We start from the raw sequence: 50,418 nt of genomic DNA on the forward strand, positions 1-50,418 counted from the left end.
AAGCTCCTTTTTCATGACCAAACAGTTCGCTTTCGATAAGATTGGCGGGCAGTGCTGCACAGTTTACCTTTACCAGAGGGCGGTTCCTGCGTTTGCTTATGTTGTGGATGGCTCGTGCCAGCAGTTCTTTACCGGTGCCTGATTCACCCAAAATGAGTACTGTAGCATCAGTTACGGCCACCTGTTCACAAGTCGTTAGGATGGCTTTAAAGCGATCGCTTTGAGTAATTATTTCTTCAAAATTATACTCTCCCTGTATCTCCTCTTGCAAGTAAACATTCTCTGCCTCCAATCGGTCTTTGAGATTCTTCACCTCTTGCATGGCCAATACAAGCCTGTTGTTATAAACATTTCGCTCTATTTCTGCAGCAGCCCTGTCGGAGAATATCTTGAGTATTTCCTGTTCCTCATTGCTCAAAAGGAGCGGTTTATTATTAAAAAGAGCAATGTGTCCAATAACCTCTCCCTCACGGTTAATAATAGGAACTCCAAAGTAGCCCTCAACCCCTGTATCACGAATGTACTTTCTATAGGTACCCCGCTCAATAAGCAACGGTTCTTTGCTTTCCATAATTACACCGCAAGGTGTTCCTTCGGTATTATATTCTACATTCTCTCGAAATTCATTCTCCTTAAAGTAGGCCAGGGTTCTCAGTCTCGATTTGCTGGAGTCGGTACATTCCGTAACTACTACCATATGCACATTGAGAGCCATAGACACCCGTTCAACCAGTGTCTTAAAAAAATCGGTACCTAAGGTTGCGGCTGTAGCCTCAGAAAGCGACTTCATCAATCGCTCATGCCTTTTACGCTGCGATATATCTACTATAAAACTTACGTTATACGCGTGTCCTTCAAACTCAATGTGGTTTACGAATATCTCTACCGGAAACTCCGAGCCGTCTTTGCGCAAATGGCTCGACTCAAACCTCAGGCTTTGAACTTGTTTTGACCTGGCCCAGGTGATGGCATATTTTTTCCGGTCGAAGTTGGGGTTAATTTCAAAAATGGTCAGGTGGTTGAATTCTTCAGAGCTGTAGCCGTATTGCTCCAGTGCTGTTTTATTGGCAAAGTGAATACAGCCCTGCTCGTCCATCCATAGAATAGCCGCCAAGGCTCTTTCTACTGTAAAACGAGCTAGCTGCGGATGATCTGCTATGGTTTTATTCAAAGACATCTCACGATATATCGTGAGTAATTTAGGCAAAGTTTCCCTTTAGAAGGTAAAATGTCGGCCAAATGATCTTTCGTGTCAGCCGCTATAGACAAAGACACCGTACATAAACCACAAGAAACAGGACAAATGAATCGGTTATTATTTACAGCTACATTATTGAGCTTTACATTGGGCTTAAGTGCCCAAACCCTTCCTTATGCAAAAAAGCATTATAACCTTACCCGGGGAGTAGCCATAGCAGGTTATGATCCGGTGAGCTATTTCGACCAAAAGCCCCAAAAGGGCAGCACTGCCATTAGCTATAATCATTCCGGGGTAATCTATTATTTTGTTTCCGAGGCCAATAAAGCCGCTTTTGTAAAGAATCCGGCCCTTTATGAACCACAGTATGGGGGGTATTGTGCCTATGCGATTGCCGATGGCGATAAGGTAAAAGTAGACCCACTAACTTATAAAATCATAGACCGTAAGCTTTATCTCTTTTACAATTTCAGAGGCACCAACACCCTTGAGCTTTGGAATAAAAATGAGAAAAGCCTACTCAGCAATGCTCAAAAGCGGTGGTCTGAGATAATTCGCAAATAGCTACACGTACGGTTCTGCCATATTTCAATTAAAAGGCTATATTTAATTAACACTTTTTTCAATGGAACTTCAGAGAGTATCTAAAGAAATCTTATCCCAGCTTATCGACATTACCAGGCAGCTTAAACCAACCGATTTCGCCCAACCACTGAGCATATTATCGGGAAATACCGTAGGCAAGCATATTCGACACATTGTAGAGTTTTTCGACCTTATGCTGGCCGGAAGAAACGGAGGAATTGTAAATTATGATAAGCGCGATCATAACAAAACGCTGGAAACCGATCCCGACCTGGCCATTACAAAGATGCAGTCTTTGCAAAAGGCCATTAGTGAAATAAAGAACGACTTTTCGCTCTCACTAAAAGTTAACTACCACGAGAATGAACAATATGAGCAAACCCTGAACAGCTCGTATTACAGAGAACTCCAATACAATATTGAGCATGCCATACACCACATGGCCATTGTGAAAATAGCCTTGCAACATAGCTTTAAGGCCGTTGAACTTCCTGCTCATTTTGGTGTTGCTTATTCCACGGTACGTTATCAAAAAGAGCTTACATGTGCACAGTAACTTTCTTGCCAAAAGCAAAAGACAACTTTATTCTTACATCCAACCGAGACGAAGATCCTCAAAGAGCCAGTTTTGAACTCAGCCGGCAAACCATTGGTGGCCGGCCCGTTCATTTTCCTAAAGACCCAAAAGCCGGGGGCACTTGGGTGGCTACCGATAAAAAGCGATTTACCTTATGCCTGCTCAACGGAGGCTTCGAAAAACACCACCACAAGCCCCCATACCGTTTGAGTCGAGGACTCATGGTGCTGGAGTTTTTTAACCAAAACAGTGTTATTGAATTTATTGAGCATTTCGAGTTTAAAGGAATTGAGCCATTCACCCTGGTGATTGTAGAGCACCAAAAAGCCCTTCAGCTGCATCAGTTGGTATGGGATGAAAACAAGCTTCATCACAATGTACTACAAGCCAACCAGCCACACATTTGGTCGTCTTCAACCTTATATCCTGAAGACGTGCGCGAAGAACGCAGGCAGTGGTTTATGCAATGGCTAGAAAGGCAAAGGGAAAAAGAATATGACCAAAAACAGGTGTTACACTTCCATAAATTCGGAGGAAAAGGAGATGCCTGGAACAACTTTGTAATGAACCGGGAGAATAAAGTAAAAACAGTGAGTGTAACATCTGCGGAAAAGGCTGACGGGCACTTTGAGCTTGTTCACGAAAGCCTGGTTTAAACCGATAACATAAAAAAAGCCTCTCTGAAAAATCAGAAAGGCTTTAGTGCGCACGAGAGGAGTCGAACCTCCACGCAACTTAATGCACCACCCCCTCAAGATGGCGTGTCTACCAATTCCACCACGTGCGCGATTGAATGGTGGGCAAAAGTAAATAAGAATTCAACTATTTCAAACAATTAACAGTAGCCATTGGCACTTTCTCTTTTGTGAGATCAAAGCTAGTTTTCTACTTTTAGTCGTAGATTCAACAAAATGGATAAGCAAAATCAAAACAAGCTATTAGGCCTTATCTTCATTGTCATAGGCATAGTGGCCGTGCTCACCAATTTCGATGTGCTTCCCTGGTCGGTCAGGCATTACCTCTTTCAGTGGGAAAACATTCTTATTCTTATTGGTCTGTTTCTACTTGTAACCGATCAAAACAGAAAAGCCGGAACGGTTCTGCTAATTGTAGGCCTTATTTTGGTAATTGATGACTGGTTGCGCATTCACATTTCTATTTGGGACCTTTGGCCCCTCATATTGGTTTTTGCCGGAATTCACATTATCAGGCGAACCGTACCGGCACCCCACACTACTCCTCAAGATACTTCGGCCGCACCTCCTGAAAACCTTATTGAAGACATGGCTATTTTTGGAGGAGGAGACCGGGTTGTTAAAACCAAAGACTTTAAGGGAGGTTCGCTCACTGCCGTATTTGGAGGGTCCAACATAGACCTTACCACCAGCAGTATGCAACAACCCGTTGCTACTTTAAATATCTTCTACCTTTTTGGAGGCTCCAAAATTCGGGTGCCCAAAGATTGGGACGTAGACCTGCGTGTAACCAATATTTTTGGAGGCATGCCAGACAAGCGAATCATTTCCGGCCACAGCCACTCTACCGGTAATACGCTGGTCATAAAAGGACTTGTTATTTTTGGAGGGGCTGAAATATCGAACTAACCAATAGGCACTAATAATCAATTGGTTATAGCCAAAAAGTGACTAGTGGCAAGGCGCATTTGGGTGCATTTTTTTAAATTCCTGAATGAAAAAGCTTTTCCTCTCGCTGGCCCTTCTCTTGCTGGGCATGTTACCCACATCTTGCCAAAACGCTCCGGAGGCCGACTTTGCCTTCACCAACGTGAATATTGTTGATGTTGAAGGCGGACAAATACTCGCCAACCAAACCGTATTTATAAAAGAAGGCAAGATTAGTCTTATTGTGCCAAGCAATGAAGCACGCCTGGCCAATACACAAACCGTGCGCCCGGGAGAGGGAGGATACCTTATGCCCGGCCTTGCCGAAATGCACGCACACATTCCCGGCAACCAAAATATGCGCCTGCTAGAAGAAACGCTCTTTCTATACCTCTCTAATGGAATCACAACTATTAGAGGCATGCTAGGTCAACCATATCATTTAGAGTTGAAGGAAAAAGTAGCTGCTGGAGAAATCCTTGGCCCCAGAATTTACACTTCGGGCCCAAGCCTCAACGGCAACTCTGTAACCTCAGTGCAGCAAGCCGAACAAATGGTGAGAGATCAGAAAAAAGCCGGTTATGACTTCATGAAACTACACCCCGGACTAACCTTAGAGAACTTCAATGCCATTGCAAAAACAGCCAAAGAGGTAAACATGCCCTTTGCCGGTCATGTGAGTATTGATGTGGGCATAAGAAATGCCCTGAAGGCCCAATATGCCAGCATAGATCATGTGGATGGATACATTGAGGGTCTGGTTCCTTCCTCCATTCGGGTAAACCCAAACGCCAATGGTTTCTTTGGTCTTAACTTCACCAAAATTGCAGATGAAAACCTGCTGGACGAACTCGTACAACTCACCGTAGAAAATGAGGTATGGATTGTGCCAACTCAGGCCATGATGGAGCGATGGGTGGGCCCGGAAGCACCGGAAACTCTGGCCCAAGAAACCGAGATGAAATACATGAGTCCCTCTACTGTAGACAACTGGGTGCGTACCAAAAAGCAAATCATTGAATCGCCTGCCTACGATGCCGAACAAGCCCTCCAATTCAACACACTGCGCAGAAAGATTATCCAGAAGCTTCATGCTGCAGGAGTGGGAATACTGCTTGGGTCAGACGCCCCTCAGGTATTTAATGTGCCGGGGTTTTCCATTCAACGTGAACTCGATGCCATGGTAAGAAGCGGTATGAGTCCTCTTGAGGCCATTAGAGCCGGAACTCTCAACCCGGCATTGTTTTTTAAGGCTCCCCATGAATTTGGAGCCATAAAAGACGGGGCCTCTGCCGACCTGATTTTAGTCAGAAAAAATCCTCTGGATAACATTGCCCACTTACAAGATCGTGCCGGAGTAATGGTAAGAGGGAAGTGGCTAAGCCGGGAAGAAATTGATAACAGACTTAAAGAAATTGCAAAAAACTATGGCCATTAAACTCAAAAACCTAAGTGTGCTGTGCCTATGCCTGTTTCTACTGGCGGCATGCCATAAAAGCAACGAGCATACCCCTGAAACACTGTTGCTCTACAACGGTAAAATTTGGACAGGCAACGACCAACAACCCTGGGCCGATTGGGTGCTGTTAGAAGGCAGCCGCATTAAAACGGTTGGCCGGAGCAGCAACCTCCCCAAGGCCACCCGGCAAATAGACCTGAAGGGCAAGCTTACTTTGCCCGGTTTTAACGATTCACACGTTCATTTTGCCAGTGCAGGAGCCTTGCTACTGGGTATTAATCTGCTCGATGTAAACGAAGATGTCTTGTTTATAGAACGCATTAAAGAAACCACCCAGCGCCTACCGAAAGGCAGCTGGATAACTCGTGGTGACTGGGGTGCATATGAGGCTTGGGAAATGGGCTCTGAAGGCAGCAACAGAAACCGCCAAAGCTGGCAGCCCAATAGAGCACTTATTGATAACATTACTCCTGAACATCCCGTACTAGTGACCCGTTTCGATGGTTCGGAAGGCTTGGCCAATCAGCTAGCCTTAGACTACTTAGGCATTGAATCGGCCAGTGGCCTGTTAAAGGGAGATCAACTGGAAGCCGCTTTAGAGCAAGTTCCCGAAAGCTCTTTTGAGCGTAAACTGGCCGAAACGAAAAGGGCTCTGGAAGAGTGTGCCAAATGGGGTGTTACCACTGTTCAGGATATGTCTCCCCTGGACCGAGTAGACATTTACCGCTATTTGCTGGAAAGGGACTCCCTTCTTACCCGAATTAACTTTTCACCCTCCCGTTTAAGTGAAATCTACAACATGATGGAAAACGGCTGGGTAATTGACTGGGGAGAAAACCCCTCACCTGCCGGAGATGAATACATTTCTTTTGGCACCATCAAAAGCCACATTGATGGTATAATGGGTGGCCGATCTGCACGCTTCTTTGAGCCCTACTCAGACAACTCTATGGAAAACCATAGTTGGCGCGGGGGCTGGCGCGAATTTTCCAAAGACATGGACCAATTCAAAAAAATGCTCATTCAGGCCGATAGTGGCCACATTCAATTAAGAGTACATGCCATTGGCGATGAGGCCAACTCCATTCTCCTCGATATACTCGATACATTGGACATGGTGAATGGAGCCAAAGACAGGCGTTTCAGATTGGTACATGCCCAAGTGATTGCCGAAGAGGATTTTGCGCGCTTCAGCAGCCGAAACATTATAGCCGAAGTACAGCCCTACCATGTAACAGACGACATGCGATGGATGGAGGAACGAATTGGTTACGAACGGTGCAAAGGAGCCTATGCCTTCAAAACCTTGCAAGAAGCAGGCTGCCAACTGGCCTTTGGCTCCGATTGGCCCGGAACCAACGCCAGTTATTACCCTATTAACCCACTCTATGGTCTTTATGCGGCTGTCACACGCCAAACCGTAAACGGTCAGCCGGAAAACGGCTGGTTTCCTGAGCAGCGCATAGATTTAGCCACTGCCATAAAGGCTTATACCCAGGGCTCTGCATTTGCCACTTTTGAAGAAGACCTGAAAGGACAAATTAAAGAGGGCATGCTGGCCGATATTGTGGTGGTTGACACCAACCTCTTTGAAACAGAACCCCGGCAGTGGCTCAACGCCCGGTTCGACTACACCATTATGGGTGGAAAAATTGTGTATCGGGGTGAGTAGCTTATTGCCTACTCATCCCTAAGCACATTTACCGGATTGTTGTTAGCTGCGCTAAACGACTTAAAACTCACTGTTAAAAAGGCAATAAGAGCCATAAGGCTTCCCCCAAAAATGAAAATTCCCGCGCCTATATTGGTCTGATAGGCAAAATTATTGAGCCAGGAGCTCATCCAATAATACCCGAGCGGAAACGCCAACACGATGGCCACAAGTATAAGTTTAGCATAATCTTTGGCCAGTAACATAACCAATGCATTGGAAGAGGCGCCAAGTACCTTGCGTATTCCAATCTCCTTTTTCGATTGCTCAGCTGTAAAAGACACCAGACCAAATAACCCAAGACAGGCCACAAAAATTGCCAGTGCCGCAAAACCAATGAACACTGCATTAAATTGCTCATCGCTCTTGTATTGTCGGTCAAATCGTTCGTCCAAAAAGAAATAGTCGAAAGGGTTATCGGGGTAAATTGCATCCCACTTGGCCTCAACGTCATCCATAATGCTGCCCAGAGAGCTTCCCGAAAGTTTCAGGGAGTAATAGTTGCCGGCATTGGGGTTGTAGAAAAAAATAATGGGATCGAGATCTTCTTTCAGAGAAGCCTGATGGTAGTTTTCTACTACTCCAATAATGTTCCAGGACTGTTCATTTCCGGGGTTTACTTTCTCTCCAATGGCCTCCTCAGGGGTGTTGAACCCCAGGTGGTTCATGGCGTTGAGATTAAGTAGCACGGCAGCCGTGTCTGTTTTTAAGTTCTTGTCAAAGCTTCGTCCGGCTATTAAGTCAATTTCAAACTGATCGAAAAAATTTTCATCGATATACATGCGATATATATCTCTCAGCTGATTGGGGTAGTGCTTTGAGGTATAGCCGCTTATGAAAAAGTTTTCTATGCCGGGCACACTGTTGGAGAGAGTGAAGCCGGCTATTCCCGGAGTGGCATTAAGCTCTTCTTTAAAAAGCTTTAGCCTGTTCTCCAGATCTTCTTCATCCCTGCCCGAAGAAGGGGAGTGAATAACTAGGGTTTGATCTATATTTATACCCAACTCCTGATTCCTCATATAGTTGAGTTGTTTGACCACTAGAAAGGTGCCCAAGATAAGTGTAATGGAGGCTGTAAACTGAAAAATGACCAACACCTGACGGAACCCAAAACTACCATTTCGCTTGTAAATCTTACCCTTGAGTACTTTGACCGGTTGAAAAGAGGTGAGCACAAAAGCCGGATAAAGGCCGGAACAAAGGCTCCCTGCAATAATCATAACCAGCAACCCACTCAACACTTCAGTAGACAAGAGTAGATGCCTGTCGAGTGTAAACTCAAGAGCACCGTTGATGTACGGAACGGCAAGAGCTACCAGCAAACCAGCCAGCAACACCGCAAAAAGATTGTACAAAAACGACTCGACTAAAAATTGCAACAATAGGTTAGACCGGTAAGCTCCAACTACTTTTCTAATGCCAACTTCCTTTGCCCGCTTCACCGCTCTGGCGGTGGCCAGGTTCACATAGTTGACCCAGGCAATAATGAGTATGAGGGCCGCAATCACCGATAAAAAATAAATCTGATCAGCCCCACCGTTTTCGCCCATGTCCCAGCCAAGACCTTCCGAGTAGAGATGTATATCCCTAATGTTCTGGGTCCAAAGCACCTCTCGGGCGTTATACTTCTCGTACATTTCGGCCTTTTTGCCATCTAAAAATGTTTCGAGCCGGGCATCAAGCGTTTCCTGATCCACATTGTCTGCCGTCTTCACAAACGTGTAGAAGTCATACCAACCCCAGTTGTTGGGCCAATCTTCATAACCATTCCATGATTTAAGTGAGGTAATGAGCTCAAACTTCATGTGTGAATTTTCCGGAAAGTCCTTAAAAACTCCCGTTACCATAAGCTCTCGTGTTCCTCGCCAGTATATGGACTGCCCGATTGGATCCTTATCGCCAAAGTATCGGGCTGCAGCCGACTCAGACAAAACAATTCGATTGGCCTCATTGAGTGCTTCGCGCTTATCTCCTTCAATTAGTTCAAAGCCAAACATTTCGAAAAAGTTGGCATCGGCCAACACTGCATGCTCTTCATTATAGCGAACTAGTGTGCCGCTGGCTGTTTTCACACTATACACCCCTCCTCCAAAGGGCAAAATGCGTGTGACCATTTCAACTTCAGGAAACTCGGCCAGTAATGCCGGAGCAACAGCAGGGTATACCGGAGCACTCTTTACTTTGAGCTGGCCGTTGCCATACATATCCATTACCACCCTGTAGGTGCTTTCTGCCTTTGGGTGAAAATTGTCGTAAGAAAGCTCTTTGAGTACATGGAGGCTAATGAGCAGACAGGCGGCAATACCGGCAACAAGACCGGATAGATTAATGAAACTGTAGCCTTTTTGCTTTCTGAAATTGCGCAGGCTCACTACAATATAATTTTTAAACATGGCTATAGGAATTGAGTTAAATGACCTTTTTCTAAACGATGAGGGCCTAAAGAATTTGAGAACATCCCAGATGAACCACCACCGGGCTTTCCTTAGGCCGTACGTTTGTTTACGATAATAAAATGCTTCCAGAAGATCTCCCTGAATCTCATCAATGAGTTCATCGGCACAGTACCACTCTAAAAAGCGATTGGCCCAATTGGGCAAGTCCTGATGATCGAGGGAGCCTTGTTTCATAGCTGGTAAGAAAAGTTGACCTTGGGCATCATTTGCCACAATTTCTGGCGGCTTTCCTGAATTTGTTCCAAAGTGGAAAGCCCCACCTTGGTCACTTCAAAAATTCGTTTTCTCCGTCCGCCCCTTTCAGCAGTTGCTCCTCCCATTTTTGAAGAAATTAACCCTTTCTTTTCCAATCGTTTTAGTACGGTGTGAATGGCCGAGATAGAAATTCGGCTCTTCATATGCTCTGCATAGGCTTCGGCAACCGTATATCCATAGGCCTCTTCGGGCATTACAGCCACTAAGAGCAAAATGGTCTCTTCTAAGTTTCCCAAACTTTGACTCATATTATTTCAACTATTGTAGAACAAATAAAGCAAGAACCACCCATTTCTACAACATTTGTAGAACTTATTGTAAAACACAGACCAAGCTACCGCTCATCAGACCGTCTGTAAGATTTTCTAAATAACTCTTGCAACAGACTTGCATTTGCAACAATATTGCACAAAAGTTATTCTGATTATGAAAAACATAACCACGATCAAATCATTTCTAATGGCGTTTTTGCTGCTAGGTCTTATGGCCTGCGACAATGACGATCCGGAGCCAGTTAATGAAGAAGAGCTGATCACTACCGTTCGGGTAACGTTTACTCCCTCCGGTGGCGGCTCGGCCATTGTAGCTACATTTCAAGACCTTGATGGCGAAGGAGGCAATGCACCGGTAATTACCAACCCTACTTTGGCAGCCAATACTACCTATAGTGTTTCAGTAGAATTCTTAAATGAGTCGGAAACCCCTACAGAAGATATTACTGAAGAGGTAGAAGAAGAAGCCGAAGAGCATCAGGTATTCTTTGTAGCCGCCAGCGGCCTCAACTTTACTTATGCTTACAACGATGAGGACGGTAATGGCAAGCCACTGGGCCTAATGGGCACAGCCACAACGGGCGATGCCAGCAACGGCACGCTTACTGTATTACTCATTCATGAGCCTAATAAAAGCGCCAGTGGCGTAAGCGCGGGCGATCCGACTAATGCCGGTGGCGAAGAAGATGTAAGGGTGAACTTTAGTGTAACCATACAATAACTCAGTAGTTTTCTCAAATACAATTCCCACGGGGCGGCTGAAGAGCTGCCCTTTTTTCGTTTCATCAACCCTACCATCTATACCATGCAGGGTGTGTATTTTGCCTAATTTTTTGCAATATTGACCGATAAACTACCTAATCCGATAATCATGAAGAAGCTAATAAAATTGAACTGGTTGCTGGTGGCCCTTCTGGCTACAGTATCCCTGGGTTGCGACAAAGACGACCCGGATCCGGTAAATGAAGAAGAACTCATTACCAAAGTAGAGCTCACTTTTACCAGCACAGGGCCTATTAACGAGACCATAGTGGCTAGCTGGGAAGATACCGATGGAGACGGTGGCTCTGACCCGGTGATTGACGATATTGTTCTTACAGAAAGCAATACGTACGACCTTACTCTGGCCTTTTTTAATGGGGCTGTAAACATTACTCCAGAAATAAAGGCAGAAGCCAGAGACCATCAGCTCTTCTTTGAAATCAGCTCGAGCCTTACACTTTTGGTAGAATACAACGACACCGAAACAGATTATACTATAGACGGACAGGATTACCCTGTTGGGCTCAAGAATAATGCTTCGGCAGGAAACGCCAGCACCGGTACTCTTACGGTAATTCTGGTGCATGAGCCAGCCAAGTTCCAAACGGGAGTTGCAGAGGGAGACCAAACCAATGCCGGAGGCGAAGAAGATGTGCGGGTAACGTTTAATGTTACTATTCAATAGCAGCTACTACAGCAACCACTTAAGGGCTGTTTGGGTAAACAGGTGTTAACACATCTGCCGGCCAAAACAGCCTTTTCTTTTATCATTTTGCATTGTAGCTCTCTGTCGAATCTTTTAACTTATTCCATCAATATCAACTTTTGAACCTCCTAGCATGAGCCACAAAATACAGACCCTTTCCGGTTACTTTCATGAGTATCAAAAAAGCGTATTGGAGCCCGAAGCCTTTTGGTCCAGAATTGCTGAATCGTTCCACTGGCGTAAAAAATGGACTAAAACCCTGGAATGGGACTTTGAAGGCCCCAATGTGAAGTGGTTTGTGAATGGTAAGCTCAACCTAACTGAGAATATTTTTGAACGCCATTTATATACTAAAGGAGAAACTCCTGCCATCATCTGGGAACCTAATAATCCGGATGAACCTAACAGAACCCTTACTTACAGCGAATTATATCGCCTTACCAACCAGTTTTGCAATGCACTAAAGGCTCAGGGTATTGGTAAAGGCGATCGGGTGATTATCTACATGCCCATGGTTCCGGAGGCAGCCATCGCCATGTTGGCCTGTGCCAGAGTAGGGGCCATTCACTCAGTGGTCTTTGCAGGGTTCTCGGCTAGTTCTTTGGCCGATCGAATCAATGACTGCCAGGCCAAAATGGTACTGACATCCGATGGTAACTTTCGTGGCCAAAAGCAAATTGAGGTAAAGGCGGTTGTAGATGAAGCCCTGACCAAATGCACATCGGTGCAAAAGGTAATTGTACTGCAACGAACACATCAACCCGTGAATATGGTGACCAACCGCGACCTGTGGTGGCACAATGCAATTGATGGCCAGACCTACGAGTTTGAGGCGGAAGAAATGGACGCTGAAGACATGCTGTTTATTCTTTACACCTCAGGATCTACCGGCAAACCCAAAGGGGTAGTGCACACCACGGGGGGGTACATGGTATATAGCTATTATTCGTTTCTCAATGTATTTCAGTATAGTCAGGGCGATATTTACTGGTGTACGGCCGATGTAGGTTGGATTACCGGCCACTCATACATTGTCTACGGCCCGTTATTGGCAGGGGCCACCACGCTAATGTTTGAGGGAGTCCCCACTCATCCTCATCCGGGCCGATTCTGGGAAATTGTAGACAAATATAAAGTCAACCAATTCTATACCGCGCCCACAGCCATCCGTGCCCTGCAAGCTTACGGTCTGGAGCCTGTAGAACCCTATAGTCTCTCTTCGCTAAAGGTTATAGGTTCTGTTGGCGAGCCTATCAATGAAGAGGCCTGGCACTGGTATCATGACCATATAGGAAAAGGCAATTGCCCTCTGGTAGATACCTGGTGGCAAACCGAAACAGGAGGAATCATGATTTCGGCCCTGGCAGGCATTACACCAAACAAACCGGCACATGCTTCGCTGCCTCTTCCGGGTGTTCAACCGGTGATTGTAGATGCGGAAGGCAATGAACTTACCGGAAATAATGTAGAAGGCAATTTGTGCATAAAGTTTCCATGGCCGTCCATGTTGCGCACCACTTATGGCGATCATGAAAAGTGCAAAAACGTATATTTTTCGACTTACAAGGGCATGTACTTTACGGGCGATGGAGCCAAAAGAGACCATGACGGTTACCTCAGAATACTCGGTCGGGTAGATGATGTGATTAACGTTTCGGGACATCGAATGGGAACGGCCGAAGTAGAAAATGCCATCAACGAGCATCCAAAAGTGGTAGAGTCGGCCGTGGTGGGTTTTCCACACGAAGTAAAGGGCCAGGGTATTTATGCTTTTGTGATTTGCGACATGACAGGACGCACTGAGGAGAGTCTGAAGGAAGAAATAAAAGAGACCGTGCGCAAAATTATTGGCCCAATTGCCAAACCGGACGTAGTGCAAATAGTGCCCGGGCTTCCTAAAACACGCTCAGGAAAAATTATGCGCAGAATTCTCCGTAAGGTGGCCAGCAAAGACCTATCAAACCTTGGTGATACTTCTACCTTGCTCAATCCGGAAGTGGTAGACGACATTATTAAAGGGGCAGGCCTTTGAGCCAATCGGTCTACTGCTTAAAAAAGAGACGACTGAGTAGATTGAGTTTCGGGTACTTGAAGCTCATAACCTAGTTCAGCATTGAGTTTTTTAATAAAATAGGCAGAGAGTAATGGAGAAGCTTTCTCTAAATTCTGGTGTACAAAAAAATAAATATCTGTCAGGCCTCCGGTAGCCACCCAAGCCTTTATTCGTTGCAACCAATCATCTAGCCGAGTATAGTCCGACTCATGGTTGGCTCCCACATAGCGAATAAAAACCTGCGGTGTTGTGAGCCGCATATGAAGCAAATCTCTACGCCCTGCTGTGTCGGTAATGATATTAGAGACTCTTTTAGACTCCAGCAATTGGTAGAAGCGGTTGGCCACATCTTCCTGGTTCAGCCAATCGGTATGTCTTACTTCAACCGCCAGGGGTATTTCTTTGGGGAATCCATTGAGAAAACGCTCCAGTCTATCCCAGTTTTTTGGTCCAAAGTTGTTGTGCAGTTGTAAGAATACCATGCCCAACTTTTCTTCCAGACCAATTAGCGACTCGCAAAATTCCTCGGTATATCTGTCCACATCATTCAGCCTTTTCATATGGCTAATCATCTGGTTTACCTTTGGAAAAAACCTGAAGTGATCAGGTGTCTTTTGCGCCCAGGCCGCATACTGCTCTTTGCTATAAAAATTATAGAAAGTGGCATTAAGTTCTATGCTGTTGAATTGCGTGGCATAGTAGGTCAATTCATCTTTGGTACCTCTCGGGTAAAAACCTTTCAGGTCAGATCGGTTCCATTTGGCACAACCTACATAAATACGAGGCTTTTGAAGTCCTTCTCCCCTGCTTAGCAAAGCAAGGGTTCCTTCATGGTCGGGAGGAAGAGTAAAATCGATGGATTCAGGGTTGGCAACGCCTCCAAATTTCATAGCAAAGAGGTTTATGTGTAACTAACCCAACTGTTGGGCAGATATTCAACCTTTGAAGACCGGGCAGCCAACTCTCTATACGGATGCGGCTGCCTGGTATTAAGCGTCTTCGGCTATTACTTCCTTCACATCGTTGGGCAACATCTGTTTTAGCAGATTCTCTATGCCATTTTTAAGGGTAACCGTTGAAGCAGGACATCCACTACACGAGCCCTGAAGGTTTACCTTAACCACTCCGTCTTGAAATGAAGAGAAACCAATGGCTCCACCGTCCTGTTCTACCGCTGGCCGAATGTATTCATCCAGTATACCCTTTATTTTCTTTACCACTTCTGAGTCGTTTTCATCGAAAAGAGGGTCTTTATCCAGCTCTTCCAGCAACAGTGGTTTTTCGTTTTCCAAATAGGGTTTTATTACAGACTTTATCTCGTCTTGAATTTCCAACCAATCAACTTCCTCCTTCTTGGTTACGGTAATAAAGTTGCTCATGTAAAACACCCGGTCTACATAAGGCAATTGGAAAAGTTCTTGTGCCAATGGCGACTGCTGAGCGGCCTCGGCATTGGGGTAATCAAAGCTGACACCATCTTGAAGCAACATAAAGTTAACCACAAACTTCATTGAGTTTGGGTTAGGGTTGGCTTCCATATATATATTTACCGGTCTCATATCAATTGTAATTTGCTAAGTCTTAACCGCAAAGGTAAGGGATAAGTTCTTAGTCTTCCTTTAATTCGCCTTCTGATTTGGCAACCAAAGAAGAAACCACCGTGTCTCCGGTCACGTTTACAACCGTTCTAAGCATATCCAGTGGCCTATCTACCGGGAAGATAATGGCTATCCATGCCGGATTAAGCCCAACCGATTGCAGCACTACAACCATCATTACCAGGCCTGCGCTAGGAACGGCCGCACTACCAATTGAGGCCAGGGTGGCCGTGAGTACAATGGTTAGCTGCTGCACTAGCGAGAGATCTACCATATGTAGCTGGGCCATAAATACTACAGCTACCGCCTGATACAGGCTGGTACCGTCCATGTTTACGGTTGCTCCTATTGGTAAAACAAAGCTCGATACGTTTTTAGAAACCCCAAGATTTTCTTCTACACACTCCATGGTAACGGGAAGTGTAGCCGCGCTGGAACTGGTTGAAAAAGCCAGAAACTGTGCCGGACTTACCTTTTTGAAGAACTTGCGGTAGGTAAGCGATTTAATAAAGGTGCGAATAATGGTTGGGTAAAACCCGAAAATGAGAAAAAGCAAGCCAAGAACGAGGGTAACCGAGTAAGAGGCCAGCCCTTTAAAAATCTCGAATACCTGAGCCGGTGTATCGGCCATTTTGGCAATTACTCCGGCCAAAAGACAAAACACAAAAAACGGAGCGGCTTGCATTACATAGTCCACCATTTTCAGAAAGACCTCGTTGGCTCCATTAATAAACGAACTCAGCCCGCTCACTTTATCATCGGGCAGAGCAGCCATACAAATGCCAAAGAAGATCCCAAAAAAGATCACCTGCAGCATGAGTTTATCGTTGCCCAGAGAGAGTATTATGTTTTGTGGCACCATGTCTACCAAAAAGGCAAGTGGACCGGCATCCTTATTTTCTGAAGCTGCAGCCTGCTTTTCGGCTACCATTTGTTTCTCTTCTTCAGACATCTCCTGATGTTCATACAGGTGGTCATACTCGGGGTTATCGCGATAGTTCTTGCCATCCAGTATTTCGACACCGTTTTCCAATGCCCAAAACTCATAGCTTAGCCTGTTCTTGATTCGTTGCTCGTCATCGATGAGCGCGCCCGGTTTAATCACGTTGACCAGGAGTAAGCCAATACCCACTGCGGCCACCGTGGTTACCAGGTAAAAGCCAAGTGTTTTACCTCCCATTCGACCCAACTTAGACATGTCTTTGAGGCCTGAAATACCGCTTATGATAGACAGCAACACCAGAGGTACTGCAATGTATTTGAGCATACGAATAAAAATCTGCCCAAAGGGATCGATCCAGTCTATGGTAAATTGATTCCAGCCTACAGAACTTGAGAGGAATGCCCAGATTACTCCGGCAAACAGTCCAATCATGATTTTGACATGCAAAGGAAGTTTCTTCATGACCTGAAAGTGAGGGTTAATTAAGTCGATTAGACCTGCTAATTAGCAAATAATCGGCAATAACCAAAGCTGACATTGCCTCAACGATAGGTACTGCTCTTGGCACCACACAGGGGTCGTGCCTTCCCTTTCCTGATACTACTACCGTCTCCCCGGCTTCGTTGATGCTCTCCTGGTCTTGCATAATGGTGGCTACCGGCTTAAAGGCCACGTTGAAATAGATATCTTCTCCATTGCTTATACCTCCCTGAATACCACCAGAGTAATTGGTTTTGGTCTTTACATGGTCATTTTCGGTGTAAAAAGCATCGTTATGCTCGGAGCCCTTCATTTTCACCCCTTCAAAACCACTACCATATTCAAAGCCTTTTACAGCATTGATGCTCAACATGGCTTTGCCCAATTCGGCATGCAACTTGTCGAATACCGGCTCTCCCAAACCAGCCGGTACGCCCTGTATGACTCCGGTTACAATTCCACCAATGGTATCTCTGTTTTTCCTGGTTTCATCAATGAGCTCAATCATTGCACTGGCCGTGGCACTATCGGGGCATCGCACTATATTGTCTTCGGCAGTGGCTAGGTTAAGTTCTGTATAATTTTTTTGGAGTTGCAGACTCCCCACTTGCGACACATAGGCCTGGCAGCTTACTCCGTAGTGCTTTAACAGCAACTTGGCAATTGCTCCTGCTGCTACCCGAGCCACAGTTTCGCGGGCAGAAGACCGGCCTCCACCTCGGTAGTCTCTCACACCGTATTTGGTATGAAAAGTATAGTCGGCATGTGAGGGCCTAAACTTATCGGCAATGTGAGAGTAGTCTTTACTCTTTTGATCTTTGTTGCGAATAATAATGCTAATGGGCGTTCCTGTGGTTTTTCCTTCAAAAACACCGGAGACTATTTCAAACTCATCGGCCTCTTTGCGCTGAGTTGTAATTTTTGATTGCCCTGGTTTTCGTCTATCAAGTTCGGACTGTATAAAAGCCTCATCGATGGTTAGTCCTGCCGGACAGCCATCGATAACCACTCCCAAAGCCGGGCCATGCGATTCCCCATAGGTATGTATCTGAAAGAGTTTTCCGAAAGTATTTCCCATTATTTCTTAACAAACAAAAACGTTGCGCCCGCCAACATAGCAATTATCAACAGATTGGCTATAATTTGAGTGGTATTATCTTTCTTGAGCGGCTTGAGTTCGTTAGATGCCAGGTCTATGGAATCGTAGAACGAACCCAAATCGGTAGAAGAGATAGAAACATTTTGCTTGCTTTCTCCGGTCACTTCAAGCTTAATTTCTGAACGCAGCGTGTCGTAAGTTTCTGTTTTGGGATTAAAAAACACCCAGCTAAAATAATCTTTGAGGTTGTATTGACCGGGCTCATTGGGTATGCCAAAGTAACTGTACTTCTTGGAGCCGGTAACTCTTCCTGCACCGCGGTTAATGTCTTGGGCAATATTGGGCGGATAAATGTCCATTTCGCGAGTGCCGGGTACTATCGGATCGTTGATACCACTAATGTTTCCTTCGCCATATATATTGAATTCGTAAGAAAAGCTTTCCCCGGTTTCTACCGTAGTCTTGTCAATTTTTTCGTCCAGTTCAAAGTCTCCTACGGCCACTACATCTTTCAGAGGATGTGGCGGCAAGGCTTTTACTTTTACAGTTTTCTCTTTGGTATAAAATGTCTTGAAGTCTTCCTGCCTGTCGCGACCAAAAAAAGAAGGTGAGCGGGCAACTCTGAACTTAATCATTTCGAAAGGCACCGATGGAAACACAACAGGCTCTAGGTTGAGGGGATAATAAGTGGCCTGATAAATTTTGTATCGGGTGTAGTTCTTACCATTAATGGTCACTCGTTCTCCATAAATGTTTTCTATGTTAAAGTTTTCTTCCCAACAGTTTTCGGGTCTCAGGTCTTTGAGAATGGTAGACAGCTGTTTACCGGCTTCGTGAAACTGGAGAGGAGCTCTGTTAGCATCGGCCACATAAAAAGCAAAGGTTGTGGTAAAGCCTTCGCCCACAAAAACTTCGTCTTTATCTGTAGTGAGGGCCAAAAAGGCGTCTTCTTCAACGTCTACAAATTCGGGTTCGCTTCGGTTTCTTCCGCCAAACAGGTCGTCAAAAGCGTCTCTTCCAAATGGGTCGAACCTTCTTCTGGAGTTAGACCTTCGCTCCACCGGTGGGGTTACTTTAATTTGTTTACCCTGAGAGCTTATTTCTATGCCATTGACTTTTATAGTAAACGGATCGAGGGTATACGTGCCTTCTTCCAGCGGCATATAGCTTTGCCTAATGCTTTGGGAAGAGCTTATTTGGCCATTTACAATATTCGTTTTACTGGAAGAAGAGGTTCCTCTCTTGGCAAAACCTTCTATGGTTGGAAAGTCGGTGTAGTTCTTAATAGAACCGTTGCTTACGGTTACGGTGATGGTGAACATTTCATTCATGCCCACCTCATCTGTACCCAATTCAATAGAAATATCTTGTGCCCATAGGCTGCCTGCACAAAAGAGAAGACAGCTCCAAACCATTAAAAATACCCGAGAATTTCTCATAATTTTTCATTAAATTCGTTACCCATTCAGGAAACAGCTTTCAAAGATAAACTCATTTTTGAAAGACTATAACCTGAATTATCTGACCTACGTACAGTAGGTACGACCAAACCTAAAAGTAGATTCATAACCCTAAACGTTCTTAACATGTTGGAGTATTTCAAGACTATTCTCTCAAAGGTGAGCTTCGACAAGCGCCTTTTTGAAAAAGAGTTGAGAAAAGCCGTTAAATCACTCATCTCGGATGAGTTAGAAGAACTGAAAAAGTGGTGTTACACCAAATTTGGCCACATGTATGGCCCGATTATCGACAAACAGTTCGTATTGATAAGATAAATAGTATTTGAACCCAGCCCATCCTAAAACGATGGGCTTAACTTTTTTTAAGGAAATTTAAGTTCCTCACCAACCCACTCCATTTGGTTCTTTTTACTGCCGATTTTCTGAAAACTTCCCGAAAAACCTCCTCTGTTAAATCTTGCCAATTATTGTTAAAAAGTGCTTTTAGTTCTGTAGACGGTTGAAAGGCCGGTTCTTGGTGGGGCGAAGAAAAGCGATTCCAGGGACAAACATCCTGGCAAATGTCGCAGCCAAAGGCCCAGTTTTCCATTTGGTCTTTAAATTCAGTAGGAATCTCTTCCTTAAGCTCAATGGTAAGGTATGAAATGCATTTACTGGCATCGAGAGCGTAGGGTGTTATGGCATCGGTAGGGCAGGCATCTACGCAACGGGTACACGTGCCACAGTAGTCTTTTATAGGACCATCGGGCTCCAGCGGCAAGTCTATGATTAGCTCGGCCAAAAAGAAAAAGCTCCCGGCTTGTTTGTTAATGAGCAAGGTGTTTTTACCAACCCAACCCAGCCCGGACTTCTCGGCCCATTGCCTTTCCATTACAGGAGCAGAGTCTACAAATAAACGGCCTTCTATGGCGCCAACTTCTGCCTTCAGCGCCTCAAAAAACACTTTCAGCTTATCTTTAATCACATGGTGGTAGTCTTCACCGTAGGCATATTTGGCCAACTTGTAATGCTCCGGATGCTCTTTGGCCAGATCTTTTTGTGGATAGTAATTATAAAGCAATGACACCACAGACTTGGCACCGGGAACCAACTTGGAAGGATCCAGGCGTTTGTCAAAGTGGTTTTCCATGTATTTCATTTGTCCATGCCTGCCGCTTTTTAGCCAGGCCTCCAGCCGGGGAGCCTCTTCGGCCAAAAACTCGGCCTTGGATATGCCACAAAACTGAAAGCCTAATTCTTTGGCCTTCTGTTTTACGAAGCGGGTGTTATGAACAATGGCTGACTTCATAGGTGTGGTTTTTCCACGGGCTGAATAAGTCCCGGAGCGCAACTGCTTAACCGAACAGAGTACCTGTTTGCCCTGGTTTTTTCATTTTAAGGTGTTCATAGGCCAAATGGGTAGCCTCACGACCTCGCGATGTTCTTTTTAGAAACCCTTCTTGTATTAAAAACGGCTCGTAAACCTCCTCAATAGTTTCGGCTTCTTCGCCCACCGCTGTGGCAATGGTAGAAATACCCACAGGCCCACCCTTAAACTTTTCGATTATGGTAAGCAGTATGCGATTATCCATATCGTCTAGCCCATGGGAGTCTACATCGAGGGCATTGAGGGCCATTTCGCTTATTTCTTTGGTAATTCTGCCAGTGCCTTTAATCTGAGCAAAATCACGGGTTCTTCTCAACAAATTATTGGCTATCCGAGGGGTTCCCCGGCTGCGTCTGGCTATTTCAAAAGCCGCATCGTCATCGATGGGCGTATTCAGTATATCGCACGAACGCATGACAATCCGGGTAAGTAGCTTGGAGTCGTAGTACTCCAAACGGGCATTGATGCCAAAGCGGGCACGCAGCGGAGAGGTAAGCAAACCTGAGCGTGTAGTGGCTCCTACCAGTGTAAAGGGGTTAAGGCCAATTTGCACTGTTCTCGCATTAGGCCCGGAGTCGAGCATAATATCAATTTTATAGTCTTCCATGGCCGAGTAAAGGTATTCCTCCACTATGGGGTTAAGGCGGTGGATTTCGTCTATAAAGAGTACATCGCCTTCTTCCAGGTTGGTAAGCAAGCCGGCTAGATCGCTGGGCTTGTCCAACACCGGCCCGGATGTTACTTTAATCTCTGAGTCCAGTTCGTTGGCTATTATATGAGAAAGGGTGGTTTTACCCAGACCGGGAGGGCCATGAAGCAGCACATGGTCCAATGGCTCCGATCGTTTTTTAGCAGCCATCACAAAAATTTTCAGGTTGGCCACAATTTTATCCTGACCGGAGAAATCTTCGAAAGACAACGGCCTAAGTGCTCTTTCAATGTCTTTCTCAGACGAATTAAGCTCATCGCCACTGGCATCAAGATAGTCTTCCCTCATTCTTCTTTTTCAATTGATCTGAAAAGATAAGGATAGTCTGCCAGAAACATGAATGAATTAACTAATCTCATAGGCTTGGCAGGCTATTCAATTATCTTTGCCAAAAATAAGGCAATGGATAGGAATAAGCTCTCTAGGATTTATCTTATTGTATTGATGATCGCCATTTTTGTGGTGTACACCTACCGTAAAAATCAGCCACATGAAATGGTAGTAAGGGGCACCACCATGGGCGGTACCATTGGCTACACGGTAAAATACCTCGATAAACAGCAACGCAACTTAAAACCTCAGATAGACTCTTTGCTGGCCGATTTTAACCAGGCTCTTTCTACTTATGTACCTGACTCTGAAATATCGTTGTTCAATCAAACAGGGAAGCATAGTTTCAAACAGCCTTATTTTTATGAAGTGCTGGAAGCCAGCCGCGTGGTGTATGAAAAAACCAACGGGGCGTTCGACCCAACAGTGGGCCCTCTCATTAATGCCTGGGGTTTTGGCGAAGGTGGTTTTATGGGGCCTGACAGTGCTCAGGTAGACTCATTGCTACAGTTTGTAGGTTTTGACAAACTTAGCTTCGACAGCTCTGAGGTGCGTACTTCTCAAACAGGACTGAAACTCAATTTTTCGGCCATTGCCAAAGGGCAGGCCATAGATGTGGTGGTGAACTGGCTGCTGAGCCAGGGCCTTGAAAACTGCATGGTAGAAATTGGTGGGGAAGTACATGCTCGTGGCCAAAACCTTGATGGCGATGCCTGGGTTATTGGCATTGAAGTGCCCGATGAACAGCGTATAGGAGGCATTTTCGATGCCGTAAGGCTGGAAAATGCTGGGTTGGCCACCTCTGGCAATTACCGGAACTTCCGAGTTCTTGAAGACGGCCGAAAGGTGGCTCATACCATTAACCCAAAAACGGGCTTTCCTCAGATGCAGACACTATTGAGTGCCACAGTGGTGGCCCCCAACTGTATGTTGGCCGATGGCTATGCTACGGCTTGTATGGTACTGGGAAAAGACAAGAGCATTGAATTGATAGAAGCAGACCCGAACCTGGAGTGTTACCTGATTTTTGCAGACGAAAATGGCCACATAGACACCTACATATCTGGCGGCCTGAGAGGCAAAACGGTTAAAACAGAAAAAAGTGAATAGTTGAACTTATTCATTCCAATTCGAATTTTCTTAGCATCTTTGCAATCTTGTTGCAAAAGTAAGGGTAAGAGTTGATCGTCAATGCTATTATATTGTTCCTTTCTGCGGCCATTCCGGGAGCTGTATTGCTACGCACGGGGCTAATGTTTGGACAGCGCATGCAGTTGTTTTTGGTGTTTGCCGGTGCCTACCTGTTTTCCGTTACCATCATTCATCTTATTCCTGACTTATTCCTTTCTAATGAGAATCCATTTAACATTGGGCTCTATGTGCTCATTGGCTTCTTTTTACAAAAGGTTATTGAAAACTTTACCAGCGGGGTAGAGCATGGGCACGTACATGCACACGCAGAACACTCCGTAGTATATCTGCTGGTGGCTCTTTGTTTACATTCATTTTTGGAGGGCAGCATCATGACGGATTCCATACACTCAAACCACAGCCCCGAGCTGGCCTATGAGCATGGCAGCTCTCCTAAAATATTGTTGGGTATAGTAATGCATAAAATACCGGCTGCAGTAGCTCTAATGACTCTATTGCTCAACAGATTCAAGCTAAAATTTCAGGCCTACTCAGCCTTGCTCATATTTGCCCTGGCCTCTCCCTTAGGCCTGTTTGTAAGCGAGTTTATGAGCCATGGCAACTTATTACCCGAAAAGTACATGATCATTTTCTTTGCCATTGTGGCGGGTAGCTTTTTACAAATTTCTACAACCATATTTTTTGAGACAGACCCTAATCATAAGCTCAATTGGTTGCGGTTTGGGGTCTCGGTTTTTGGAGCCTTGTGTGCCGTATTGGCACAGCTGGTTATCTGAAACCTTGTTGCGTAGCTTTTCTTAATACATTTGGACATGGGGCATCATCACCATCATCATCATGGCCACGCGAGCACGAAAAACTTGAAGGTGGCCTTTTTCCTGAACCTGGGTTTTACCTGTATTGAATTTATTGGAGGCTTGTTTACGGGCAGTCTGGCCATTCTATCGGATGCGCTGCACGATCTGGGCGACAGTGTGAGTATAGGCCTGAGCTGGTACTTTCAAAACCTATCGGAAAAGAAGCGGAATAATACATTTTCGTATGGCTACAAACGCTTTTCGTTATTAGGTGCCATTATTAATGCCGTGGTGCTGCTTGTGGGTTCGGTCATAATCATCAGCCGTGCAGTGCCTCAGGTACTTAACCCTACCGAGGTGAATGAAAAAGGCATGCTCTACATAGCCATTTTCGGTGTATTGGTAAATGGTGTGGCGGTACTAAGACTTAGAAAGGGAAGCTCTATTAACGAACGGGTTATTAGCCTTCATTTGTTGGAAGATGTGTTGGGTTGGATAGCCGTTTTGGTGGGCAGTTTGCTCATCATGTACTTCGATTGGTATTTCATAGACCCTCTGCTCTCTGTGCTTATCGCCTTATTTATTATCTACAACGTGTTTGTAAACATCAAAAAAAGCTTCAGCATTATTCTTCAGGCCACACCTGAAGAAATAGATCTGGAAAAGGTGCATAAACGCCTGAGAACCATCCCCGAGGTCATTGAGGTTCACGACTGCCACGTTTGGTCTATGGATGGAGAATACCATGTACTCTCGGCACATCTGGTACTCGACAAGTCGTACGATCTACGCCTGCAAGCGGCCATTAAAAAACGAGCGAAATATCTGCTTCACGAATTAGGCATTGAGCATTCTACGCTTGAGTTTGAACTCAAGGACGAACACTGCAAAGACTGTTAAACTAAAACTGCTTTAAGAAAGTGAGTTTGGCAATGGTTTGTTGCTGCTGAAAGTCTCTCTCGTGGGTGCTAATGGTGTTGCTGTTAAAAACCAAGTATAAAAATGAAAGGGGCTGATACTCCCAACTGAAACGCACATTCCATCTGCCCTGATCATCGAAAGAATTGTACTGATAAAAAGAAGACATTTGAATGCGTGGGTTCACAGCCAGTCTTGCACCTAAAGTGGTTAAGTGCGTTGCCATATTTTGTTGTAGAATACCCAGTTCTTCAAGTAGAATGTATTCATAGTCAACGTTTAAGGCAAAGTGAGGAGAAGGGGCTACTCTTGCTCCTCCTACTACCTTTTTCTGTCTTCCATTGTAAAATTCACCCCACTCATAGCTTCCGCTAAGCGACCACTTCTTAGACTGATCGGTTCTAATATTGATATCGTGCCTCACATAAAAGAACTCCTCTTGCGGAATAGCAATACCCAATGGGGCAAAGCTAAAGTTGATGTTCTGCCAGGTGGGTGTAATGGCGTATTCCACAAAGCTTCCATCAGTAAAAAACACATATATGGGAAAGAGGTAAAGACTGGCTTGCTGAAAACTGCCCGGATTGTTGGCATCGTGATAATAATTCACAAACAGCCCCGGATCCCACCTTCTTATCCACTTCAGTTTTTTGGGTCTCACAATCCAGTAGCCTCCTGGGTTATGCCTGATTACATTGCTCTGGCTTATAAATCCCATGGCCGGGTTGTAGGATTGGTCTATGTACTCGGTTACCCAGCCCCAGTAAGACTTATTAGCCTGTCTTCCGGCAAAGAACCTTCCGGCAAAACCCAGATCACCCTTTTCATAATCGGTAGAAACAGAAGCAAGGTAATTGACCGTCCACTGATCGGAAGGTCTAATGAGCCCGTCTATGGTCCATGTGGAATTGTTTTGGGTTTCTCTATTTAGCGACTCTGAGCTTTCATTGAGTCGGTGTGTAAACATAAAGCCCACGTTGTTCTCCTTGCCGTAGTTATGGGCATATCTCAGTACACCAAAATTGGCGGCCTGCGAAATGTCTGTAGCGGCCTGATGAATATACATGCCGGCCAGTGTCTGTTTCTCGTCTCGTTGAGTATACCTTACACCCACATCAATGGGGGCCGGCTGCGCATTGAAATCACCGGCCAAACCAATTTTTCGACTAAAAAAAGGCCTTATGGCAAACTGATAACTGCCAGACCATATCCCTGAGTTTTCCAGAAAAAATTGCCTTCGCTCAGGAAAGAAGATATTGAACCTCTCCAGGTTGTTTACGGCCCTGTCTACATCGGCCTGAGCAAAGTCTGTATTGAAGGTAAGGTCTACTACCGTATTGGGGTTCACAGCCCACTTAGCGTCTCCACCCAGTTTAAAACTACTCTCGGTAGTTTTTGCACCGTCCTCCGTTTGGTTTTCATATTGAAACAAAGCATAGGGTTCCACACGCACATTAGCGCTTGGCTCCGGCAGCTCCAATCCTTTCAACTGCGCTGCGTAAGTCATTCGGTATGGACTAAACGACTGTGGAATGGCCGGAAAAACGGTTTGTTCATAGTCCCTTCTGGCCAGACGGGTAAACGTAATACCCCAGGTTACCTCCTCACCTTTTATGGGCAAATCGTACCGTAGCGACTTAAAAGGAATGGCAAATTCGGTATAGTAGCCCTCATCGGTCTGAGAAGTTCGCACCATCCAAAGAGCATTCCAGTCGTTGTCTGTGCTCTGGTCATTAAAGTTCTGCAGGTCTCGCTGATTGCCATAAGGTGTGGTCTGGAAGGCAACGGCATATTGCTTTAGGTTTTGTGGGTCCAGTTGTATGCCGAAAATATCATTTTCTCCCCAGCTGAAATCACGCCTTAAATCCTGAACGCGAATGCCTCGTTTGCCTAAGCTATCGGCACAAAATGCCCCTACATACAGGTACTTATCATCAAAAAGTACTCGCACTTGCGTTTTGTACCGATACGCTCCTCCCTGCCTTGGCTCCATTCTAAAGAAATCAGCAATGGGTACAGCCCTTTGCCAATCGCTTTCGTTTAGCTTGCCATCAATTTTAATGGCTCCTTTTGCCCGAATTGCCCGAACAACCTCTTTTTCTTTTGGAGGCGAAAAGTTTCCGTCTGCTTGCTGCGCAGTCAAGGCGGTTGACCAAAAGAGAAAAAACAGGGAATAAAGTTTCATTGGGTTGGGTTCATATAAGCTGACGTTTACCCTCTAATGCAAGCCCCCAAATCACCGTCAAAGCAGAAAAAACTAGTAACACAGATATATTCATAAATACGCCAGCTGTACGGCTCCTCGATCGGAACTGAAACTCCGGCAGGTTGTCGAGCTCTTGTAATCCGAGCATTTCATTTTTGAACACGAAGGGCATAAAATGGGCTCTCCAGTTCAAGCTAAAAGACCTTACATAATCTTTGAACTGTTCGTAATGTGCAGAAGAGGTGCCGGCCAGCCGAGTGGCTCCATCGTGAAACATGACAGCCGGGCTTAGAATCCCCCAGGCATTTACCCATCTTTGCTGTTTGGCTAGCTGTGCATCGAACCTTTCAATAAGCGGGGCGAGCCGTTTTTCTGTAAGTTCCTGGCTGGCAAAATAGCCTTGCCAATAACCATAAGCATTCTCTCCTTTGTTGCTTATCAGTTCCGGATGGTTTCGTAGGTACTCATCCAGCACCTTATTCTGCTCCTTACTTAGTTCCTTTTTAGTCTGCCGAATCTCATTGAGCAACTTTACTCTGGAAGGCATGGGATACACCGTATTAGCAGCCTGATTGATCACAGTGGGTACAACCAGTACCAGTAGAATCCATAGAGAGAGCATAGAAACGGCATTTCTGGCCGAAGATCTCCCCAAGAGGTTCGCCAAGTAAGAGATGGCAAACCAAAAAGCCAGATAGGCATAAGTGAGTAGAAAGAAAACTAACAACTGCATACTAAAACCTGTGCGGGCGATAAGAACCGTGGCCAGGAGAACTGCAGTGAGTATGAGTAACAGGAAGAAATAACGGATAATGAACCGCTGCAACAACCATAGATTTATTTTAATAGGATTCGAAGCCAACAGTTTTAACCGACCGGATTCTAACTCCCGGGTACGCAAGTTGTAGGTGAACGCAATAATTATAAGAGGTACAAGGTAGGTTAGCACAAAGGCCAAATCGAAGTTTCCAAAGAGCAATTGCACCGGATTATTAAGTTCATTGAAGCTCAGAGTAGCCAAATCTTCGTTGAGAGCAATTTTAAGTTGGTGAGTGTATAGGTCGCTTTGCCCTATGGCCAGCTTGCTCATTTGGGTGGCCGGCATGGTACCCAGGCGTCCGGTGGAAATGGCCAGGTTCATTGGTGAAAGCCTGTAGGCATTGGGATGCTCTTCTCCCTTACTTAGGGCCAGGGCCACCTCTTTGATGAGCTGCTCTTTGGCCTGCTGAGCAGCCAGGGCTTCTTGCTGATCGGCCGTCCTTCTTTCATAATGCTTTAACCCATTGTGACCGGCATAGAGACAAAGTAACACCAGCACAAGACTGAGTGAAACAAACCAGAAGTTTCGGCTCAAAAGTTTTAATTCATGACGAATGTTCAGGTTGACCATATTAAATGCGGGTTGAAGCAAAAATTAACAGACCAAATGATACCAGCAGCCAGGCGGTGAGAATGCTGAGGTTGCTGCTATTGGCACTCATCACTTCGTTAAAATCGGGCGCCTCAAAATGGAACTCAGGTATCTCGGAGAGCAACGAAGCATCGGCCTTATAGCCCCACTCTCCTAGCCTGGAGTTTTCAGCAAAGTTGGTATTCAAAATCTCCTGCATTTTTATGCGATGCTTTTCGGCTTCATCGGCAAAGTGCCAATGGGTGGAGTAGTCGGTGTGGGCCAAAGACATAGACATAAAGCGGGTAGGCAGAAAGGGAGAGAGAACGGCCAGTTTTTGATATACCGTGGTTTGCTCTTTATGAACCTCCTTTAGCCTTTCGTTGTGCTTAAAGTAAATTTCGGCCTCATGCTCTTCTCCCTTTTGCATTCGAAAAGCATCGAAATTGAAAGGCAGGTCTTCCAGTTTATTTACCTGATAGGCCTCCAAGGTCTCTCGTTCCAATTTTTTAGATGCTTCACTCCAGGGGTCGTGTCCATCCAGGCCTTTTTTCTTGTCTTCGGCAATAGCCGCCTCGAACTCTTGCCGGGTAGGATAGGGATGTTTTTCATTGGTGTAGCTGCTGGCGATTTTTGGAACCGCCAGACAGCTACAAATCCAAATTGCTAGTAATGTAACCAATGAAATACCCGAGCTATTTGTCAATGAGGAAACAACAAGGGTAATACTGTTGACTATGGCAAAATAGGCCAGATAAACCAACCATAGAGTGGCCAGAAACTTCCAGTCAAATTCTCCGATAAATAAAGCCGCCACCACAAACAGGCAGGTAGTGAGCATGGCCACGGGCAGGTAGTTGCCCAGCCATTTGCCGGCTATAAGTTGCCTGTTGCTTATTCCCTGAGTCTTAATGATTTTCAGCGTTCCCTGTTCCTTTTCTTTGGTAACCGACTGGTGCCCCAGGGCAATAATCATTAAGGGTACAATAAAGAGTAAAATAAAATCGGGGGTCAGGTCTCCAAAGCGTGAGAGCCCGGTTTGATCGGCCGCAGCTACATGGTCAGCCTCATTTCTGGAGTGGGCTTCCAGAAAAATAGACACTCCGGTATACTTCTCTACCCCGGGGTCTATTAGCGCCAGCGGAAACTGAGGTTTGAAAGCAAAGGTGCCATAATGAGCCGCATTGTGCGGGTTGGTAGAGCCTTGAGCCAACCATAGTTCTCTGGCCTGATTTGCAGCCTCAATGCGCTGCCGATTTTTTTCTTGCCAGTGCACGTGGCTAATGTATGTGGCCACCATGCTGAGCAATACCACTATGCCCAGCATCCATTTAAACTGCCCCGACCTTACGATCTCTTTGATTTCTTTAGCTGCAACCAGAAATACCATCTTTCAATTACTCATGTGGTTGAGATACAGTTTTTCCAGATCGCTATGGTTGATTTCTTCGGTAGAGAGTTGTTCAACCAGCTTACCCGACTTCATAATGCCAATGTTGGTACCTGTCTCTTTGGCCCTGAACAGATCGTGGGTAGCCATTAGAGTGGCTACGTTTTGCTTGCTTAGGCGAAGTAGCAACTCCGAAAATTCGTTGCTGGCCTTTGGGTCTAGTCCGGAGGTTGGTTCATCGAGCAAGAGCACCTTTGCTCTCTTGGCTATGGCCATGGCCACTCCCACCTTTTGGCGCATTCCTTTAGAATATGCCTTTACTCTTTTTTTATAAGCCTCAGCCTGAAGGCCGGCCTCTTTTAGAAAGCCCACCAGTTGCTCGTGGTGGTACTTCATGCCTGCCAGACCTACAAAGTATTCAAGGTTTTCCAAGCCACTTAGTTCATTGTATAGAACCAGGTTCTCAGGAATATAAGCTATCAACTTTCTGGTGGCCTGAGGGTTTTCCGTTACTTCAAACTTATCGATTACCGCTTTGCCGCTGGTTGGTGCAATAAAATTGAGAAAGAGATTAATTGTGGTCGATTTTCCGGCTCCATTGGCGCCTAAAAGGCAATAGATATCTCCCGGCTCAATGGATAAGTTGAGGTCGTCTAAAGCCAAATGCTCCTGATACTTTTTTGTGAGATTTACTGCGTGCAGCATGTTTTTCATTTTTGCAACAATGATGCAAGTATGAAAACTTATTTTGTTTTTGCAACAACGATGCAAAAATGATTTCGCCTTAATTGAGGAGTGGCTGCATGGCTATACCATCGGGCATATTAGAGTTTGTTCCAACTATCAGACAATAAACGAATTGCCTCTAAACGGCCTGTAGAATCGATATATCTTGGCTTGAGCATTTCATAGCGCTGCAAGGTGCTCAAAGCTGCACGATATATCGCAGAATCGGACCGGCTTGGCGTGTAGTCTTTGGGTAAGGCATATGTAAAATATCCGTCTTGCATCACAGCAACGGGCATGTGGAAGAAGTTACGTTCCACAAAGTTTCCTGTTTGCTCCTGACTAATGGAGGCTTCAACAAAAAAGTCTACGGCATGGTCCGGATAACCAAAAAGATAACCGTAGGCACGGTAGCGGTCATTCCGGCTTTCATATTCAATGGTGGTAAGCACTGTAGCCGGATCTGAATTGCTCGTAAAACCCCACTGGCCAAAAAACTCTGCCTTTTCGCTAAGCAGCTTGGCCATTAAGTCTCTGCGGCAAACCAACAATTGAAGGTTCCGCTTGCCCCGGTAGGTGTTTTTAAAGGGAATTAAGTGGAAGGAAAAGTACTCATTTGAAAGGCTACTCAACACCTTATTCCATTGTGTAAGTTCGGCAAAGGCCATTTGGGTTGAGTCAGACATCAGGTCTACCACGTCTTCATCTCCATCGTGCTGCTCACCACTTTTGGCCAATGGGTAAGAAAGGGGAAATCCCAGGCTACTGATTGGTTTGAGTGTATCCAGCAGGGTGTAAAGCGCCTCATGTTCAAGCCCAAAACTGAGCAACTCATTGGCCATCCGATACTCGGCTTCGGAGAGATGGGACATATTCCACAAATCCGATTTAGAAGCTAGGTTTAGCCGTTGCGTACCGGCACAGGAGGCCAGCACAAGTATAAGGCAGCTGTGTATAAAGAGTCTTTTCATAGCGTTAGTCTACATGTATTGGCCACGGATCCACAAATGGTTTCTTACTTTGCCAAGCTTCTATCTCGTCTGGAGTACAAAGGCAGTTCCGAAGCTCTGAATTAATTTGCTCAGAGTCGAGGTTTTGACCAATGATTACCAATTCGTTCTTTCTGTCGCCATAGAGCTTGTTCCAGCCAGCCTCTATATGGGCTTTATTTTCTACAAATGCCTCGTAGCGAACTCTTTGTTCAAAGGACATGGAACACCACCAAACCCCGGCAAAATCGGCCCGAAGCGAACCTCCTGCCTGACTCCAGGTCAGTGCTTCGTCTGGCCGGGAGGCCAGCCAAAAGAGTCCTTTGCTACGGACGATGTTCGCTGGCCAGAACATGGAAACGTAATTCCAAAATCGTTGGGGATGAAACGGCCTTTTATCCCTAAAAACAAAGGAGCTGATTCCGTATTCTTCCGTTTCTGGCTTGTGTTCATTTTCAAGCTCCTGTATCCAGCCAGCCGACTGTGAGGTGGTTTCGTAGTCGAACTGCTTGGTTCCCATAATGGTTGGCAGTGGTACTTTCCCAAACTCTGTTTCAATAATTTTAGCTTTGGGGTTTAGCTTTTTCATTAGGCCTTTGAGGAGCTTAAGCTGGTCTTTACTCACCAAATCGACCTTGTTTATCAAGATTACATCGGCAAACTCTACCTGGTCGGTGAGTAGGTTTACTATGGTCCTTTGGTCTTCGTCATCGTTCATTTCTCTGCCGGCAATAGTATCTGACGAACCAAAGTCTTTTAGAAAGTTAAAGGCATCTACCACGGTAACCATGGTATCTAGAGTGCAAATGTCTGAGAGGTTTACATCCAGCTCATCACTCTCGAACCAAAAGGTTTGCGCTACGGGAAGCGGCTCGGAAATTCCGGTACTCTCAATAAGCAGGTAGTCATATTTGCCTTCGAGTGCCAGTTTGGCTACTTCTTCTATAAGGTCTTCCCTCAAGGTACAACAAATGCAGCCGTTGCTCATTTCCACAAGCTTTTCATCAGTTCTGCTCAAGGTGTTGCCCTGTTTTACCAGTTCAGCATCAATGTTTACTTCGCTCATGTCATTGACAATTACGGCCACGCGCAGGCCTTCTTTGTTGTGTAGCACATGATTGAGCAAGGTGGTTTTGCCGGCTCCTAAAAAGCCTGACAATACGGTTACGGGTAATTTATTCATCGGATGGTTACCAGTTGTTCTATGTGGTTGAGCTGATTATACATTTCTACCTGCACCTGATAGATTTCTTTGTGGCTCAGGTTTAGGGGTGTATGATTATGACTGTGGCCCTCGTGGCCGGGAAGCTTGAGCGAATAACCGGGTATTTCGAACAGGGTTTCTTCCAGGTTATGAACTACCTGAAGCAGGCTGTCTTTTTCCGCATAGTTGACAGCCTTAAGCTTTTCTTTGAGCGAACCTATGAGCACAATAACTTCTTGCTGCTTCTGGTAGGCTTTGTTGAGCAGGTCCTGATCTTGAGAGGTTCTTGAACAGGACGTGCCGAGCATAAGAGCTAAATAAAGGACAAACAGGTTTCTCATATTACTTGATCAGTGTGGCCTCCTTTAAAATAAAGTTCATGTGGGTGACATCAGAATCATTCAACTTTAGCTTGCCCTTCACCTTAACAATCTGGTCGGGAAGCAGGGCTTTTGGTCTTGTCTTTAACTGAACTTCTGCCACCGTTTCAGGGCCTGCTCCGCCACAGAAGAAGCAAGTGCTAAAGGGCAACGATGAAATGACTATGGCCGAGTCCAGATCGAGGGGTATGTAGTAACCCGAGAGCGTTATCTCTGTATTTTCGAGGCTTTTGAGTTTTTTGTCAAAGGTGGGTACCTCAAAATAAGCCTCCTCGCTTTCAAAGTATTTTGGCTTGAAGGTAACCTTCTCAAATAGCTGCCAACCCTCCGGCTTGGGGCCTGCCATTACCACCAGAATCAGCAATAGGATAAATCTCATTGGCCCACCGATTTCTGTACCCGTTTGTTACTCACATGTGCGCCTATTAGTAAAACTGAACCCAAAACGCGGAACACAGACTCCGTCCATATTGCTTCAAAAGCACTTCCTGCAACTACAAAAGAAAGACCCATGAGGAGCAAGACCCCGGGCATCACATCTTTACACTTACTGTAAGTATGCCCTATAGATACGGTACCTACCAGAGCGGCAACTACAAAAAGCCACAGCTCACCCTGCTCAAGCCAGGAGGTATTGAGTCCGGCCCATAGGGGTGTAAGAAAAACAAGGGGCATGGCCGCGCAATGCAAAGAACACATGAACGAAATACCAATGCCCCAATTGTCCAGAAAAGAAGACGTCTTAACCGTTTTATTCATGCACAATGTTAGTTGCATTTTTAATTAAATGCAACATTGTTGCAAATACTAATTTAAATCCCGGTTATCAATCATCGACTGCCTTGTCATGAACCTGTATTTAAAAAGTGTATTGGTGCAGCCAATGAGGCACTCACTCAGATGGATGTGACCCTGATATTTATAAGGCTTATGCTACGGTATAAAAGCACACTAACGAATCCGAAATAGTTGAGACGGTCTGCCTTGGTGGAAATATAGGAGATGTTGTAACGGAAGGTTGGGCTGAAGATCATACACCCATTGAAGTTGCGGTTGGATAGTCGAAAAATAAATAAGGTAGTCCTATTGCGCCATGTCACCATCAACCGAAAGCTATAAAAAAACCCTGACGTTGCCGTCAGGGTTCTAGGTTAGTAGTAATCAACCCCATACATACTAACTACCGCATGCTTCGCATGCATCCGGATTGTCGAGCGAGCAAGCCATGTCGGCTGCATTCTTGGCCATTTGTTCGGCTGTTGGTGCGGAGGCCGCCTGCTTATCTACTGTAAACTGAATAGCATCGGCTGCTGCTCTGGATCTTAAGTAATACATACCTGTCTTCAACCCTTTCTTCCAAGCATAGAAGTGCATAGAAGTCATTTTACCAAAGTTCGGGTCTTGGATATGTATGTTAAGACTCTGCGACTGACAGATATATGCTCCCCTGTCGGCCGACATGTCGATGATGGCCTTTTGAGAGATTTCCCAAACTGTTTTGTACAGGTCTTTTATGTTTTGCGGAATTTCCGGAATAGCCTGAACCGACCCCTTAGCGGCAATAAGCTTGTTTTTCATATCGGAATTCCAGAGGCCTAGTTTAATAAGGTCTCTCATCAGGTGTTTGTTCACCACCACAAACTCTCCCGAAAGGGTTCTTCGGGTGTAAATGTTTGAGGTATATGGCTCAAAGCACTCGTTGTTTCCTAATATTTGAGAAGTAGAGGCAGTTGGCATTGGGGCTACCAAAAGTGAGTTTCTTACTCCGTGCTTCTTTACTTCCTTTTTAAGACCATCCCAATCCCAAAGGCCGGAATCAGGTGTTACGCCCCACATATCGTATTGGAATATTCCTTTAGATACTGGCGAACCTTTAAAGGTCTCATATGGCCCCTCCACTTTAGCCAGGTCTTTAGAAGCTGTCATGGCCGCAAAGTAGATGGTTTCAAAGATGTGTCTGTTCAGCTTTCGGGCTTCTTCAGACTCAAAAGGATAACCCATCAGAATAAAGGCATCGGCCAATCCCTGCACCCCCAAGCCAATGGGTCGGTGACGCATATTGGAGTTGCGCGCCTCTTCTACCGGGTAGTAGTTTACATCAATTACCTTGTTCAGGTTTTTGGTGGCCACGTAGGTTACATCATATAGCTTCTGGAAGTCGTAGGTATTGGTTTCTTCGTCTACAAACTTAGGCAGAGCAATAGAGGCCAGGTTACAAACCGCTACTTCGTCTGGTGCGGTGTACTCAATAATTTCGGTACAGAGGTTAGACGACTTAATGGTTCCCAGGTTTTTCTGGTTAGATTTTTTGTTAGCAGCGTCTTTAAAGAGCATATAAGGTGTACCGGTCTCTATCTGAGACTCTAAGATCTCAAACCAAAGGTCTTGTGCCTTTATAGTCTGGCGGCCTTTGCCTTCTCTTTCGTACTTCTCATAAAGCTTTTCAAACTCTTCGCCATAGGTATCGGCCAAACCGGGGCACTCATTCGGACAAAGTAATGTCCACTCCTCATTGGCTTCTACACGCTTCATAAACAAATCGGGAATCCAAAGGGCGTAGAATAAATCTCTTGCTCTTAGCTCTTCTTTTCCATGGTTCTTTTTCAAGTCCAGGAAATCGAAAATATCGGCATGCCATGGCTCGAGATAAATGGCAAACGACCCTTTTCTTTTTCCACCCCCTTGGTCAACATACCGGGCTGTCATGTCGAAGTTTCTCAACATTGGTACAATACCATTAGAAACCCCTCCTGTACCTTTAATGTACGACCCCTTGGCTCTTACATTGTGAATAGAAAGGCCGATACCTCCGGCAGACTGCGAAATTTTAGCGCACTGCTTAAGGGTATCATATATGCCATCTATGCTATCGTCTTTCATGGTAAGCAAGAAACAAGACGAAAGCTGAGGTTTTGGTGTACCGGCATTGAAGAGCGTTGGAGTGGCATGGGTAAACCATTTTTCTGAAAGCAGGTGATAGGTTTCTACTACCTTTTCCATGTCTTCTCCATGAATACCTACCGAAACTCTCATGAGCATGTGCTGTGGTCTTTCCACAATCTTTCCATCGAGCTTCATAAGGTACGAACGCTCCAGGGTTTTAAACCCGAAGTAGTCGTAGCTAAAGTCTCTGTCATAAATAATGGTAGAGTCTAGCAGGGCGGCATTTTTCTTTATAACGCCATAGGTTTCTTTAGAGATAAGCGGTGCATTTTCTCCTGTTTTAGGGTCCACATAAGTGTAGAGCCTCTTCATGGTATTGGAGAATGACTTACTCGTGGTTTTATGCAGGTTAGAAATGGCTATTCTGGCCGCAAGTTTTGCATAGTCAGGGTGCTTCACCGTCATGGTGGCAGCTATTTCGGCCGCCAGGTTGTCCAGGTCCTGGGTGCTCACACCATCATAAAGTCCTTCGATTACTTTTTTAGCTACATCGATAGGTTCAACAAAGCTGGGGTCCAGGCCGTAGGATAGTTTTTCTATCCGAGCGGTAATTTTGTCGAATTTGACAGACTCTCGTCTACCATCTCTTTTTACTACTAACATATTTATTGGGGTTTGGGGGTGATTTTAAAAAATTCTAGAAATCGTCATCGAATGAAAGGGTTCGCGAATTACCCGAATCATCCTTGTCTTTCATTACACCTGCTTTTTGGTATTCACCAACTCGTTTTTCAAAGAAGTTGGTTTTGCCTTGCAGTGAAATCATTTCCATAAAGTCGAACGGATTAGTAGAGTTATATACTTTGCTGCATCCCAGCTCTACCAGCAGTCTGTCGGTAACAAACTCCAGGTATTGAGCCATTAGGTCGGCATTCATACCAATAAGTCTAACAGGAAGTGACTCTGTAATGAATTCTCTTTCTATATCTAAAGCATCAATTATAATTTCCTTAATTCTTTCTTCAGGCACCTTGTTAATGAGGTGGTTGTTGTGCAGGTGACAGGCAAAGTCACAGTGCAGGCCTTCATCTCTCGAAATAAGTTCGTTAGAGAAAGTAAGGCCCGGCATTAGGCCACGTTTCTTGAGCCAAAAGATAGAGCAGAAGCTTCCGGAAAAGAAAATACCTTCAACTGCTGCAAAGGCAATGAGTCGCTCCGCAAAAGAAGGAGACTCTATCCACTTCAGAGCCCAGTCGGCTTTTTTCTTAATGGCATCGAAAGTTTCAATGGCATGAAACAGCTTATCAGACTCAACCGGATCTTTGATATATGTATCGATAAGCAGCGAGTAGGTTTCTGAGTGAATGTTTTCCATCATAATCTGGAAACCATAGAAGAATTTGGCCTCCGTATACTGTACTTCATTCACAAAGTTCTCGGCCAGGTTTTCGTTCACAATACCATCAGAAGCGGCAAAGAAGGCCAGCACGTGTTTAATAAAGTAACGCTCATCGTCATTGAGCTTATCGTTCCAGTCAGACAAATCCTGATGAAGGTCTATCTCTTCTGCTGTCCAAAAGCTGGCTTCAGCTTTTTTGTAGAACTGCCAAATGTCATCGTGCTGAATAGGAAATAGTACAAAGCGGTCTTTGTTCTCCTTCAATAACGGTTCCTCTACTGCGGTAGTCAATTCGCTCATGTTACTTCTTTTATTTGGGGTTGAAATAAAAAAGGTCACGTTGAAGAACTCATGTTCTTCAAAAAACAAGTGCTACTTATCCTAAGATTAGCAGCAAATCCTATTTAATTTTCAGGGTTTCTGGCTAATTCCTTGATACTCTTTGGAGTAGGAGCCCAGCCAGACAATAGGTTGTTTATTGGGGTCGTAACCTGAAACAAATATTACAAAAAGGGGCTGAAAAATCAATGCGAAAACTTTAGTCATTTTACGCATGAAAGCTGTTTCATACGTTGATATAACTGATTGTACAAAAGAGAGTTAAACTCCTATGATTGGAGTAAGACTTATTCCTTTTTTTGACGTATGCAAAGGCGAAAAAAAATGAAAATTTAATATTGGAAAATCGCTTGCATATATCATCGCTATTTGGTTTGTTATTCGCGATTATTCCGTTACCTTTGCAGTCCGTTTTTGAAAAATACATTTATAATGTACGCAATTGTAGACATAGCAGGAAAGCAGTTCAAAGTAACGCAAGACCAATTCGTGTATGCTCCATTGATGGAGGGCGAAGAAGGCGCTTCCGTAGAGTTCGAGAAAGTATTATTGCTCGACAATGAAGGTAAAGTAGAAGTGGGTGCCCCGGTAGTAAAGGGTGCCAAAGTTTCCGGTAAGATCATCGGACATGTAAAGGGTGACAAAGTAATCGTCTTCAAAAAGAAAAGAAGAAAAGGTTACAAGGTGAAGAATGGTCACCGTCAGAATTTCACGAAAGTATTGATCGAAAAAATTTCAAAATAAGAGAATACCATGGCACATAAAAAAGGAGTCGGTAGTTCGAAAAACGGTAGAGAGTCGGAAAGTAAACGACTTGGCGTTAAAATATATGGTGGTCAGGCTGCAGTAGCCGGCAACATCATTGTAAGACAAAGAGGTACTCAGCATCACCCGGGTAAAAACGTAGGTATTGGTAAAGACCACACCTTATTTGCCCTGACAGACGGTGTTGTGGAGTTTAGAAAAGGCAGAAAAGACAGATCTTATGTTTCTGTGCTTCCTTTCGAAGGAGAAGGCGGAGAAGCATAAGGTTAGGTTGATAGATTTTTTAGACCCTGATTTCGAAAGAAGTCAGGGTTTTTTATTGCCCGCTGGCAGCTCCCGTGCTTACTTTACAACCCAGCCCCCTGAATACGATTAGGTTGTTGCCTCTATTTCAAAAACACCTGATCCAGAAAGGCAATTACGGTAGAAGGCCTGAGAAGCAGCACGAAAATAACTCCAAAAACAGCCCCCCAAAGGTGGGCATCGTGGTTAATGTTATCTCTGCCTCTGCGCCCCATTATAATGGAGTAGGCAATGAAAATAGCCCCCAGAATATAGCCGGGAAGACAAATGAACAGGTACAGGCACAACTGACGTAGCGGATCGAAAAGAATAAAGGCCAACACCAACGCAGAAACACCTCCTGAAGCTCCCAGGGAGTTGTATCTCGGGTTGTTTTTGTGCTTAAGCATAGTTGGCACATTGGCCACTATTATTGCTGTGAAGAATAGCACAAGGTAAAGCAGTATACCTTGTTCCTGAAAGAATATTGTAAATATTTGCTCTATGGCTGCTCCAAAAAAGTACAGCGTGAACAGGTTGAGAAACAAGTGCAGCGGACCATTATGTACAAAGCCGGAAGTAAGCAACCTCCAGTATTGCTTTTGATAATAGGTTTCATAAGGATTGAGTAGTAGCCTGGACTGAAGCTCGGGGCGCTTCCAGGCTAGGTAAGAAACCAACCCTATAACCACCATTAAACCATACGTAACCTGCATTATTTCTCTCTATCGATTAGATACTGGGTAAAGGTGCGCAACACTTCTTTTCGCTCAGGAGCTGCATCTATGGCACCGAGCCTCTCAAAACCCTTGGCAAAGTACTCGTTCATTTTTGCAAGGGTGAGTTCTTTTATGCCTATTTGATCATAGATGGCCGTAACTTCTTTTACCTTTTGGTTGGCATCAAAACTTGTTTGACTTAACCAGTGACTCAACACTTGTAATTGGGTAGGATTGGCCAACTCCAGAGCCTTCAACAGCAGAAAAGTCTTCTTATTAGAAAGAATATCTCCACCTACTTGTTTTCCGAACTTTTTCTGGTCGCCATATACGTCTAGCAGATCATCTTTAAGCTGGAAGCCTATGCCCACATCAACACCAAAATCATACAAGGCTTTGCTCTCCGAAGGCTTTGCCCCTGCGAGCATAGCGCCCAATTCCAGGCTAAAACCTAACAAGACCGCTGTTTTTAACCTGATCATATTAAGGTAGTCGGCTTCGGTTACCTGTGGTAGGTGCTCAAAATTCATATCGAATTGCTGGCCTTCGCACACACCTGCAGCACAAGCATTAAAGGCTCGAATAATATCTTTTAAGTTGCCTGGCGAATCCATCAAAAGATCATAGGCTTTAACCAGCATTACATCGCCCGAAAGAATGGCTGTGTTGCTATTCCATTTCTCATGCACGGTTTGCTGGCCTCTGCGCAGAGGGGCATCGTCCATTATATCATCGTGCATGAGGGTAAAGTTGTGAAAAACCTCTACAGCCAAGGCTTGATCGAGCACTTCTTCGGGGTTGTCTTTAAACAGTTGATAAGACATGAGCACCAACAACGGACGTAGGCGCTTACCTCCTAAAGACATGATATACCGAATGGGTTCGTAAAGTTCTATAGGTTGGTTGCCATAGGACATCTGGCTTAGCCTATTATTGATCAGGCCTGCAAGGGCCTTAAAATCATTTGTCATCATCTACAAAAATTAAGTCGATAGTCCTGCGGTCAATATCTGTTGCCTTTACTCGTACGGTCACCTTATCGCCCAGGCTTATCATTCGCTTGTTTCTTCTACCCACCACACGATAGTTTTGTTCATCGAACTCGTAAAAATCGTCTGACATATCGGAAATACGAACCATTCCCTCGCATTTTGTTTCTGTAATTTCTACATAAATACCCCATTCGGTAACACCGCTCACTATACCGGCAAAGTCTTTCTTTTCTACAATAGACATGTACTCTACCTGCTTGTACTTAATGGAGGCTCTTTCAGCATCGGCCGCGCGCTTTTCACGTTCGGAAGAATGAACACAAAGCTCTTCATAGGCTTCTTTATCGGCCGATTTCCCCCCCTCCAGATAGTGCTGCAATAGCCTATGCACCATCATATCGGGGTATCTTCGAATGGGTGAGGTAAAGTGAGTGTAGTGTGGAAATGCCAAGCCAAAGTGTCCTTTTTCGGTTGTAGTATATTTGGCCTTGGCCATACTGCGAATAGCCAGCTGCTCCAGTACGTTTTGCTCGGGTTTTCCGGTAATGTTGTCCATCAGACCATTAAGCGACTTGGAAATACCGCCTTTCTCAAAATCGAGCGTATGACCAAACCTTCTGGCAAAGTTGGCGAATGTATCTAGTTTTTCCGGATCGGGATTGTCGTGGGTTCGATAAACAAAGGTGAGCGGGTTTCCTGACTTCCCCTTGTTGTAGACAAACTCTGCAACTTTTTTGTTGGCCAAGAGCATAAACTCCTCAATGAGCATATGAGCCTCTTTTCTTTCTTTAGGAATAATGCCTAGCGGGGTGCCCTTTTCGTCTAGTTGAAACTTTACTTCTACGGTTTCGAAATTGACTGCACCGCTCTGAAATCGTTTCTTCCGGAGAATTCTGGCGAGCTTATTCAGCAGATTTATTTCTTCTTGAAAGTCGCCTTCTTGTTTTTCTATTCTTTCCTGGGCTTCTTCGTAAGTAAAGCGCCTGTCGGAATATATAATGGTTCGGCCGAACCATTGCTTCTTAATTTCGGCATTAGCATCGAGCTCAAAAACAGCACTAAAGGTAAGCTTCTCCTCATTGGGTCTGAGGGAGCAAAGTCCGTTAGAGAGCCTTTCGGGCAGCATGGGTATGGTACGGTCTACCAGATAAACAGAGGTGGCACGCTCAATGGCCTCATCTTCCAGTTTAGATTTTGGGGCCACATAATGGGTTACATCGGCAATATGTACGCCTACCTCATAGTTGCCATTATCTAACATTCGTAATGAAAGGGCATCGTCAAAATCTTTGGCGTCTTCAGGGTCTATGGTAAAGGTTGTAACCTGACGAAAGTCCTTTCTTTTGGTCAATTCTGCTTTGGTAATTTTATCGGATATGGCCTCTGCTTCTGCTTCTACAGCATCGGGAAACTCCAGGGGCAACCCAAATTCGGCTATAATGGAATGAATCTCTGCATTGTGCTCTCCTGCCTTTCCTAAAACACGCTTTACAACCCCTTCGGGCTTCTTGTCGCGCTCGGGCCATTCAGTAATTTCAACCAGCACTTTATCATTGTGCTTAGCTCCATTGAGGTCTTCATACTTAATGTAGATGTCGTGAAACATCTTTTTAAAGTCAGGAATTACAAAGGCATATCGGGTAGACATTTCTATGCGTCCGACAAACTGATTGCGATGACGACTTAGGATTTCTACTACTTTTCCTTCCCTGCTTTTTCCATGCCGCGTGGGCTTAAGCACTACTTTTACTTTATCGTCATCTAAGGCTCCCAACAGATCCTCTCTGGCTATCCATACATCGTTATCTTCTTCTCCATCATCAGGCACTACGTAAGCAAAACGTGCATTTACGTAGTCTACTACTCCGGTAATGGTGGTCATTTCTCCGGCAGCAGCATAGGAACCATTTCTCAGTTTTTTAATTTTGCCCGAATCTTCCAGCCTGAAAATTACCTCGGTAACTATGCCTTTTGATTTGGCGTCTCTAATATTCAGCCCTTTGAGAATTTGTTTTATCTGATAGCCTCTTCCGGGCGTACGGTTGAGAAACTCTAAAACAATAGGCTCAATTTGCTTGGCAGCTCGTTTTGTAACTGAAGAATCCTGAGGTGGTATTCCTTTTCTTTTTCGGCCCATGAATGATTGTTATGGTGCAGTTTAAAGTTAGTTTTAATAATGCTAATTATGGTTGTTACCGTACTTAAACCATAATGATATTTTCTTCTTTGAGTAGCGGCAACTGATTGAGCTTTAGAAAGACTTGCACAAGCACTGAAACATCGCGTTTGCAATATTCTGTAATACGCTCTAAGTCGCTGGCTTTGTAGTAAACTTCGTTTACCTGACTACCGTCAATATCGTCTTTGCTGCTTTCTATTTCAAATATAGCAGCCAGAAGGTCGAGTGAGGTGAAGTGCTTGTAGTCTCCAAACTTCCACAGCTCCAGGGTATCCAGATGGTTTATTTCCCAAGGCTTTTTACCTGATAGTTGCAATGCATTGGGCAAGGCTATACCATGAATGAGCATACGCCTGGCCATGTAGGGAAAATCGAACTCCTTGCCGTTATGAGCACAAAGCCTGGTTTCTTTGTGATTGAAATGGCCGTTGAGTAAATCGGCCATTTGCTGTAACACTTTCTTTTCATCGTGATCGGCAAAAGCGGTAATCCGAAACTCCGGTTGTGGCTCTAGTTGCGAGAAGTAACCAACCGAAATAACCACAACCTTTCCAAATTCGGCATATATACCGGCCTTGTTATAAAGTTCTTCAGGGCTGTGGTGTTCTGCCTCACGAAAAAAAGAAGACTTTTTTGCCCAAAGCTCTTGTTTTCTCTGGTCTAAATCATGGAAAGAAGCCTTCTCGGCTACGGTTTCAATATCCAGAAAAAGTATGTGTTTAAGATCATTAACCTTCATAGAGTCGATTAATTTAGAAATAATCGAGGCAATATCAAGTGGCGTATTTACCTGGCAGATCTAACTCTTGAATTTGCTCTAGATCAAATTCATGAAAGGGCTGAATCACGAATTTCTTATCGAACACCTGATTCATGATATAGTAACTAACCCAAAACTCATTGAAAAAGCCAAATACTTCAGGAGAAATGCTTTCTATTTTGGCTACCGATTGCTCTTGAACTTTTTCAATCATGTGTCTGAGAGTAGAGGTTTTGCGTGCATCTGCCGACTTTGACTCAAAACCCTTAGAAACCACCATCACGTTGTTCAGCTCTATTAGGTTTTGGTTAATAAGGTATACGTGCCATTCGCTCTCACCTAAATTGTTCACCGCCTTGGCTATACAAACCTTTACTCCTGTAACCTCAGGCATTTTTATGTCTTTGCGCATGCCACAAAAATAGTAAAGGCTATTGGTTCATCTGCCCATAAAAGTGTTTCATCACTTGCTGGGCCTTTTTATGTTGGGGAGTAAAATCAATGTTGAAGCGACTATCGTCAGGATTACGTCTGCTTCGGCTGCGCTCTTCCAATTGAGACACTTTAGGGTACCATTTCCAAAGGTGAAAACCTGCTATAAAGGGTTGATCCATTAGAGCACGAAACATTCCTGTATATAAGTTGGCCTGGGCTTCTTCAGAATGTATGGCTTCTCTATTTTCAAAAGGCATCCGTTGTGGCCACTGCCAAGGCTCAATGCCAGCATCTTTGGTGCTCTTATACCCAATCTCCGTAAAGAGAATTGGCTTCTGATACTTTACAGAAACAGCCTTTAGTTGAGAGAGGTGCTTTTGCCATCCTTCTTCCACTTCCTGAATGGTGGGGTTTTCGTTTTGTGCTACAGGAAAGTATCCTTGCACGCCAATATAATCCAACAAATCCCAAAAGGCCACGTCTTGATATTCATCGGCAAAATTGGCAGCATAGGTAAGCTCTCCTGTATAAACGTTTCTAATCTTTTCGATCAGCTGTCGCCAATCATTTTCCCGTTCTACACAGGTTCTGTGCAGTTCTGTGCCAATACACAACATTTCTATGCCTTCTTCCTGGGCCAATTGAGCGTAGTGCAAAATAAATTGCTCGTAATTAGCAAACCACTTCTGCCAGTCTTCTTCTGACTGCATGCTTATTTCACCACGCCACTTGCCCTGGCTATCGCGAAGCCAAATATGAGGTTTGAGTATAGTCTTAATGCCCTGCTCCCTGGCCAGTCGGGTGGTTTGCCTAAGGCCTTCGTCTCTTTCTCCCCACCAACCGGTTTGACTTCCAATCTGTGTTCCAATATCCGGAGAGTTGTGCTCTCGCTGCCAGCCAAATGGTGTTTGAGAAATCCAGTTCACATTGTTTTGCACCAATTCTGCTATGCTGGCCGAATCGATTGGATAGGGGCCTGCAACCCAACAAACTCCCCTGTGCTTATCTGCGGTGGCAATGTGCGGGGTGGTGGATTTCTTTTTTTGCAGAGCTATTCCGCATACCATCAAAGTGAAAAGTAGCGTAAGCACTAAGAGGTATGTTCGATTGGTTCTCATTGCCCAAGCTCCATACCAAAAGTGGCTATAATGTGGTTTTGGAGACTGTTCTGAACTTCAGCTATATCTACCTCCTGTCCAATCTCAGCCTGCATTGAGGTTACTGCCTTGTCGTCTATGCCGCAGGGTATGATATGGCCGAAGTAGGAGAGATCGGTATTTACGTTAAGGGCTAGTCCGTGCATTGTTACCCAGCGGCTCGACTTTACTCCCATGGCACAAATCTTCCTGGGGTTTTCTGCCCCTTCTTCAAAATCTACCCATACTCCGGTAAGCCCGTCTATTCGTCCGGCACTAATGCCAAAATCGGCCATAGTAAGAATTACAGCTTCTTCTAAAAACCTTAAATACTTGTGGATATCGGTAAAGAAATTTTCTAAATCCAGAATCGGATAGGCAACAAGCTGCCCCGGACCGTGATATGTGATATCACCGCCTCTGTTAATCTTATAAAATTGGGCATGATGTTCTCTCAACCCTGCTTCATCAAGAAGCAGATTATCCAACGAACCACTTTTCCCTAGAGTGTATACATGAGGATGCTCACAGAATATGAGATAGTTTTCTGTAGGTAGCAAAAGGGTATAGTCTTCCTGCTTGCGATTAGCAATTTTGCGATCAATAGTTTGTTTAAAGATCGACTCCTGATAATCCCATACTTTTTGGTAATCTTCCTTACCCAGGTTAATTACCTCAACTCTCTTATTCTGAAGAATACTCATGATTCACGCGTCATCGGCCACATATGCACGCTAATTTAGGCCTCATTCTGTCCCTCTCCAATAAGCTCTACAGATAATACACGAACGTTTTTCGTCACTTGTCTGTTGGCTTTCCTCAGGGCAGAAGTTTGATTTCGCGCAAGAAACTCTGTCTTGACCACGCTATTGTCTTTCAAATTAAGGAACGTGGCCGAGAACTTTTTCATATTCTTCTTACCAGCCATGTTCCAAAAATAGACTAAGCCATGAAAGTTTCCAACATTTTGAAACCCGATTTGGCCCTAATATGCACTTCTTTGAACTTTCGTGGCAATAAAACTGCATCTCCCATACAAATATTTGTAGTTAACCCCTCTGTCTGCAATTCAGCCTCACCCTCAAAACAGGTGTAAATAACAAAGGAATCGCGCTCATAATGCTCACGAATTATACCGGTTGTAAACTCCAATAAATTGGTTTGAAAGTACTGGGAATCGACCAGTGGAACTACCTCATTGAGGCGCTTCTTATATGGAGTTTTGTAATCTGAGTAGGCGTTGTAATCGAGGGCATCGAGGGCTTGCTCGGTATGTAATTCTCTTTTGTTCCCTTCATCGTCTACTCGATCGAAGTCATATATACGGTAGGTAATGTCTGAAGATTGTTGTATTTCGGCCAACAAAAGCCCTTTTCCTATGGTATGCACCCTGCCTGCGGGCAGGTAGAAACAATCTCCAGGGTGCACCTGTTCCCGGTTTAATAACTCGGTGAGTTTGCCACTGTTCAGGTATTGCAAATACTCTTCGCGGTTGGTTTCTCTCTTAAAGCCACTTATAAGGCTTGACCCGGGATCGGCCTGAAAAACATACCACATTTCTGACTTACCTAATGAGTTGTGGCGCTCTTTGGCCAGCTTGTCATCGGGGTGTACCTGAATGGACAGATCTTGTGCGGCATCGATAAATTTGACCAGTAATGGAAATTCATTACCAAAAGCTTCATACACCTTGTCTCCCACCAAATCGCCTTTAAACTCCTCAATCAACTCCGGCAAGGTGCTTCCGGCCAACACTCCTTCGGCTACTTTGGATAGATTACCTTTCACTCCTGAGATTTCCCAGGTCTCACCGCAGTTTTTCAGTGGAGAAAAATCCTTACCCAGAACATCCCTTATTTTTGTTCCACCCCAAATTTTCTCTTTAAAAATGGTTTCAAATTTTAATGGGTACAGGTATCTCTTGCTCATGAATTTCTATAGCTTTTGAAGACATTAATTAAACCGTTGGTCGATGAATCGTGGCTGTTGACCTGCCTATGTGACTTAAGCTCGGGTAGAATTTTTTTGGCCAACACCTTGCCTAACTCTACCCCCCATTGGTCGAAACTATAGATGTTCCAGATTACACCCTGCACAAAAATCTTATGTTCGTACATAGCAATGAGACTTCCTAAAACGAACGGAGTAAGTTTTTTATAAAGAATACTGTTGGTGGGCTTGTTCCCCTCAAAGACTTTAAAAGGGGCAAGCTGTTCTATTTCTTTTGGTGTTTTGCCCTGAGCTTTTAGTTCTGCTTCTACTTCTTGCAAAGACTTGCCATTCATGAGGGCCTCAGTTTGAGCAAAAAAGTTGGAAAGCAGTTTTAAATGATGGTCTCCAATTGGGTTATGGCTCACGACCGGAGCCAGAAAATCGCAAGGGATTAACTTAGTGCCTTGGTGAATGAGTTGGTAAAAGGCATGCTGACCGTTGGTTCCAGGTTCTCCCCAAACAATGGGGCCTGTTTGGTAGCTAACTTTATTTCCATTTCGATCAACCGACTTGCCGTTGCTCTCCATATTGCCTTGCTGAAAGTAAGCCGCAAACCGATGCATGTACTGGTCATAGGGGAGAATGGCTTCAGACTCGCTCCCGAAAAAATTACCATACCAAATTCCAATCAGCGCCAGAATCAGCGGAATATTCGCGCTTGGCGATGCATTTAAAAAGTGTTCGTCCATGGAGTGTGCACCGCTCAGTAGCTCTTCAAAGTTTCGGAAACCAATAGTGCATGCTATAGAAAGGCCAATGGAAGACCAAAGCGAGTAACGGCCACCTACCCAGTCCCAAAACTCAAACATATTTTGGGTATCAATACCAAAGTCGGCTACAGCACCGGCATTGGTAGAAAGAGCCACAAAGTGCTTGGCCACGTCAGAAGCACTTCCTCCTTGTGCAATAAACCAGTCTTTGGCCGACTGGGCGTTAGTCATTGTTTCTTGAGTAGTAAAGGTTTTGGAGGCAATCATAAAAAGAGTTTCTTCTGCCTCTACCTGCTTCAACACTTCGGCAAGGTGGGTTCCATCTACATTTGAAACAAAGTAGGGTTTGATGCCAAAGGTAGCATAGGGTTTTAGGGCCTCTGTAACCATAACTGGCCCCAAATCAGACCCTCCAATACCAATATTTACAATGTTCTTAATAGGCTTGCCCGTATAGCCCAACCACTTGCCCCCTGTTATTTTATCTGCAAACAGACGCATCTTTTCTAATGCCGCATTAACTTCCGGCATTACATCGGTGTCAGCTACTTTTATGGGGCGGTTGCTGCGGTTTCTGAGTGCAATATGGAGTACTGACCGGTCTTCCGTAACATTGATTTTCTCCCCCTTAAACATGGCTTGAGCAGCCTCTCTAACCTTGCACTCTTCTGCCAATTCCAGAAGTAACTGAAGTGTTTTTTCTGTTAACAGGTTCTTTGAATAGTCTATATAAATATCTCCGAGTCTGTAAGAAAACCTTTCAAAACGATTACGATCGGCCCGGAAGAGTTCTTTCATGTGGACCTCTTTCATTTCCTGAGCATGTTCCGAAAGCTTTTGCCAGGCTGAAGTTGTAGTTGGGTTTATATTCTCAAGCATGGTTTCACAGGTTTGAGCGATGAAGTTAGTTCAAATATTTACCTAAATTAAGTTCCACGAATGTCTTATCCATGCAAACGTTTGGCAAAAAAGGAGAAGATTTAGCCTGCAGCTTTCTACAAAGCCATGGCTATGAAATTGTTGTGCGAAATTTCAGGCATAAAAAGTCAGAAATTGATGTGATCTGCCGGAAAGATAATCTTTTGGTTTTTGTTGAAGTTAAAACCAGACGATCGGTTGAATTTGGTTTTCCCGAAGAATTTGTTTCTCAAAACCAGCAAAAAGCCATTATCAGAGCTGCCGAAAATTATGTAATTGAGCATGCCTGGAAGGGAGACATTCGCTTCGATATTGTAGCCGTACTTATCAACAAAGAGACCACAGATATTGAACATCTTAAAGACGCATTCTATTAAGGCCTGATCTTGGGCGAAACGTATACGGTCTGAGAATTTCTGTTCCATTCTCTCATAATGTAGGGCTCAAAATCCCAGTCGTAGAAGTTGGATGGATATTGGATTTGACGTTTCTGAACCACTACCCCTGGTATATTGTGGAACTCTTCCCAGACACCCACCTTTTGATCGAACACATATTGCCCTTTAACGGCTATATTTCCACTCTCAAAAAACAGATAATAGAACCCTTCCTTTTTTCCGTATTGATAAGGAATTACCTCTTTGACTTTGGTTTTGGTGTCTTCATCATAATAGGTGATCTTGGCATCTCTAAGCCACCCTTTTACATAGTGTTCTTTGTCATAAAGGGTTGAGTCTTTTCTCTGATAAAGCCAAGTGCCATGTTTCATTCCATAAATAAACTGGCCTTTCTCTACCACCACGTCATTCACAAGCCGTTCATAAGGACCGTGCAATACCCGCGCCAGCGTTTGGCCTCTACCTTGCACTTTGGTAACTGCGTCTCTCTCAGTGTTGTGATAGAAGATTTCCTGAACATAACGATCGACCTGTATAGGTTCTGGTAGTACATTGAATAGCCTGTAGTCCTCTGTGTTTCGGTCGCGATAGGCGGTAAATGCCTTTTTTGTTTTCTCTCCAAAGAAGAAGTTCTTCTTCACTTTAAGTTCAGCATCGGGAATGGAGTCTTCCCTAGCGGACTTTTCATCTTCCAAAGTAATATTGGGCTTATCTGGATCTACCTCCTCTTTAGCCGGAGCCAACACCTGATTGATCCCCCCGCAAGCCGAAACAGCAGCAATTAAACCTAAAAGCAATAGCTTCTTTAGCATGACGTGAAGATAACGATTATCGGTTTTGCTCTAGTATAATATTCGAAATCAGGCAAAAGCCAAGGGGGAACACTCGTTGGCATGGGCTCGAACCAAGGACCCTTCCCGATAAATCGGGATCAGAAGCCCGAACTCAACTTTAACAGAAGCTCTTCCAGCTTCTTCGGGTTTTGCTTTAGCTCCTTTAAATAGTTCCTCGATTTCATCTTTTTCAGGTGCAGCTCTAGCTTGCGGGCCATTGACTTTTCCAGTCCTTCAACAGTCAGATAAACCTCCCAGGGAATACCTCGCTTTGTCCATATTTTGTTCCGGGCACCATCGTTATGAAAACTCAGTCGGTCTGAAAATGATGAGGTGTAGCCAATATAGTATCGGTCTATTGCAGGAGAATACAGTATGTAGGTGGTGTGTTTCATGTAAACGAAAAAGGCCGGCAAATTTGCCAGCCTTACTCTTTTAGCTCCTCCTCTTGGGCTCGAACCAAGGACCCTTCCCGATAAATCGGGATCAGAAGCTCTAACTCAACTTTAACAGAAGCTCTTCCAGCTTCTTCGGGTTTTGCTTTAGCTCCTTTAAATAGTTTCTCGATTTCATCTTTTTCAGGTGCAGCTCTAGCTTGCGGGCCGTTGACTTTTCCAGTCCTTCAACAGTCAGATAAACCTCCCAGGGAATACCTCGCTTTGTCCATATCTTGTTCCGGGCACCATCGTTATGAAAACTCAGTCGGTCTGAAAATGATGAGGTGTAGCCAATATAGTATCGGTCTATTCCAGGAGAATACAGTATGTAGGTGGTGTGTTTCATGTAAACGAAAAAGGCCGGCAAATTTGCCAGCCCTACTCTTTGCGCTCCTCCTCTTGGGCTCGAACCAAGGACCCTCTGATTAACAGTCAGATGCTCTAACCA

General features: G+C 44.7%; 50 protein-coding genes and 1 tRNA gene. 16 read left to right on the forward strand and 35 right to left on the reverse strand.

The window, feature by feature from the left end:
• On the reverse strand, positions 1–1,207 hold a 1,207-nt coding region (locus B3763_RS02385; RefSeq protein ID WP_286743245.1), incomplete at its 3' end, for a sigma 54-interacting transcriptional regulator.
• Between the two features lie 42 nt (positions 1,208–1,249).
• On the opposite strand from B3763_RS02385, the gene B3763_RS02390 reads away from it, so the two are divergent.
• The 3 genes from B3763_RS02390 (at position 1,250) to B3763_RS02400 (ending at position 3,016) form a co-directional block, all read left to right on the forward strand.
• Positions 1,250–1,762, forward strand: coding sequence for a YHS domain-containing (seleno)protein (locus B3763_RS02390; RefSeq protein ID WP_286743248.1), 513 nt, complete (start codon positions 1,250–1,252; stop codon positions 1,760–1,762).
• 61 nt (positions 1,763–1,823) lie between these two features.
• Positions 1,824–2,339 (forward strand): hypothetical protein, encoded by a 516-nt coding sequence (locus B3763_RS02395; protein ID WP_286743252.1) that lies wholly within the window; start codon positions 1,824–1,826, stop codon positions 2,337–2,339.
• Complete coding sequence (locus B3763_RS02400; RefSeq protein ID WP_286743255.1) at positions 2,327–3,016, forward strand: NRDE family protein; 690 nt, start codon at positions 2,327–2,329, stop codon at positions 3,014–3,016. The genes B3763_RS02395 and B3763_RS02400 overlap by 13 nt, the downstream gene beginning before the upstream one ends.
• 47 nt (positions 3,017–3,063) lie before the next feature.
• On the opposite strand, the gene B3763_RS02405 is transcribed toward B3763_RS02400, so the two are convergent.
• A tRNA-Leu gene (locus B3763_RS02405) sits at positions 3,064–3,147 on the reverse strand.
• A 124-nt stretch (positions 3,148–3,271) separates the two neighbouring features.
• On the opposite strand from B3763_RS02405, the gene B3763_RS02410 reads away from it, so the two are divergent.
• The 3 genes from B3763_RS02410 (at position 3,272) to B3763_RS02420 (ending at position 7,113) form a co-directional block, all read left to right on the forward strand.
• Positions 3,272–3,964: a LiaI-LiaF-like domain-containing protein gene (locus tag B3763_RS02410; RefSeq protein ID WP_189629000.1), complete on the forward strand. Its 693-nt coding sequence runs from the start codon at positions 3,272–3,274 to the stop codon at positions 3,962–3,964.
• An 85-nt stretch (positions 3,965–4,049) separates the two neighbouring features.
• On the forward strand, positions 4,050–5,420 hold the full coding sequence (locus B3763_RS02415; protein ID WP_286743282.1) for an amidohydrolase family protein: 1,371 nt from the start codon (positions 4,050–4,052) through the stop codon (positions 5,418–5,420).
• Complete coding sequence (locus tag B3763_RS02420; RefSeq protein WP_286743285.1) at positions 5,410–7,113, forward strand: amidohydrolase; 1,704 nt, start codon at positions 5,410–5,412, stop codon at positions 7,111–7,113. Before B3763_RS02415 ends, B3763_RS02420 begins: the two co-directional genes overlap by 11 nt.
• Positions 7,114–7,121: 8 nt before the next feature.
• On the opposite strand, the gene B3763_RS02425 is transcribed toward B3763_RS02420, so the two are convergent.
• Positions 7,122–9,782 carry an ABC transporter permease gene (locus tag B3763_RS02425; RefSeq protein ID WP_286743290.1) on the reverse strand — a complete coding sequence of 887 codons (2,661 nt, stop codon included), beginning with the start codon at positions 9,780–9,782 and terminating at the stop codon, positions 7,122–7,124.
• The gene (locus tag B3763_RS02430; RefSeq protein ID WP_189628996.1) at positions 9,779–10,111 is read right to left on the reverse strand and encodes a PadR family transcriptional regulator; all 333 of its coding nucleotides are present in this window, start codon (positions 10,109–10,111) and stop codon (positions 9,779–9,781) included. Before B3763_RS02430 ends, B3763_RS02425 begins: the two co-directional genes overlap by 4 nt.
• 178 nt (positions 10,112–10,289) lie before the next feature.
• Between B3763_RS02430 and B3763_RS02435 the strand changes: the two genes are divergently transcribed.
• The 3 genes from B3763_RS02435 to acs all read left to right on the forward strand — a co-directional run bounded on the left by B3763_RS02435 (position 10,290) and on the right by acs (position 13,635).
• Positions 10,290–10,856, forward strand: coding sequence for a hypothetical protein (locus B3763_RS02435; protein ID WP_286743299.1), 567 nt, complete (start codon positions 10,290–10,292; stop codon positions 10,854–10,856).
• Positions 10,857–11,006: 150 nt separating this feature from the next.
• On the forward strand, positions 11,007–11,582 hold the full coding sequence (locus B3763_RS02440) for a type 1 periplasmic binding fold superfamily protein (RefSeq protein WP_189628994.1): 576 nt from the start codon (positions 11,007–11,009) through the stop codon (positions 11,580–11,582).
• Positions 11,583–11,736: 154 nt separating this feature from the next.
• A complete protein-coding gene (acs, locus tag B3763_RS02445) occupies positions 11,737–13,635 on the forward strand; it encodes an acetate--CoA ligase (protein WP_286743306.1) in 1,899 nt (632 codons plus the stop codon).
• A gap of 17 nt (positions 13,636–13,652) precedes the next feature.
• On the opposite strand, the gene B3763_RS02450 is transcribed toward acs, so the two are convergent.
• The 5 genes from B3763_RS02450 to B3763_RS02470 form a co-directional block, all read right to left on the reverse strand.
• A complete protein-coding gene (locus B3763_RS02450) occupies positions 13,653–14,546 on the reverse strand; it encodes a DUF72 domain-containing protein (protein WP_286743311.1) in 894 nt (297 codons plus the stop codon).
• A 99-nt stretch (positions 14,547–14,645) separates the two neighbouring features.
• A complete protein-coding gene (locus B3763_RS02455; RefSeq protein WP_286743314.1) occupies positions 14,646–15,215 on the reverse strand; it encodes a NifU family protein in 570 nt (189 codons plus the stop codon).
• Positions 15,216–15,264: 49 nt separating this feature from the next.
• Positions 15,265–16,659 (reverse strand): dicarboxylate/amino acid:cation symporter, encoded by a 1,395-nt coding sequence (locus B3763_RS02460; RefSeq protein ID WP_189628990.1) that lies wholly within the window; start codon positions 16,657–16,659, stop codon positions 15,265–15,267.
• Between the two features lie 16 nt (positions 16,660–16,675).
• Positions 16,676–17,755 carry a chorismate synthase gene (aroC, locus tag B3763_RS02465; RefSeq protein WP_286743317.1) on the reverse strand — a complete coding sequence of 360 codons (1,080 nt, stop codon included), beginning with the start codon at positions 17,753–17,755 and terminating at the stop codon, positions 16,676–16,678.
• Positions 17,755–19,215: a BatD family protein gene (locus tag B3763_RS02470; protein WP_286743321.1), complete on the reverse strand. Its 1,461-nt coding sequence runs from the start codon at positions 19,213–19,215 to the stop codon at positions 17,755–17,757. The genes aroC and B3763_RS02470 overlap by 1 nt, the downstream gene beginning before the upstream one ends.
• A gap of 147 nt (positions 19,216–19,362) precedes the next feature.
• On the opposite strand from B3763_RS02470, the gene B3763_RS02475 reads away from it, so the two are divergent.
• The gene (locus tag B3763_RS02475; RefSeq protein ID WP_189628987.1) at positions 19,363–19,551 is read left to right on the forward strand and encodes a hypothetical protein; all 189 of its coding nucleotides are present in this window, start codon (positions 19,363–19,365) and stop codon (positions 19,549–19,551) included.
• Between the two features lie 37 nt (positions 19,552–19,588).
• On the opposite strand, the gene queG is transcribed toward B3763_RS02475, so the two are convergent.
• Together queG and ruvB are read right to left on the reverse strand one after the other, a co-directional pair.
• A complete protein-coding gene (gene queG / locus B3763_RS02480; RefSeq protein WP_286743325.1) occupies positions 19,589–20,524 on the reverse strand; it encodes a tRNA epoxyqueuosine(34) reductase QueG in 936 nt (311 codons plus the stop codon).
• 46 nt (positions 20,525–20,570) lie between these two features.
• Positions 20,571–21,599, reverse strand: a complete 1,029-nt coding sequence (gene ruvB, locus B3763_RS02485) for a Holliday junction branch migration DNA helicase RuvB (RefSeq protein WP_189628985.1) — start codon at positions 21,597–21,599, stop codon at positions 20,571–20,573.
• 48 nt (positions 21,600–21,647) lie between these two features.
• Between ruvB and B3763_RS02490 the strand changes: the two genes are divergently transcribed.
• The 3 genes from B3763_RS02490 (at position 21,648) to B3763_RS02500 (ending at position 24,490) form a co-directional block, all read left to right on the forward strand.
• Positions 21,648–22,751: an FAD:protein FMN transferase gene (locus B3763_RS02490; protein WP_286743328.1), complete on the forward strand. Its 1,104-nt coding sequence runs from the start codon at positions 21,648–21,650 to the stop codon at positions 22,749–22,751.
• A gap of 71 nt (positions 22,752–22,822) precedes the next feature.
• Positions 22,823–23,569: a ZIP family metal transporter gene (locus B3763_RS02495; protein WP_286743331.1), complete on the forward strand. Its 747-nt coding sequence runs from the start codon at positions 22,823–22,825 to the stop codon at positions 23,567–23,569.
• Positions 23,570–23,659: 90 nt separating this feature from the next.
• Complete coding sequence (locus B3763_RS02500) at positions 23,660–24,490, forward strand: cation diffusion facilitator family transporter (protein WP_229838544.1); 831 nt, start codon at positions 23,660–23,662, stop codon at positions 24,488–24,490.
• A gap of 1 nt (position 24,491) precedes the next feature.
• Here B3763_RS02500 and B3763_RS02505 read toward each other — a convergent pair whose 3' ends face one another.
• The 11 genes from B3763_RS02505 to B3763_RS02555 form a co-directional block, all read right to left on the reverse strand.
• A complete protein-coding gene (locus B3763_RS02505) occupies positions 24,492–26,693 on the reverse strand; it encodes a DUF5916 domain-containing protein (protein ID WP_286743334.1) in 2,202 nt (733 codons plus the stop codon).
• Between the two features lie 10 nt (positions 26,694–26,703).
• Positions 26,704–28,104 carry a DUF3526 domain-containing protein gene (locus tag B3763_RS02510; protein ID WP_286743336.1) on the reverse strand — a complete coding sequence of 467 codons (1,401 nt, stop codon included), beginning with the start codon at positions 28,102–28,104 and terminating at the stop codon, positions 26,704–26,706.
• A gap of 1 nt (position 28,105) precedes the next feature.
• Positions 28,106–29,494, reverse strand: a complete 1,389-nt coding sequence (locus B3763_RS02515; RefSeq protein WP_286743339.1) for an ABC transporter permease — start codon at positions 29,492–29,494, stop codon at positions 28,106–28,108.
• Between the two features lie 3 nt (positions 29,495–29,497).
• On the reverse strand, positions 29,498–30,199 hold the full coding sequence (locus B3763_RS02520; RefSeq protein WP_286743342.1) for an ABC transporter ATP-binding protein: 702 nt from the start codon (positions 30,197–30,199) through the stop codon (positions 29,498–29,500).
• A 119-nt stretch (positions 30,200–30,318) separates the two neighbouring features.
• Positions 30,319–31,191 carry a hypothetical protein gene (locus B3763_RS02525; RefSeq protein ID WP_286743344.1) on the reverse strand — a complete coding sequence of 291 codons (873 nt, stop codon included), beginning with the start codon at positions 31,189–31,191 and terminating at the stop codon, positions 30,319–30,321.
• A gap of 4 nt (positions 31,192–31,195) precedes the next feature.
• The gene (locus B3763_RS02530; RefSeq protein WP_286743350.1) at positions 31,196–32,392 is read right to left on the reverse strand and encodes a GTP-binding protein; all 1,197 of its coding nucleotides are present in this window, start codon (positions 32,390–32,392) and stop codon (positions 31,196–31,198) included.
• Positions 32,389–32,754, reverse strand: coding sequence for a hypothetical protein (locus tag B3763_RS02535; protein ID WP_286743352.1), 366 nt, complete (start codon positions 32,752–32,754; stop codon positions 32,389–32,391). The genes B3763_RS02530 and B3763_RS02535 overlap by 4 nt, the downstream gene beginning before the upstream one ends.
• A 1-nt stretch (position 32,755) precedes the next feature.
• Positions 32,756–33,172, reverse strand: a complete 417-nt coding sequence (locus B3763_RS02540; protein WP_189628974.1) for a hypothetical protein — start codon at positions 33,170–33,172, stop codon at positions 32,756–32,758.
• Positions 33,169–33,552: a MerC domain-containing protein gene (locus tag B3763_RS02545; protein ID WP_286743353.1), complete on the reverse strand. Its 384-nt coding sequence runs from the start codon at positions 33,550–33,552 to the stop codon at positions 33,169–33,171. Before B3763_RS02545 ends, B3763_RS02540 begins: the two co-directional genes overlap by 4 nt.
• Before the next feature lie 417 nt (positions 33,553–33,969).
• Complete coding sequence (locus B3763_RS02550) at positions 33,970–36,339, reverse strand: ribonucleoside-diphosphate reductase subunit alpha (RefSeq protein WP_189628972.1); 2,370 nt, start codon at positions 36,337–36,339, stop codon at positions 33,970–33,972.
• A gap of 34 nt (positions 36,340–36,373) precedes the next feature.
• Complete coding sequence (locus tag B3763_RS02555) at positions 36,374–37,375, reverse strand: ribonucleotide-diphosphate reductase subunit beta (RefSeq protein ID WP_189628971.1); 1,002 nt, start codon at positions 37,373–37,375, stop codon at positions 36,374–36,376.
• A gap of 471 nt (positions 37,376–37,846) precedes the next feature.
• Between B3763_RS02555 and rplU the strand changes: the two genes are divergently transcribed.
• Complete coding sequence (gene rplU / locus B3763_RS02560; protein WP_189628970.1) at positions 37,847–38,158, forward strand: 50S ribosomal protein L21; 312 nt, start codon at positions 37,847–37,849, stop codon at positions 38,156–38,158.
• Between the two features lie 9 nt (positions 38,159–38,167).
• Positions 38,168–38,443, forward strand: a complete 276-nt coding sequence (gene rpmA, locus B3763_RS02565) for a 50S ribosomal protein L27 (RefSeq protein ID WP_189628969.1) — start codon at positions 38,168–38,170, stop codon at positions 38,441–38,443.
• 122 nt (positions 38,444–38,565) lie between these two features.
• Here rpmA and B3763_RS02570 read toward each other — a convergent pair whose 3' ends face one another.
• From B3763_RS02570 to pgi, 10 genes are all read right to left on the reverse strand, one after another.
• Positions 38,566–39,177: a rhomboid family intramembrane serine protease gene (locus B3763_RS02570; RefSeq protein WP_286743359.1), complete on the reverse strand. Its 612-nt coding sequence runs from the start codon at positions 39,175–39,177 to the stop codon at positions 38,566–38,568.
• Complete coding sequence (locus B3763_RS02575) at positions 39,177–40,151, reverse strand: polyprenyl synthetase family protein (protein WP_189629292.1); 975 nt, start codon at positions 40,149–40,151, stop codon at positions 39,177–39,179. The genes B3763_RS02570 and B3763_RS02575 overlap by 1 nt, the downstream gene beginning before the upstream one ends.
• Entirely contained in the window at positions 40,141–42,309 is a 2,169-nt protein-coding gene (gene rnr, locus B3763_RS02580) for a ribonuclease R (RefSeq protein WP_286743362.1), read from the reverse strand. Before rnr ends, B3763_RS02575 begins: the two co-directional genes overlap by 11 nt.
• 64 nt (positions 42,310–42,373) lie before the next feature.
• The gene (locus B3763_RS02585) at positions 42,374–43,090 is read right to left on the reverse strand and encodes a 3'-5' exonuclease (RefSeq protein ID WP_286743365.1); all 717 of its coding nucleotides are present in this window, start codon (positions 43,088–43,090) and stop codon (positions 42,374–42,376) included.
• A gap of 34 nt (positions 43,091–43,124) precedes the next feature.
• On the reverse strand, positions 43,125–43,523 hold the full coding sequence (locus B3763_RS02590) for a hypothetical protein (RefSeq protein WP_286743368.1): 399 nt from the start codon (positions 43,521–43,523) through the stop codon (positions 43,125–43,127).
• Positions 43,524–43,542: 19 nt separating this feature from the next.
• On the reverse strand, positions 43,543–44,664 hold the full coding sequence (locus B3763_RS02595) for a glycoside hydrolase family 113 (protein ID WP_286743371.1): 1,122 nt from the start codon (positions 44,662–44,664) through the stop codon (positions 43,543–43,545).
• On the reverse strand, positions 44,661–45,386 hold the full coding sequence (lipB, locus tag B3763_RS02600; protein WP_286743373.1) for a lipoyl(octanoyl) transferase LipB: 726 nt from the start codon (positions 45,384–45,386) through the stop codon (positions 44,661–44,663). Before lipB ends, B3763_RS02595 begins: the two co-directional genes overlap by 4 nt.
• Before the next feature lie 35 nt (positions 45,387–45,421).
• A complete protein-coding gene (locus B3763_RS02605; RefSeq protein ID WP_189628963.1) occupies positions 45,422–45,592 on the reverse strand; it encodes a hypothetical protein in 171 nt (56 codons plus the stop codon).
• 32 nt (positions 45,593–45,624) lie between these two features.
• Positions 45,625–46,611: a type I phosphomannose isomerase catalytic subunit gene (locus B3763_RS02610; RefSeq protein WP_286743378.1), complete on the reverse strand. Its 987-nt coding sequence runs from the start codon at positions 46,609–46,611 to the stop codon at positions 45,625–45,627.
• Positions 46,608–48,263, reverse strand: a complete 1,656-nt coding sequence (pgi, locus tag B3763_RS02615) for a glucose-6-phosphate isomerase (RefSeq protein ID WP_286743381.1) — start codon at positions 48,261–48,263, stop codon at positions 46,608–46,610. Before pgi ends, B3763_RS02610 begins: the two co-directional genes overlap by 4 nt.
• A 71-nt stretch (positions 48,264–48,334) precedes the next feature.
• On the opposite strand from pgi, the gene B3763_RS02620 reads away from it, so the two are divergent.
• Positions 48,335–48,679, forward strand: coding sequence for a YraN family protein (locus tag B3763_RS02620; protein ID WP_189628960.1), 345 nt, complete (start codon positions 48,335–48,337; stop codon positions 48,677–48,679).
• Here B3763_RS02620 and B3763_RS02625 read toward each other — a convergent pair.
• The 3 genes from B3763_RS02625 to B3763_RS19025 all read right to left on the reverse strand — a co-directional run bounded on the left by B3763_RS02625 (position 48,676) and on the right by B3763_RS19025 (position 50,316).
• On the reverse strand, positions 48,676–49,512 hold the full coding sequence (locus B3763_RS02625; RefSeq protein ID WP_286743383.1) for a toxin-antitoxin system YwqK family antitoxin: 837 nt from the start codon (positions 49,510–49,512) through the stop codon (positions 48,676–48,678). The genes B3763_RS02620 and B3763_RS02625 overlap by 4 nt on opposite strands.
• Before the next feature lie 119 nt (positions 49,513–49,631).
• The gene (locus B3763_RS02630; RefSeq protein ID WP_286743385.1) at positions 49,632–49,928 is read right to left on the reverse strand and encodes a GIY-YIG nuclease family protein; all 297 of its coding nucleotides are present in this window, start codon (positions 49,926–49,928) and stop codon (positions 49,632–49,634) included.
• Positions 49,929–50,028: 100 nt separating this feature from the next.
• Positions 50,029–50,316, reverse strand: coding sequence for a GIY-YIG nuclease family protein (locus B3763_RS19025; protein WP_414707113.1), 288 nt, complete (start codon positions 50,314–50,316; stop codon positions 50,029–50,031).
• Positions 50,317–50,418: the final 102 nt, after the last annotated feature.

This window comes from Roseivirga sp. UBA1976, from assembly GCF_002336325.1.
GTDB classification, from domain to species: domain Bacteria; phylum Bacteroidota; class Bacteroidia; order Cytophagales; family Cyclobacteriaceae; genus Roseivirga; species Roseivirga thermotolerans.

Coding starts and splice junctions, on each gene's coding strand:
- B3763_RS02395 (WP_286743252.1), top strand. CDS start 1,824: ATGGAACTTCAGAGAGTATCTAAAGAAATCTTATCCCAGCTTATCGAC.
- B3763_RS02400 (WP_286743255.1), top strand. CDS start 2,327: ATGTGCACAGTAACTTTCTTGCCAAAAGCAAAAGACAACTTTATTCTT.
- B3763_RS02410 (WP_189629000.1), top strand. CDS start 3,272: ATGGATAAGCAAAATCAAAACAAGCTATTAGGCCTTATCTTCATTGTC.
- B3763_RS02415 (WP_286743282.1), top strand. CDS start 4,050: ATGAAAAAGCTTTTCCTCTCGCTGGCCCTTCTCTTGCTGGGCATGTTA.
- B3763_RS02420 (WP_286743285.1), top strand. CDS start 5,410: ATGGCCATTAAACTCAAAAACCTAAGTGTGCTGTGCCTATGCCTGTTT.
- B3763_RS02425 (WP_286743290.1), bottom strand. CDS start 9,782: ATGAAACAAGGCTCCCTCGATCATCAGGACTTGCCCAATTGGGCCAAT.
- B3763_RS02430 (WP_189628996.1), bottom strand. CDS start 10,111: ATGAGTCAAAGTTTGGGAAACTTAGAAGAGACCATTTTGCTCTTAGTG.
- B3763_RS02435 (WP_286743299.1), top strand. CDS start 10,290: ATGAAAAACATAACCACGATCAAATCATTTCTAATGGCGTTTTTGCTG.
- B3763_RS02440 (WP_189628994.1), top strand. CDS start 11,007: ATGAAGAAGCTAATAAAATTGAACTGGTTGCTGGTGGCCCTTCTGGCT.
- acs (WP_286743306.1), top strand. CDS start 11,737: ATGAGCCACAAAATACAGACCCTTTCCGGTTACTTTCATGAGTATCAA.
- B3763_RS02450 (WP_286743311.1), bottom strand. CDS start 14,546: ATGAAATTTGGAGGCGTTGCCAACCCTGAATCCATCGATTTTACTCTT.
- B3763_RS02455 (WP_286743314.1), bottom strand. CDS start 15,215: ATGAGACCGGTAAATATATATATGGAAGCCAACCCTAACCCAAACTCA.
- B3763_RS02460 (WP_189628990.1), bottom strand. CDS start 16,659: ATGAAGAAACTTCCTTTGCATGTCAAAATCATGATTGGACTGTTTGCC.
- aroC (WP_286743317.1), bottom strand. CDS start 17,755: ATGGGAAATACTTTCGGAAAACTCTTTCAGATACATACCTATGGGGAA.
- B3763_RS02470 (WP_286743321.1), bottom strand. CDS start 19,215: ATGAGAAATTCTCGGGTATTTTTAATGGTTTGGAGCTGTCTTCTCTTT.
- B3763_RS02475 (WP_189628987.1), top strand. CDS start 19,363: ATGTTGGAGTATTTCAAGACTATTCTCTCAAAGGTGAGCTTCGACAAG.
- queG (WP_286743325.1), bottom strand. CDS start 20,524: ATGAAGTCAGCCATTGTTCATAACACCCGCTTCGTAAAACAGAAGGCC.
- ruvB (WP_189628985.1), bottom strand. CDS start 21,599: ATGAGGGAAGACTATCTTGATGCCAGTGGCGATGAGCTTAATTCGTCT.
- B3763_RS02490 (WP_286743328.1), top strand. CDS start 21,648: ATGAATGAATTAACTAATCTCATAGGCTTGGCAGGCTATTCAATTATC.
- B3763_RS02505 (WP_286743334.1), bottom strand. CDS start 26,693: ATGAAACTTTATTCCCTGTTTTTTCTCTTTTGGTCAACCGCCTTGACT.
- B3763_RS02510 (WP_286743336.1), bottom strand. CDS start 28,104: ATGGTCAACCTGAACATTCGTCATGAATTAAAACTTTTGAGCCGAAAC.
- B3763_RS02515 (WP_286743339.1), bottom strand. CDS start 29,494: ATGGTATTTCTGGTTGCAGCTAAAGAAATCAAAGAGATCGTAAGGTCG.
- B3763_RS02520 (WP_286743342.1), bottom strand. CDS start 30,199: ATGCTGCACGCAGTAAATCTCACAAAAAAGTATCAGGAGCATTTGGCT.
- B3763_RS02525 (WP_286743344.1), bottom strand. CDS start 31,191: ATGAAAAGACTCTTTATACACAGCTGCCTTATACTTGTGCTGGCCTCC.
- B3763_RS02530 (WP_286743350.1), bottom strand. CDS start 32,392: ATGAATAAATTACCCGTAACCGTATTGTCAGGCTTTTTAGGAGCCGGC.
- B3763_RS02535 (WP_286743352.1), bottom strand. CDS start 32,754: ATGAGAAACCTGTTTGTCCTTTATTTAGCTCTTATGCTCGGCACGTCC.
- B3763_RS02540 (WP_189628974.1), bottom strand. CDS start 33,172: ATGAGATTTATCCTATTGCTGATTCTGGTGGTAATGGCAGGCCCCAAG.
- B3763_RS02545 (WP_286743353.1), bottom strand. CDS start 33,552: ATGAATAAAACGGTTAAGACGTCTTCTTTTCTGGACAATTGGGGCATT.
- B3763_RS02550 (WP_189628972.1), bottom strand. CDS start 36,339: ATGTTAGTAGTAAAAAGAGATGGTAGACGAGAGTCTGTCAAATTCGAC.
- B3763_RS02555 (WP_189628971.1), bottom strand. CDS start 37,375: ATGAGCGAATTGACTACCGCAGTAGAGGAACCGTTATTGAAGGAGAAC.
- rplU (WP_189628970.1), top strand. CDS start 37,847: ATGTACGCAATTGTAGACATAGCAGGAAAGCAGTTCAAAGTAACGCAA.
- rpmA (WP_189628969.1), top strand. CDS start 38,168: ATGGCACATAAAAAAGGAGTCGGTAGTTCGAAAAACGGTAGAGAGTCG.
- B3763_RS02570 (WP_286743359.1), bottom strand. CDS start 39,177: ATGCAGGTTACGTATGGTTTAATGGTGGTTATAGGGTTGGTTTCTTAC.
- B3763_RS02575 (WP_189629292.1), bottom strand. CDS start 40,151: ATGACAAATGATTTTAAGGCCCTTGCAGGCCTGATCAATAATAGGCTA.
- rnr (WP_286743362.1), bottom strand. CDS start 42,309: ATGGGCCGAAAAAGAAAAGGAATACCACCTCAGGATTCTTCAGTTACA.
- B3763_RS02585 (WP_286743365.1), bottom strand. CDS start 43,090: ATGAAGGTTAATGATCTTAAACACATACTTTTTCTGGATATTGAAACC.
- B3763_RS02590 (WP_286743368.1), bottom strand. CDS start 43,523: ATGCGCAAAGACATAAAAATGCCTGAGGTTACAGGAGTAAAGGTTTGT.
- B3763_RS02595 (WP_286743371.1), bottom strand. CDS start 44,664: ATGAGAACCAATCGAACATACCTCTTAGTGCTTACGCTACTTTTCACT.
- lipB (WP_286743373.1), bottom strand. CDS start 45,386: ATGAGTATTCTTCAGAATAAGAGAGTTGAGGTAATTAACCTGGGTAAG.
- B3763_RS02605 (WP_189628963.1), bottom strand. CDS start 45,592: ATGAAAAAGTTCTCGGCCACGTTCCTTAATTTGAAAGACAATAGCGTG.
- B3763_RS02610 (WP_286743378.1), bottom strand. CDS start 46,611: ATGAGCAAGAGATACCTGTACCCATTAAAATTTGAAACCATTTTTAAA.
- pgi (WP_286743381.1), bottom strand. CDS start 48,263: ATGCTTGAGAATATAAACCCAACTACAACTTCAGCCTGGCAAAAGCTT.
- B3763_RS02620 (WP_189628960.1), top strand. CDS start 48,335: ATGCAAACGTTTGGCAAAAAAGGAGAAGATTTAGCCTGCAGCTTTCTA.
- B3763_RS02625 (WP_286743383.1), bottom strand. CDS start 49,512: ATGCTAAAGAAGCTATTGCTTTTAGGTTTAATTGCTGCTGTTTCGGCT.
- B3763_RS02630 (WP_286743385.1), bottom strand. CDS start 49,928: ATGAAACACACCACCTACATACTGTATTCTCCTGCAATAGACCGATAC.
- B3763_RS19025 (WP_414707113.1), bottom strand. CDS start 50,316: ATGAAACACACCACCTACATACTGTATTCTCCTGGAATAGACCGATAC.